This is a genomic window from Allobosea sp. OK403 (assembly GCF_900113835.1).
Lineage (GTDB): Bacteria > Pseudomonadota > Alphaproteobacteria > Rhizobiales > Beijerinckiaceae > Allobosea.
This window is the reverse complement of the sequence record NZ_FOQV01000015.1, coordinates 1-55820: the sequence shown is the minus strand read 5'-3', so window position 1 is coordinate 55820 and position 55820 is coordinate 1. Positions and strand designations below refer to the sequence as shown.

General features: G+C 66.2%; 53 protein-coding genes (1 of these 53 running past the window's edge). 38 read left to right on the top strand and 15 right to left on the bottom strand.

What is annotated here, in order from left to right:
* Positions 1-106 carry the final stretch of a carboxyl transferase domain-containing protein gene (locus tag BMZ97_RS28125; RefSeq protein ID WP_092177716.1) on the top strand. The gene continues 1502 nt to the left of window position 1, outside the view, so the window shows 106 of its 1608 coding nt (coding positions 1503-1608); the start codon falls outside the window, past its left edge; the stop codon is at positions 104-106.
* A 639-nt stretch (positions 107-745) separates the two neighbouring features.
* Here BMZ97_RS28125 and BMZ97_RS28120 read toward each other — a convergent pair.
* Both BMZ97_RS28120 and BMZ97_RS28115 read right to left on the bottom strand, forming a co-directional pair.
* Positions 746-3481: an EAL domain-containing protein gene (locus BMZ97_RS28120; RefSeq protein ID WP_092177714.1), complete on the bottom strand. Its 2736-nt coding sequence runs from the start codon at positions 3479-3481 to the stop codon at positions 746-748.
* A 33-nt stretch (positions 3482-3514) separates the two neighbouring features.
* Positions 3515-5119 carry a FecR domain-containing protein gene (locus tag BMZ97_RS28115; protein ID WP_244546644.1) on the bottom strand — a complete coding sequence of 535 codons (1605 nt, stop codon included), beginning with the start codon at positions 5117-5119 and terminating at the stop codon, positions 3515-3517.
* Between BMZ97_RS28115 and BMZ97_RS28110 the strand changes: the two genes are divergently transcribed.
* The 5 genes from BMZ97_RS28110 to BMZ97_RS28090 all read left to right on the top strand — a co-directional run bounded on the left by BMZ97_RS28110 (position 5036) and on the right by BMZ97_RS28090 (position 12087).
* Positions 5036-6805 (top strand): ShlB/FhaC/HecB family hemolysin secretion/activation protein, encoded by a 1770-nt coding sequence (locus tag BMZ97_RS28110; protein ID WP_092177710.1) that lies wholly within the window; start codon positions 5036-5038, stop codon positions 6803-6805. The two genes, BMZ97_RS28115 and BMZ97_RS28110, sit on opposite strands and share 84 nt — an antisense overlap.
* Positions 6806-7269: 464 nt before the next feature.
* Positions 7270-8031, top strand: coding sequence for an SDR family oxidoreductase (locus BMZ97_RS28105; protein ID WP_092177708.1), 762 nt, complete (start codon positions 7270-7272; stop codon positions 8029-8031).
* Between the two features lie 161 nt (positions 8032-8192).
* On the top strand, positions 8193-8846 hold the full coding sequence (locus BMZ97_RS28100) for a cation efflux transmembrane domain-containing protein (protein WP_175525781.1): 654 nt from the start codon (positions 8193-8195) through the stop codon (positions 8844-8846).
* A 28-nt stretch (positions 8847-8874) separates the two neighbouring features.
* Positions 8875-10860, top strand: a complete 1986-nt coding sequence (locus BMZ97_RS28095; RefSeq protein ID WP_092177704.1) for an acetyl/propionyl/methylcrotonyl-CoA carboxylase subunit alpha — start codon at positions 8875-8877, stop codon at positions 10858-10860.
* A 27-nt stretch (positions 10861-10887) separates the two neighbouring features.
* Positions 10888-12087 carry a threonine ammonia-lyase gene (locus BMZ97_RS28090; protein ID WP_244546643.1) on the top strand — a complete coding sequence of 400 codons (1200 nt, stop codon included), beginning with the start codon at positions 10888-10890 and terminating at the stop codon, positions 12085-12087.
* A 23-nt stretch (positions 12088-12110) separates the two neighbouring features.
* Here the strand turns inward: BMZ97_RS28090 and BMZ97_RS28085 are convergent, their stop codons facing one another.
* Both BMZ97_RS28085 and BMZ97_RS28080 read right to left on the bottom strand, forming a co-directional pair.
* The gene (locus tag BMZ97_RS28085) at positions 12111-12755 is read right to left on the bottom strand and encodes a LysE family translocator (RefSeq protein ID WP_092177700.1); all 645 of its coding nucleotides are present in this window, start codon (positions 12753-12755) and stop codon (positions 12111-12113) included.
* A gap of 62 nt (positions 12756-12817) precedes the next feature.
* Positions 12818-13441, bottom strand: coding sequence for an FMN-binding negative transcriptional regulator (locus BMZ97_RS28080; protein WP_092177698.1), 624 nt, complete (start codon positions 13439-13441; stop codon positions 12818-12820).
* A gap of 76 nt (positions 13442-13517) precedes the next feature.
* Here BMZ97_RS28080 and BMZ97_RS28075 point away from each other — a divergent pair, with 76 nt between their 5' ends.
* On the top strand, positions 13518-14939 hold the full coding sequence (locus BMZ97_RS28075; RefSeq protein ID WP_244546642.1) for a MocR-like pyridoxine biosynthesis transcription factor PdxR: 1422 nt from the start codon (positions 13518-13520) through the stop codon (positions 14937-14939).
* 131 nt (positions 14940-15070) lie between these two features.
* Here BMZ97_RS28075 and BMZ97_RS28070 read toward each other — a convergent pair whose 3' ends face one another.
* From BMZ97_RS28070 to BMZ97_RS28055, 4 genes are all read right to left on the bottom strand, one after another.
* Complete coding sequence (locus tag BMZ97_RS28070) at positions 15071-15631, bottom strand: GNAT family N-acetyltransferase (protein WP_092177696.1); 561 nt, start codon at positions 15629-15631, stop codon at positions 15071-15073.
* Positions 15632-15852: 221 nt separating this feature from the next.
* The gene (locus BMZ97_RS28065; protein WP_139221368.1) at positions 15853-16302 is read right to left on the bottom strand and encodes a hypothetical protein; all 450 of its coding nucleotides are present in this window, start codon (positions 16300-16302) and stop codon (positions 15853-15855) included.
* Between the two features lie 178 nt (positions 16303-16480).
* Complete coding sequence (locus BMZ97_RS28060; protein ID WP_092177833.1) at positions 16481-17260, bottom strand: aminoglycoside phosphotransferase family protein; 780 nt, start codon at positions 17258-17260, stop codon at positions 16481-16483.
* 93 nt (positions 17261-17353) lie between these two features.
* Entirely contained in the window at positions 17354-18121 is a 768-nt protein-coding gene (locus tag BMZ97_RS28055; protein WP_092177692.1) for an SDR family NAD(P)-dependent oxidoreductase, read from the bottom strand.
* A 216-nt stretch (positions 18122-18337) separates the two neighbouring features.
* On the opposite strand from BMZ97_RS28055, the gene BMZ97_RS28050 reads away from it, so the two are divergent.
* The gene (locus BMZ97_RS28050) at positions 18338-18775 is read left to right on the top strand and encodes a DUF1489 family protein (RefSeq protein WP_092177690.1); all 438 of its coding nucleotides are present in this window, start codon (positions 18338-18340) and stop codon (positions 18773-18775) included.
* A gap of 79 nt (positions 18776-18854) precedes the next feature.
* Here the strand turns inward: BMZ97_RS28050 and panC are convergent, their stop codons facing one another.
* Positions 18855-19694 carry a pantoate--beta-alanine ligase gene (gene panC / locus BMZ97_RS28045; protein WP_280141794.1) on the bottom strand — a complete coding sequence of 280 codons (840 nt, stop codon included), beginning with the start codon at positions 19692-19694 and terminating at the stop codon, positions 18855-18857.
* A gap of 108 nt (positions 19695-19802) precedes the next feature.
* Between panC and BMZ97_RS28040 the strand changes: the two genes are divergently transcribed.
* Positions 19803-20549, top strand: coding sequence for a hypothetical protein (locus tag BMZ97_RS28040; protein ID WP_092177686.1), 747 nt, complete (start codon positions 19803-19805; stop codon positions 20547-20549).
* Positions 20546-21265, top strand: a complete 720-nt coding sequence (locus BMZ97_RS28035) for a DnaJ domain-containing protein (RefSeq protein WP_092177684.1) — start codon at positions 20546-20548, stop codon at positions 21263-21265. The genes BMZ97_RS28040 and BMZ97_RS28035 overlap by 4 nt, the downstream gene beginning before the upstream one ends.
* A gap of 60 nt (positions 21266-21325) precedes the next feature.
* On the opposite strand, the gene BMZ97_RS31675 is transcribed toward BMZ97_RS28035, so the two are convergent.
* Complete coding sequence (locus BMZ97_RS31675) at positions 21326-22978, bottom strand: serine hydrolase (protein ID WP_244546641.1); 1653 nt, start codon at positions 22976-22978, stop codon at positions 21326-21328.
* 382 nt (positions 22979-23360) lie between these two features.
* Between BMZ97_RS31675 and BMZ97_RS28025 the strand changes: the two genes are divergently transcribed.
* A complete protein-coding gene (locus BMZ97_RS28025) occupies positions 23361-23702 on the top strand; it encodes a phasin family protein (protein ID WP_069692005.1) in 342 nt (113 codons plus the stop codon).
* A gap of 95 nt (positions 23703-23797) precedes the next feature.
* On the opposite strand, the gene BMZ97_RS28020 is transcribed toward BMZ97_RS28025, so the two are convergent.
* Positions 23798-24670: an aldo/keto reductase family oxidoreductase gene (locus BMZ97_RS28020; protein ID WP_092177682.1), complete on the bottom strand. Its 873-nt coding sequence runs from the start codon at positions 24668-24670 to the stop codon at positions 23798-23800.
* Positions 24671-24764: 94 nt separating this feature from the next.
* Here BMZ97_RS28020 and BMZ97_RS28015 point away from each other — a divergent pair, with 94 nt between their 5' ends.
* From BMZ97_RS28015 to BMZ97_RS28005, 3 genes are all read left to right on the top strand, one after another.
* Positions 24765-25670 carry a LysR family transcriptional regulator gene (locus tag BMZ97_RS28015; RefSeq protein ID WP_092177680.1) on the top strand — a complete coding sequence of 302 codons (906 nt, stop codon included), beginning with the start codon at positions 24765-24767 and terminating at the stop codon, positions 25668-25670.
* A gap of 152 nt (positions 25671-25822) precedes the next feature.
* Positions 25823-27367, top strand: a complete 1545-nt coding sequence (locus BMZ97_RS28010; protein WP_092177829.1) for a UxaA family hydrolase — start codon at positions 25823-25825, stop codon at positions 27365-27367.
* Positions 27368-27477: 110 nt separating this feature from the next.
* Positions 27478-27870 (top strand): hypothetical protein, encoded by a 393-nt coding sequence (locus BMZ97_RS28005; protein WP_139221367.1) that lies wholly within the window; start codon positions 27478-27480, stop codon positions 27868-27870.
* A 100-nt stretch (positions 27871-27970) separates the two neighbouring features.
* Here the strand turns inward: BMZ97_RS28005 and BMZ97_RS28000 are convergent, their stop codons facing one another.
* Positions 27971-29155: an aminotransferase gene (locus BMZ97_RS28000; RefSeq protein ID WP_092177676.1), complete on the bottom strand. Its 1185-nt coding sequence runs from the start codon at positions 29153-29155 to the stop codon at positions 27971-27973.
* 123 nt (positions 29156-29278) lie between these two features.
* Between BMZ97_RS28000 and BMZ97_RS27995 the strand changes: the two genes are divergently transcribed.
* From BMZ97_RS27995 to BMZ97_RS27970, 6 genes are all read left to right on the top strand, one after another.
* Positions 29279-30034 (top strand): SIR2 family NAD-dependent protein deacylase, encoded by a 756-nt coding sequence (locus tag BMZ97_RS27995; RefSeq protein WP_244546640.1) that lies wholly within the window; start codon positions 29279-29281, stop codon positions 30032-30034.
* A gap of 146 nt (positions 30035-30180) precedes the next feature.
* Positions 30181-30630: a GbsR/MarR family transcriptional regulator gene (locus tag BMZ97_RS27990; protein WP_244546639.1), complete on the top strand. Its 450-nt coding sequence runs from the start codon at positions 30181-30183 to the stop codon at positions 30628-30630.
* Positions 30631-30752: 122 nt separating this feature from the next.
* Entirely contained in the window at positions 30753-31463 is a 711-nt protein-coding gene (locus tag BMZ97_RS27985; RefSeq protein WP_210188354.1) for a methyltransferase family protein, read from the top strand.
* A gap of 176 nt (positions 31464-31639) precedes the next feature.
* The gene (locus tag BMZ97_RS27980; protein ID WP_175525780.1) at positions 31640-32905 is read left to right on the top strand and encodes an alkyl sulfatase dimerization domain-containing protein; all 1266 of its coding nucleotides are present in this window, start codon (positions 31640-31642) and stop codon (positions 32903-32905) included.
* A gap of 95 nt (positions 32906-33000) precedes the next feature.
* Complete coding sequence (locus BMZ97_RS27975) at positions 33001-33393, top strand: GFA family protein (protein ID WP_092177670.1); 393 nt, start codon at positions 33001-33003, stop codon at positions 33391-33393.
* A 320-nt stretch (positions 33394-33713) separates the two neighbouring features.
* A complete protein-coding gene (locus tag BMZ97_RS27970) occupies positions 33714-34061 on the top strand; it encodes a hypothetical protein (RefSeq protein ID WP_139221365.1) in 348 nt (115 codons plus the stop codon).
* A 151-nt stretch (positions 34062-34212) separates the two neighbouring features.
* Here BMZ97_RS27970 and BMZ97_RS27965 read toward each other — a convergent pair whose 3' ends face one another.
* Complete coding sequence (locus BMZ97_RS27965) at positions 34213-35094, bottom strand: SDR family oxidoreductase (protein ID WP_092177667.1); 882 nt, start codon at positions 35092-35094, stop codon at positions 34213-34215.
* A gap of 102 nt (positions 35095-35196) precedes the next feature.
* Here BMZ97_RS27965 and BMZ97_RS27960 point away from each other — a divergent pair, with 102 nt between their 5' ends.
* The gene (locus BMZ97_RS27960; RefSeq protein WP_092177665.1) at positions 35197-36027 is read left to right on the top strand and encodes a helix-turn-helix transcriptional regulator; all 831 of its coding nucleotides are present in this window, start codon (positions 35197-35199) and stop codon (positions 36025-36027) included.
* Between the two features lie 14 nt (positions 36028-36041).
* On the opposite strand, the gene BMZ97_RS27955 is transcribed toward BMZ97_RS27960, so the two are convergent.
* Positions 36042-36674 (bottom strand): LysE family translocator, encoded by a 633-nt coding sequence (locus tag BMZ97_RS27955; RefSeq protein ID WP_092177663.1) that lies wholly within the window; start codon positions 36672-36674, stop codon positions 36042-36044.
* A gap of 253 nt (positions 36675-36927) precedes the next feature.
* On the opposite strand from BMZ97_RS27955, the gene BMZ97_RS27950 reads away from it, so the two are divergent.
* Entirely contained in the window at positions 36928-37476 is a 549-nt protein-coding gene (locus BMZ97_RS27950; RefSeq protein ID WP_244546647.1) for a cold-shock protein, read from the top strand.
* A 164-nt stretch (positions 37477-37640) separates the two neighbouring features.
* Here the strand turns inward: BMZ97_RS27950 and BMZ97_RS27945 are convergent, their stop codons facing one another.
* The gene (locus tag BMZ97_RS27945; RefSeq protein WP_092177659.1) at positions 37641-37991 is read right to left on the bottom strand and encodes a HesB/IscA family protein; all 351 of its coding nucleotides are present in this window, start codon (positions 37989-37991) and stop codon (positions 37641-37643) included.
* Between the two features lie 98 nt (positions 37992-38089).
* Here BMZ97_RS27945 and BMZ97_RS27940 point away from each other — a divergent pair, with 98 nt between their 5' ends.
* The 16 genes from BMZ97_RS27940 (at position 38090) to BMZ97_RS27865 (ending at position 55534) form a co-directional block, all read left to right on the top strand.
* On the top strand, positions 38090-39319 hold the full coding sequence (locus BMZ97_RS27940) for a deoxyguanosinetriphosphate triphosphohydrolase (protein WP_092177657.1): 1230 nt from the start codon (positions 38090-38092) through the stop codon (positions 39317-39319).
* Positions 39320-39367: 48 nt separating this feature from the next.
* Positions 39368-41134, top strand: a complete 1767-nt coding sequence (gene argS, locus BMZ97_RS27935) for an arginine--tRNA ligase (RefSeq protein ID WP_092177822.1) — start codon at positions 39368-39370, stop codon at positions 41132-41134.
* Between the two features lie 96 nt (positions 41135-41230).
* A complete protein-coding gene (locus BMZ97_RS27930; protein ID WP_139221364.1) occupies positions 41231-42898 on the top strand; it encodes an SPOR domain-containing protein in 1668 nt (555 codons plus the stop codon).
* 263 nt (positions 42899-43161) lie between these two features.
* The gene (locus tag BMZ97_RS27925) at positions 43162-44259 is read left to right on the top strand and encodes a TRAP transporter substrate-binding protein (protein WP_092177653.1); all 1098 of its coding nucleotides are present in this window, start codon (positions 43162-43164) and stop codon (positions 44257-44259) included.
* Positions 44260-44403: 144 nt separating this feature from the next.
* Positions 44404-45414 carry a beta-N-acetylhexosaminidase gene (gene nagZ / locus BMZ97_RS27920; protein ID WP_092177651.1) on the top strand — a complete coding sequence of 337 codons (1011 nt, stop codon included), beginning with the start codon at positions 44404-44406 and terminating at the stop codon, positions 45412-45414.
* Between the two features lie 50 nt (positions 45415-45464).
* Positions 45465-46292 (top strand): segregation and condensation protein A, encoded by an 828-nt coding sequence (locus BMZ97_RS27915; RefSeq protein WP_092177649.1) that lies wholly within the window; start codon positions 45465-45467, stop codon positions 46290-46292.
* Between the two features lie 7 nt (positions 46293-46299).
* Positions 46300-47007 carry an SMC-Scp complex subunit ScpB gene (gene scpB, locus BMZ97_RS27910; RefSeq protein ID WP_092177647.1) on the top strand — a complete coding sequence of 236 codons (708 nt, stop codon included), beginning with the start codon at positions 46300-46302 and terminating at the stop codon, positions 47005-47007.
* A gap of 212 nt (positions 47008-47219) precedes the next feature.
* Positions 47220-48332 carry an ABC transporter ATP-binding protein gene (locus tag BMZ97_RS27905; RefSeq protein WP_244546638.1) on the top strand — a complete coding sequence of 371 codons (1113 nt, stop codon included), beginning with the start codon at positions 47220-47222 and terminating at the stop codon, positions 48330-48332.
* A gap of 65 nt (positions 48333-48397) precedes the next feature.
* Positions 48398-48640 (top strand): twin-arginine translocase TatA/TatE family subunit, encoded by a 243-nt coding sequence (locus BMZ97_RS27900; RefSeq protein WP_092177643.1) that lies wholly within the window; start codon positions 48398-48400, stop codon positions 48638-48640.
* A 48-nt stretch (positions 48641-48688) separates the two neighbouring features.
* Entirely contained in the window at positions 48689-49210 is a 522-nt protein-coding gene (gene tatB, locus BMZ97_RS27895; RefSeq protein WP_092177641.1) for a Sec-independent protein translocase protein TatB, read from the top strand.
* Positions 49207-50022, top strand: a complete 816-nt coding sequence (gene tatC / locus BMZ97_RS27890; RefSeq protein ID WP_092177639.1) for a twin-arginine translocase subunit TatC — start codon at positions 49207-49209, stop codon at positions 50020-50022. The genes tatB and tatC overlap by 4 nt, the downstream gene beginning before the upstream one ends.
* Before the next feature lie 162 nt (positions 50023-50184).
* Entirely contained in the window at positions 50185-50469 is a 285-nt protein-coding gene (locus tag BMZ97_RS27885; RefSeq protein WP_092177637.1) for a GIY-YIG nuclease family protein, read from the top strand.
* A 242-nt stretch (positions 50470-50711) separates the two neighbouring features.
* The gene (gene serS, locus BMZ97_RS27880) at positions 50712-52013 is read left to right on the top strand and encodes a serine--tRNA ligase (RefSeq protein ID WP_092177635.1); all 1302 of its coding nucleotides are present in this window, start codon (positions 50712-50714) and stop codon (positions 52011-52013) included.
* 292 nt (positions 52014-52305) lie between these two features.
* The gene (surE, locus tag BMZ97_RS27875) at positions 52306-53067 is read left to right on the top strand and encodes a 5'/3'-nucleotidase SurE (protein WP_092177633.1); all 762 of its coding nucleotides are present in this window, start codon (positions 52306-52308) and stop codon (positions 53065-53067) included.
* Positions 53068-53291: 224 nt separating this feature from the next.
* Positions 53292-53954: a protein-L-isoaspartate O-methyltransferase family protein gene (locus BMZ97_RS27870; protein ID WP_092177820.1), complete on the top strand. Its 663-nt coding sequence runs from the start codon at positions 53292-53294 to the stop codon at positions 53952-53954.
* A 167-nt stretch (positions 53955-54121) separates the two neighbouring features.
* Positions 54122-55534, top strand: coding sequence for a peptidoglycan DD-metalloendopeptidase family protein (locus BMZ97_RS27865; protein ID WP_244546637.1), 1413 nt, complete (start codon positions 54122-54124; stop codon positions 55532-55534).
* Positions 55535-55820: the final 286 nt, after the last annotated feature.

Sequence of the window (55820 nt, the reverse complement as noted above, 5' to 3'; positions counted from 1 at the left end):
CGGCATCATCCTGCCTTCCGAGACGCGGCGCGTGCTGGCACTGGCCTTCTCCGCCTGCCTCAACGCCGACGTGCCGGAGACGAAATTCGGCGTTTTCAGGATGTAAGGGCGCTGTTCGGGGTGTCCTTGAGCCCTCATCCCGAGAGCTTGGCTTGAGATGAAGCCAGTGATTTCAAAAGCCCGCCACGAAATTCGTGGCGGGCTCGTATTTTGGTCAGGGTAACGCTCCCTGTCCCGGCTCAGTGGCGGCGTTTGTTCCAGCCCCGATGTAGCCCACGATTCCAACCGCGATGGAGACCGCGATTTCTGCCCCGCCCGTAGCCGTGGCCTCGACCTCGCGCAGGCTCGATCAACGAATCCTCGGCCTTTGCCGATAGCTCGGCTGCAGCGGCAACGGGCAACGCTTCAGCTGCACTGTGAAGCGTCACGGGCAATAAACCCGCTCCGAACATCATCATCAGAAAAGCTCGTCTTTGCATTGTTTCTCTCCCGATGCCCCTTTCGTGCTGGCCACGTATGAGGAGCATCTGGATGAACCCGAAGCTTGATCAATTTGTTCCTGATGGGCCCGCCTTCTTGATCGCCCAGCCAATGCGCAACCTCGGGACACGCGGCAGCATGCAAAACCGTTGAAGACGATCCGCAGGCTGGAGAGTTTGTTTGGGATGGTGGCAATATCTCATCCGGTCGCTTTCACGGCGACATTGCCCTGAGGCTCAAGGTTCACACCGTCCAGAGGCGCCAGCTACGCCACGAGCCGCGTTTCCTTGCTCAGGAACTTCGCCTCGAACTCCTTGGCCGGGATCGGCTTGCTGATCAGATAGCCCTGTCCCTCGCCGCAGCCCATCTCGCGCAGCAGGCCGGCGGTCGCTGGCGTCTCGATGCCCTCCGCGATGACCGAAAGACCAAGCGCCTGACCGAGATCGATCGTCGCGGCAACGATGGCCGCATCCTGTGAGCCGGGCTCCAGCCGTTTCACGAAGGACTGGTCGATCTTGATCTTGTCGAGCGGAAAGGTCTTCAGATAGGTCAAGCTGCCATAGCCGGTGCCGAAATCGTCGAACGCGATCTTGACGCCGAGTGCCCGCAGCGCCGCGAGCACGCGCAACGTCTTGGCACCATCGTCGAGGATGATGTCCTCGGTCACCTCGAGTTCGAGCAGCTCAGGGCGCAAGCCATTCTCAGTGAGCCGTCTTTCGACCTCTGCGGCCAGATCACCGGTCGCGAACTGGGACTGTGCCAGGTTCACGCCGATGCGTATGGCGTAGCCACGGCGCTGCCAATCGGCTGCCCGCCGGCAGGCGGTCTCGAGAACCCAGGCAGCGACATCCTCCGACAGCGAGGTGGTGTTCACCACCGGCATGAATTCGGCGGGCGAGACATAGCCACGTTCGCGGTGGCGCCAGCGGATCAGTGCCTCGGCGCCGACGATAGCCCCAGTGCGCAGCTCGATCTGCGGCTGATAGAACAACTCGAACTCGTTATCGGCCAGCGCCGTGCGCAACTCGGCCTCCAGTGCCTCGCGCTGTTCGATAGCGCCGCGCATGAGTGGATCGAACGGAACCGGAGCCGCGCTCGGTTGCGCCTTGGCGCTGGCCAGCGCGAAATGAGCGTTGCCGATCAGCATCTCGGCATGCTGCGCAGTACTGGTCGAAGCCAGTCCGATCGCAACCGTGATGCGATGCGGGCGGTCTCCGACCGTTACGGGCCGATACTGGAAATCGGCGACGATACGCTCGCCCAGCGCGGTGGCTTCACCGGCCTCGCCTGCGAACAGGATCGCGAATTCATCGCTGCCCAGACGAGCGATCAGGCTCGCCTGCGCGGCGACCACCCGCAGGCGCTCGACAAGGGCAACGACCAATGCGTCGCCGAAGGAATGGCCGTAGAGATTATTGATCTGCTGGAAGCGGTTCACACCGACGAGCAGCAGCGTGGCGGTGTCCGGCTCGCTTCGCGAGATCGCATCTTCGAGATGCGCCATCAGGCTGTTGCGGTTGGGCAGGCCGGTCACGGTGTCGCATTCGGCGAGATAGCGGATATGCTCCTGCTGGCGCTTGCGCAGCGAGATATCGCGCAGCACCACGCCATATTGCACGCCGGTCGCGGTATCCCAGCAGGACAGGCTGCATTCCAGATCGAAGTGCTCGCCCGAGCGGCGCAAGCCCACGAGTTCGACGACGGTCCCGCCGCGCTGCAGCAGCCGGGCCAGCGGCACCGCAGTCAGCCTGAACGGCGCCTCGCTCACGCCGCCATCGCCCTGAGCCAGCAGGAACTCGAAGGGCTGGCCGATGGCTGCCTGTTCGGGATGGCCGAAGATTGCGCTCGCGCCGGGGTTCCAGAGCGTGATCCGGCCGGCTTGATCGACGCAGACCAGCCCGTCGCTCAAGGACATGGCGATGCGCTCGAAGCGCCGCTCGGCGGTGAGCCTGAGGAGGCCGCGCAGATCGATCTCATCGATGGCAGTGGTGAGTGCGTAGGCAGCTATGGCAGCTAGCAGGAGCGAGCTGTCGAAGGCGATCGGGTGAAAGGCCTGGACACAGATCGCCGTGCCTTCGATCGCCAGTGCGAGCAGAGCCAGCACGAGGATCCGTCGCCCCGCTCCGGTCCAGCCCCAGATGGCGGCCATCGCGATGATCAGCGCGGCGAGGCCGCTCAGCGAGACCGCAGGCGAGGTCGTAGTGAGTGTCCGCCCCTGGATGATCGACTCAGCGGCGAGCGCCTGCACCAGCGAGCCTGGGATGATGCGACCATTGGGCACCGTGAAGCGGTCGCCCAGTTCGGCGGCGGTACCTGCGATGATGGCTTTCTTGCCGCGCAGCGCGGCAAGCGCCGCTGGCGTCTCGCGCAGGATGTCGATGGCGGAGAGGCTCGGCACTGAGGTCGGCTGGATGCCGAAATCGATGCGGAAGGGTGGGGCGTTCTGGTCGTGCCGGCCGGCGAGCAGGGCGCCGACAGAGGGAATGAACTCGCCTTCGATCACGGCGCCGTGGCTGTAGCGGCGAATGATGCCGTCCGGCTCGGGCAGGACGTTGACGAGGGCGAGCCAGGCCTGCTGCGCGAAGAGCGGGATCGGGCGGTTGATGTGAAGCGTGTGACCGTCGCCGCGATCGGCGACGCGCTGGCGGAACGCCGGCAGGATCACCGAGCCGCCGACTGCCTGCAGGGCAGCGGCAAAGGCTGCGTCCTGATCGGGGGTGGATGGCGTGCTGAAATCGACGTCGAACACGATATCGGTCGCGCCAGCACGTTCGAGCCGCTGCACCAGCTCCGCGTGGACGCTTCGCGGCCAGGGCCAGCGCCCCAGCGCCTCGATCGAGCGCGGATCGATCTCGACCAGGACGATGTCGCCTGTGGCCTGCCGCGTCAGCAGCCCGAAGCGCGCATCGAGCAGGGCTTCGCGCAACCACGGATGCAGCCCCGACAGGACCAGGAGCGAGAGCAGCAATCCGACGAGCAGGTGGGGGCGCAGGTGCTTCACGGGCGGGGCACCGCTCCGTCTGCAATCTGGCGGTCAGTCCTTCTTGCTGTTGCCATTGCCATTGCCATTCTTGGCGAGCCCGAAGGCATTGCCGTTGCCGTTTCCACCGGCGTTGCTGCCGTTGGATTTGCCATCGCCGTTCCCGCCGGCGTTGCTGCTGGTGGATTTTCCCTTGCCGTTTCCGCCGGCGTTGCTGCCGGAGGAATTGCCATTGCCATTGCCGTTTCCGCCGGCATTGCTGCTGGAGGAACTGCCGCTGCTCGCGCTGCCCGCTACGTTGCTATTGCTCCGGTTCGCCGCCGATTGCGCGACGCCCTGGCCATTTGCGGCGTTTGCACTCGCGGAACCCGTGCCCGCCGATCCGGAAGCCGTGCTCGCTACGCCGGCGCCGGCGGCTTCTGTCGCTCCGACCGCGCTGCCGTTATTGCCCGTATTGTTCTTGTTGCCGCCATTGCCCGGGTTGAGCTCGCCGGTGTTCCACACCGTTGCGCGGCGAGGGGCCTGGCCGTTCGCCTGCGCCTCGCTGCGCGCCATGCCGTGCGTGACCTTGTGGATATCGAGCTTGACGTCGCCCAGTGGTGCCGAAATGCGCAGCGCACCGTTTTGCCCGCGCGCGATACCTGACGGAGCGGGCCGGCGGCGGTCGGAAGCCTCGTTGAGCACGGGCGCGGTGCCGCGCAGCAGTGGCGTGGCGCCGGGTGCGGGCCTGAGGCCTCCACCTGGCACCGCAAGGGGAGCGACACGCGCCGCCTGCGGGGCGCCCTGTTCGACACGACCGAGGGTGCCCTGGCCCGAGAGCCGCAGTCCGGGAACCTGGCCGGAGGAAGCCCGCGCGCTCTGGCCCGGCAGGACGAGCGCGAACTGCCCGGAACGGAAATCCGAGACCTGGACCTGGCCGCGCACGACATCGACTTTAGCCTGCCCGCGCTCGAGCGAGACGCTGAAGCGCGTGCCCTTCACCACCGCTGCGAGATAGGGGGTCTCGACCTCGAAATGCTGGACATTGCGCTTTTCAACCTCGAGCAGGATCGATCCCGCCTGCTGGATCACCGTCGACATGCCGGGGCGACCGGCTTCCGGAAGGCTGATCGCCGAATTGGCCGAGATCAGGATGCTTTCAGCGCCGCGAACGAGCAGCACGCGTCCATTGTGTCCGGTCCGGATCGAATCGCCCGGCCGCAATTCCGCCTGCTGCGCTGCAGAAGCCTGCTGGACGCCGCTGCCGGATACCCAGGCCTCGCCCGAGACTTTGGCGATCCGCCAGAGATTGCCCTCAGCCTGTGCCGCCGGGACGGCTCCGATCGCGACGATGACAGCCAAGGCGAGGCCGGTGGCAAATCGTGCCGCTTTCCGAAGCATGGTTCTCAATCCTTGAGTCGCAAGCGGACTTTGCGTAGGCGCAAACCGCTGACCCAAGAGCATAAAAGCGAGGCATGAAAAGAGACTTAGCGCCCTGGACTGTAAATCCTCAAATCTAGAGCGTTTCATTAACCATGTTTTTTTACGGTCGGAAGAGGCCGGGGGGCTGGCTCGAACTCTGACAGGCGACAGGACATGCGGCGTCGAGCCGAACGACAAGAAGCGAAAATCCGCTCCTCCAGAAACGTCTTTGCCGCTGTGGTCATCTATCTGCTTCATGCGGCCGCGCCCGGATCGGCCGGGGCACAGTCGCCTGCAAGGCCGATTCAGCCGGTCGAGGCGGCGGCACAGACGCAAACGCAGCAGCGTGAGACCGAGCAGCGCCTAAAACCGCTGCCGCCGCTGCCCTCAGTCGCTGCCGTGAGCCAGCAAGCGAGTGCCGACACCAGGCGGCTGTTTCGGCTGCAGGCCGTCGACCTCGACGGAATGTCCGCGCTGTCCGCTGGAGAGCTGGCCACAGCCTATGCCGGTTATCTCGGGCGCGAGATATCCCAGTCCGATATCGTCGCCATCACTACAGCGGTCAGCGAGATCTATCGCAAGGCGGGCTTCCATCTCAGCCGCGCGATCGCGCCGCCGCAGGATCTCAAGCGCGGACGATTGCGCATCCAGGTCATCGAGGGGGCGGTCGAGGAGATCGTCGTCAACGGCGAGCAGGCCGAGGCTTTCGGGGTGAAGCCGCTGCTTTCGCCGATCGCAGCCGAGCGCCCGGCGCGGCTGGCCACGCTCGAACGGCAGCTGCTGCTGGCCAATGACCGGCCCGGGCTGCGTGTTACCGATACGGCGCTCGACGAGATCACGCCGGCAAGCGGCCGCTTCCGCCTGACCGTCTCCGTCCAGTCCTGGCGCGTCTATACCGCGATCGGCGTCGACAATATGGGCTCTGCCGCCGTGGGGCCCTGGCAGTCCTCTGCCAGCGCCGCTCTGAATTCGCTCGTCGTGCCCGGCGACAGCCTCGCCGTATCCGGCTCCTTTGCGCCAGGGGCTTCGCGCGAGCTGCGCTATGGCCGGGCGAGCTATGATCTGCCGCTGGGCGTCGAGAGCCTGCGTGCCGGGATCTCGGCCTCCCGCAGCGAGGTTTGGCCGGGTGACGAGCGGCGCTGGCTGCGCACGGTCTCCCAGGCCGAGACCTATGAGGCCCGCATCGCCTTCGCGCCCGTGCTGAGCCAGATCCACACGCTCTGGCTGACCGGTTCGCTTGGCCTGAGCGATGTCAGCGAGCAGAATAGCTATGGCCGCCTCTACAGCGACCGTATCCGCCTCGCCAGCCTCTCGGCCGACTACAAGCTGCATGCGGCTGAGGGGAGCTGGAGCTATCTCTCCGCCACCTACCGGCATGGCCTCGGTCTCGTCGACGCGAAGGCGGACAGCGCGGACTGGCTCTCGCGCTCCGGTGCGTCGAGCCGCTTCTCGCTGCTCAACGCCTCGTTCACGCATTACCAGAACCTTTTCGAGAACTGGTCGGTGAAGCTCTCTGCCGCGGCGCAGGTCGCGTCCGGGCCGCTTCTGTCCTCCCAGCAATATTATCTCGGCGGCCTGTCCTTCGGGCGCGGCTTCGAGGGTGGTTGGCTGGCGGGCGACAATGCCGTCGCGGGCTCGGCCGAACTGCGCTTCGACCAAACGCTGAACCTCAGCTTCGCCAAGGGTTACCAGCTCTATGGCTTCACCGAGGGCGGCGTCACGCGAAGCTACAGCCAGCCGAAGGATCTGGTGCAGGGCCTGGCCTCGATCGGCGTCGGCGTCAGGCTGTTCGTCAGCGACGATCTGCAGCTCGGGGTCGCCGTTGCCAGGCCGCTGACCTATAGCTCCCCGCTGCGCTGGGACCGCGGCGCGACCGTGCTGTTCTCGCTCTCGAACGCACTTCGCTTCTGCCCGGGAACGCAGGACCTACGCTGCCGATCGTGAGGGTATCCAGCCCCGCGAACTGACCGTGCAGGAGGCCGCGCGACACAGACCGGCCGGCACCGGCCGCTCCCGCCTTAGCCGGGTGAGGGCGGAGCTCAAGCCGTGGATGCTCGGGACGAGCCCGAGCATGACGGTGGGAGCGCGAGGGCGATGACGGTCGTCACCCCGCCAATCACGTCAGGCTCCACGCTCCAGGCCCTGCCGTCCATGAGCGGACCGCCGCCGGCCCATAGCCGAATGCGCGGTTGCCCTGCAGCGCTCCCTCTTCCGTATGCTGCATGCGCTTAGAGCCGGATGATTTCAGATGGGATCACTTTGTGATTCCATCTGAAATCTGAATCCGTCTCTCATCAAAGAGTTAGAGCAGGATCAATGCGAAAAACCGGTTCCCACTTTTTCGCATCCTGCTCTATGGTCGCGGCCGCCTTCAAACGGTTGAACTGAGAAAAAACGCGAGGATACGCATGTCTGGGCATAACAAGGTCGCCATCATCACCGGAGCGGGTTCGGGCGTCGGTCGCGCGGTCGCGCTTGCTTTCCTGAAGGACGGCTACCGCGCGGTCCTGGCCGGGCGCAGGGCGGACGCGCTGGCGGAGACGATCAAGCTCTCGGGCGTGCCCGCTTCGCAGGCGCTTGCCGTGCCCACCGACGTCACCGACCAAGCCTCGGTGCAGAACCTTTTCGCCAAGACCAAGGCGGCCTTCGGGCGGCTCGACGTGCTGTTCAACAATGCCGGCGTCAATGCGCCCGGCGGCATCCTGCTGGAAGATCTCTCGCTCGAGGACTGGCAGAAGGTCGTCGACACCAATCTGACCGGGCCGTTCCTGTGCACCCAGGAGGCCTTCAAGCTGATGAAGGCGCAGGAGCCCAAGGGCGGGCGCATCATCAATAACGGCTCGATCTCGGCCTATGCGCCGCGGCCGAACTCGATCGCCTATACCGCGACCAAGCACGCCATCACCGGCCTGACCAAGACCTCGTCGCTCGACGGGCGCAAATACGACATCGCCGTCGGCCAGGTCGATATCGGCAATGCGCTGACCGAGATGGCGCAGCGCATGACGCAGGGCGTGCCGCAGGCGGATGGCTCGATCAAGATCGAGCAGGTCATGGACGTGAACCATGTCGCGACCTCGGTGCTGCACATGGCGAGCCTGCCGATCGAGGCGAATGTGCAGTTCATGACGGTGATGGCGTCGAAGATGCCGTTCGTCGGGCGCGGGTGAGGGCGTATCTGCATTTTGCGGGTTGGCTTTGAGCCACGCGCATCGTCATCCTGGCCGAAGCGAAGCGGAGCGCCGGGATCCATCGGAGGGCTCGGCGCTCTAGGATGGATCCCGGATCTGCGCGGCTTCGCCGCTTGTCCAGGATGACGGCGGAGGATGGGGTGGCTGTCACGGATTCAAATCAAGCCGCTGCCATCGCCCGCGCCTATACCCGCACCATCTGGGGCATCGCGCTCGCCATCCTGCTGTTCGCGTCAGGCGTCGTCGCCTGGGCGCTGGCCGCCGGCAATGCGCAGTTGTTCAAGGACGGCGTCGACTGGGTTTATGACGTCGCGCTCTACGGCATCGCCGCGCTGGTCTTCGGCCGCGATGGGCGCGCCGAGAAGCTCGCCGCACTCGCTATCGGCGCGGTGATGGCGGTAGCGGGGTTTCACACGCTCTACGACCTCTGGGACAAGATCGTCAGCCCGCGCCCGATCGATCTCTGGGCGCTGGAATTCTCCGCCGCGAGCGCGGTCATCGTCGCCGTCGCGATCGTCGGCCTGCTCTGGCGCTTCCGACGGGAGGACAACCCGGTGATCAAGGCGACCTGGCTGTCCTCCCGCAACGACGTGATCTCGACCACGGGCTTTGCCTTGATGGGGCTGCTTGCGCGATTGGCGCCCGTGCGCTGGCCGGAATATCTGTTCGATCTCTTCGTCGCCGGTCTGTGCTTCCAGGCGACATGGGCGATCTGGCGTTCGGTGCGCCGGCTCGAAGCCGCGAAGCCGGATTTGCAGAACAAGGCGGCGACAGGGGCGATCTCCCGGCTATAAAGGCGGCACCTGTTCGAGGATGTCGCTCATGTCGATCGCCGCCAGACTGCCTTCCATCCTGATCGCCAATCGCGGCGAAATCGCCTGCCGCGTCATCCGCACCGCCCGGCGGCTGGGCCTGCGCACCATCGCGGTCTATTCCGATGCGGATGCCGAGGCGCTGTTCGTCGAGATGGCCGACGAGGCCTGGCATATCGGGCCCTCGCCGGCGCGCGAAAGCTATCTCGACGCCGAGACAATCCTGGCTGTGGCGAAACAGGCAAATGCGGCCTGCATCCACCCGGGCTATGGCTTCCTCTCCGAGAACGCCGATTTCGCCGAGGCCTGCGCCAAGGCCGGCATCGTCTTCGTCGGCCCGCCGGCCTCGGCGATCCGGGCGATGGGGCTGAAGGACGCCGCCAAGGCGCTGGTTGAGAAGGCCAATGTGCCGGTGGTGCCGGGCTATCACGGCGCCGAGCAGGGCGCCGATTTCCTGCGCGCGGAAGCGCGGCGCATCGGCTACCCCGTCTTGATCAAGGCGGTCGCGGGCGGCGGCGGCAAGGGCATGAAGAAGGTCGACCGGCCCGAGGATTTTGACGAAGCGCTCGCCAGCGCCCAGCGCGAGGGCAAGAACGCTTTTGGCGATGCGCGGGTGCTGGTCGAGAAATATGTGCTCTCGCCGCGCCATGTCGAAATCCAGGTCTTCGGCGACAGCCACGGCAATGTCGTCCATCTCTATGAGCGCGACTGTTCGCTGCAGCGCCGCCATCAGAAGGTGATCGAGGAAGCGCCGGCGCCCGGCATGAGCGCGGAGGTGCGCGCCGCCATGGGCAAGGCCGCGACGGAGGCCGCAAAAGCCGTCGGCTATGTCGGGGCCGGCACGGTCGAGTTCATCGCCGATGGTCGCGAGGGGCTGCGCGCCGACCGCTTCTACTTCATGGAGATGAATACGCGTCTCCAGGTCGAGCATCCCGTGACCGAGGCGATCACCGGGCTTGATCTGGTCGAGCTCCAGCTCAAGGTCGCGGCCGGCGAGCCGCTCGGTTTTTCGCAAGCCGACGTCACCGCCACCGGCCATGCCGTCGAGGCCAGGCTTTATGCCGAGGACCCTGAAAAGGGCTTTTTGCCCTCGACCGGCAAGCTCTGGGCGCTGCGGTTTCCGGAAGGCGAGGGCATTCGCATCGATACCGGCGTCGAGGCCGGCGATACGGTGACACCGTTCTACGATCCGATGATCGCCAAGGTGATCGCCCATGGCGCGACCCGCGATGAGGCGCTGGACAGGCTTGGCGCGGCTTTGGGCGAGACCATCGTCGCGGGACCGCGCACCAATCTCGCCTTCCTGAAGGCGCTGACCGAGGCGCAAGGGTTTCGCGAAGGCCCGTTCGACACCGGCTTCATCGAGCGCAACATCTCAGGCCTGGGAGCCGAGCCGCAGCCGCTCGACGCGGCCGCCGTTGCCGCCGCCGCGCTGCAATTGGAGGAGGAGCGGCAGGCGGAAGGGCTGCTGGCCGCCGCGGGGCGTTCCGATAGCGAGGCGCGCTCGCCCTGGCTTGTCGCGGATGGGTTCTCATTGATGCCGCAGCCGGCGCTGGGCCTGGCCCTGCTGGTCGATGGCGAGCGCATCGAGGCGCGGATCGAATGGCATGAGGAGGGCGCGCGCGTCAGCCTGCCCGGCCATGAGATCGGGGAGGGCGAGCACGAGATCTCGCTGGCCCAGGCTGAGCGCGGCACTTATCTGGCGCTGCATCTCGGCCGCCAGACGGCGGTTGCGCTGTTCGACCCCTTCAGCGTCGATCTCGATGCGGCTGCAGGCGCCGGCGGCATCATCAAGGCGCCGATGCATGGCAAATTGATCGCGCTTTTCGTCACGGCCGGCGAGGCGGTGGTGAAGGGCCAGAGGCTCGCCATCGTCGAGGCGATGAAGATGGAACATGTGCTGGTGGCCCCACGCGCCGGCACCGTCACCGAGGTCGCAGGCGAGGCGGGGGCGCAGGTGGCCGAGGGCGCGAAGGTCGTGGTGCTGGGGGAGTAAACCGGCTTCAGCGCGCACAGACGGATCGTGCGTTATAGCGCACTCGTTCGCGCATCTGCGGTTCGTAGCATTAGAGCGTTTTCGAGCGAAGTGGATACCGGTTCCCTCGCGACAAACGCGAAGCGTTTGCGCGGAGAAATCGCGTTAAAACAAAGAGCTAGAGCAATTGAACGATCCAACTCGATCGGACATTGCTCTGGGTCGGAGGATTGTCCCATGCAGCCCGTCAGCGGAAGTCCCGCGCAGGATTTCGGCGTCACGCAGCCGAACACCAGGCTCGATCTTCAACGCATCCGGCACGCACGGCAGGCGATTTCGCGGGTTTTCCGCGACACGCCGCAATTCCTCTCTGCCACGCTCGGCGATTTGCTGGGCTGCGAGCTCGTCATCAAGCTGGAGACCGCGAACCCGATCGGGTGCTTCAAGGGGCGTGGGACCGAGGTCGCGATGTCACGTCTTGCGAGCAGCTCGGGTCCCATGGCCGCGATCTGCGCCAGCGCCGGCAACCTTGGACAAGCGCTCGCCTATAGCGGCCGGGCACGCGGTATCGCCGTCAGCGTGATTGCGGGCAAAGGCGCCAATGCCGCGAAGGTCGAGCGAATCCGCCGGCTCGGCGGTACAGTCGAATTGGTCGATGGCGATATCGAGAACGCACGCGAGCGTGCCCGGGAGATTGCAGCTCGAGGCGATGCCTTTCTCGTGGAGGACAGCGAGAATCTCGACACTTGCGAAGGCGCGGGCACGATCGGCCTTGAACTCGTCGAGGGGTTCGATCGCATCGATACGGTTCTGCTCGCGCTCGGCGGGGGCGCTCTGGCCACCGGCGTGGGGCATGTCTTCAAGACCTTGTCGCCGGCGACGGATGTCGTCTGCATCCAGCCAAGAGGCGCGCCGGCCCTGGCGAAGTCCTGGCGGGCGCGATCGATTGTCACCACTGACCGCACCGATACGATCGCCGACGGCGTCGCGGGCCGGTTTCCGATCGCCGCGGTTCTCGATGACCTGCTCGCCACCGCAGACCACGTCCCGCTGGTCGAGGAAGCGAGCATCGTCGAGGGCATGCGGATGCTCTATCGGCACGCTGCCCTCGTCACCGAACCCTCGGCCGCGCTTGGTATTGCCGCAGTCCTGGAAGACCCTGCACGCTATCGCGGCAAGCGCGTGGCCGCAGTGATATGCGGTTCGAACGTCCTGCCCGATTCATTCGGGGCATGGATGCAGGCGTAGGTGCCAGCGGTCGGTCTCCGGGATCAAGCAGGCCGCTTGGCCAGGGCAAGGCCGATGCCCAGCGCAATCATCGCACCACCCGAGGCCTCCCGCAGGCGCTTGACGAGATCGGGCCGTGCTGCCGCGCCGTCCCGGATACCGCTGGCCGCAAAGGCCACCACGACGTCGGCCAGGGTGTTGAGCACGACGGAGATGAAGCCCAGCACCACGAACTGCAACGCCACGCTGCCCGCCATGTCCACGAACTGCGGAATGAAAGCCAGGAAGAACGCCGCCGTCTTCGGATTCAGCGCCTCGACGACGACGCCCTCGCGAAAAGCCCGGCGGGGACCTATCGGGGGCTCGACAGCGCCGCCGGCCAGGACATTTGCCGCATCGCGCCGTGCGGCTTGGAAGGTGCGAACTCCGAGCCAGACGAGATAAGCCGCTCCCACGAGCTTGAGCGCGGTGAAGAGTTCGGCGCTCGCCAGCACCAGCGCTGAGACGCCCAGGCTGCCGGCGAGGACATGAACCATTCCACCCAGGCCGGTGCCGAGGCTGGACGCGACGCCTTCGGCGCGACCGCCTGCGAGCGTGCGAGCCGCGACGTAGAAGATGCCGGGGCCGGGCGTGATCGCCAGCAGGAAGGCCGCGGCGAGATAGAGGGCAAGCTGGGAGACGTCAGGCATGGATCGGTCCCGTCGAGAGAGGGGGCACTGGATGGGGGTTGAGGGAAACCTCGAACGCTCTCTCAGGACGGGATCAGAGCGGCGACCATGCGCTCCTGCGGGCGATCGCTCGCGGCAAGGCCGGCAGCGACATTGGCTCTGTCGGCCTCCGGTCGGTTCTGGCTCATCTTGCGCTTGCCCTCCAGCCGCGTGATCGGCATGCGGATGCCGACGATCCCGCGCAGCTGCGCCTGGATGAAATCGGGAGGGGCATCGGAAACGGCCCAGGGCGCCGCACGCTCGCCCTCATGGATATTGGTCAATCGGGTCACGACCGCCAGCAGCCTGGTGGGGTCATCGAAGAACTCGACCGGGCCATAGGCGTGAACCGCGACGTAGTTCCAGGTCGGGACGACCTTCCCGGTCTCCTGCTTGGTCGCGTACCAGGACGGTGTGATGTAAGCGTCCGGCCCCATGAAGATCGCCAGCCCGTCGCCGGCGACGGGAGTCCGCCATTGCGGATTGGCCTTGGCGAGATGCCCGTAGAGCACGCCGTGCTCACCCTCGTTCTCGTCGAGATAGAGCGGCAGCGGCGTGGCCAACATACCATCGGGCGTAGCGGTGACGAAATTGGCCAGCCGCGCGGCCCGGATCGTCGCGTGGATGCTGTCCCTGTCGTCGTCGCGGAAAGCTGGAGGCGTGTACATCTGCGAACTCCTTGCGTTGCCGGGACAGATGCCGCCAATCTGGCTTGCTGGGAATAGCCAGTTGCGAGGGATTGAAGTGGGCCAGTTAGAAGGCGTCGGCCGCAGGATCATTGCGGCGATCAAGGAGCAGATCCATAGCGGCGCCTATCGGCCTGGTGATCGTCTGCCCTCGTCGCGCGCCTTCGCGGCAGAGTGGGGAGCCTCCCGCACGACGGTGACGGCGGCGTATGGTCAATTGATCGCGGAAGGCTATCTGGTCACGCGGGCCGGGGTACGTCCGATCGTGGCGCAGGGCCTCGCGGCCAAGACGACACCGACGCCGGCGTCGCCGGCGGCGGCGCGACATCTCTCGGGCTTCGCGCAACGCCTGCTCAGCTTGCCACCGCCGACACCGCCTCAAGCGGTCAAAGTCACGGATTTCCGTTATGGCGACCTGGCCGGTGACGATTTTCCCGTGCTGGCCTGGCGGCGCGCGCTGACCAAGGTCAGCCTGCGGCGAAAGGCGCGGCTGCGCTATGCCGACCCTCAGGGCGCTGCCGATCTGCGCTCGGCGCTGCAGGGCTATCTCTGGCGGGCGCGGGGCATCAATTGCTCGCCGGACGACATCGTCATCGTCAACGGTTCGCAGCAGGGGCTGGATCTCTGCGCACGGCTGCTGCTCGATCCCGGCGATACCTTTCTCATCGAGAATCCCGGATACATGCTCGCCCGTCACGCCTTCATTGCCGCTGGCGGAATTGCGGTTCCGATCCCCGTCGATGGCGAGGGCCTATGCGTTGACGGGCTGCCGCCGGGGCGTCTCGTCTACGTCACGCCCTCGCACCAGTTTCCCCTTGGCGGGGTTCTCTCCGCGACACGCCGACGCGCACTCCTGGCCTGGGCTGCGGCCTCGGGCGCCTATGTCATCGAGGATGACTATGATGGCGAGTATCGGCACGACATCTCCCCGATCCCACCATTGCAGACGCTCGATCCGCAGTCGGTGATCTATGTCGGCACCTTCTCCAAGACGCTCTCGCCGACCCTGCGACTGGGCTATCTCGTTCTCCCCGCCGGGCTGGCGCGGGCGTTCAGCGAGGCCAAGCGCCTCACCGATCGACACAGCCCGCTCCTGGAGCAGGAGGCGCTGGCCGAGCTGCTGGCGAGCGGTGCCTATGAACGCCATGTCCGCAGCATTCGCCGGAAGAATGCGGAGCGACGCGCCATGTTGCTCCAAGCCCTGTCAGCCGAATGCGGGCCGGCCATATCCATCGAGGGCGCTGATACGGGCCTGCATGTCGTCATCTGGATCAACGGCGTTGCTGCGGATCGCGAGGCCGGGATTGTCGAGACCGCGCGGTCAATCGGGCTCGGCCTTTATCCTGTCTCGCCATTATACGATCCGAAGCTATCCAAGCCCCAAACGGCAGGGTTCATACTCGGCTATGCCGCGCTCGACACCGAGATGGTGCGGCGTGGTATCTCGATGCTGGCGACCGTGCTGACGAGGCGCCAGTGAGGTATTGCCGGCGCTTCGACCGAGGTCGGCAAACGACCTGCAAGCGCCATTCCGTCGACGAACCCTCGACCTGGGCGCGACGGTTTCCCGCTGAACCCTGACCCGCCCGCGCCGGGTCGCGCAAGGCGACCTCAGCCCTGGCGTCGCCAGTCATTCGCCAGCAGCGCGTAGAGCAGATCGTCGCGCCAGACCTCGCCGACGCGCAGATTGTCGCGCAGCAGGCCTTCTCGGCTGAAGCCGAGTTTCTCGATCAGCGCGATCGAGGCGGTGTTATCGGGATGGATGAAGGCCTGGAGGCGATGCAGGCCGAGTTCGCCAAAGCAGAAGTCGAGCATCGCTGATACGGCCTCTGTCGCAAGACCCTGCCGGTGGCGCGCCGGGCTGATGATATAGCCGACGCTCGCACGCCTGCTGCGGATATGGCCGTCATGGTAGTTGACCAGCCCGAGGCAGCGCTCGTCACCTGCCTCGGTCACTGCCCAGAAGCGATAATAGGACGGCGTGCAGTCGATGAAATTGCGCACGGCCCGCTCGGTTTCGATGGGTTTCGTATAGGTAGGGTGGTTCCAGAAGCGCATCGCCTCGGGGTCGGCGAAGCATTCATGCATCGCATCCGCATCATCGGCGCGGAACTGGCGCAGGCGCAGGCGCGGGGTGGTGAGGACCGGGTGCGGTATGGATTGTCTTGCCATCGGGGCCTGCCAGGAGGCGCAAACCCTGCCACCGAACGGTCGAGCCGGCCAGTCCCCGGCGATCATGGGATCCGCTTGCGGCTCAACTCGGTCCGTCGGGGGCGGGGGGAGTAAACACGGCCCCACCGCCCTCGTAGACGAGATCGGACCTGACTACAGCGAATCCTGGAGCCAAGCTGAGATTCGGCTCCAGGCAGCTGTTTTCAGCCCGCGATCACGTCTTACTGCTTGAAGCCGATCAGCACGCCATCGGCGCCAAGAGAGAGCTGAAGCCCTTGCCGGCGCGCAGCCAGTCGCAGGGTCACTCCCTTGTCGTTCTTCAGCCAGACGCTGCCGCCTCCCCGATTGCCGACAGCCCAGCCTTCCTTCAGCTGGACATAGGCACCGGCGAGATCGGACCTGTTCTTGAGTCCGTAGACAGTTCCGGAGGCGACGGTGCGCGATGCGCCGATCGAACCCAGGCCGAGGCCGCCGACCGTGATCGGATAAGAGCGGCCGTGATAACGCAGCGTACCGCCACCAACCTCGCCGGAGGCGACAAAGCCCGCCTGGACCTGCTCGATGCTGACGGTGCCGGTCGCCGGACCGAGTGAGCGCGACTGCGCCATGGCCGGCGAAGCCAGCATGAGAAAAGCTGCTACGGAAACGGCCGTTTGCCTGATCGTTGTCATGTTCTGCTCCTCGCGCCTGATTGGCGGTGTGACTGATCAACTCGCGAAACGCGATTTCGATCCCAACGGGAGCGCGTGGGACGAATCTCCGGTTCCGGGCAATGTCCCAATGGCTGCGGTTGGCGCGAACTGGAGCGTGCAGGGCTGTTCCGGGGATGTCCCCGGCCATTGGGATGCCCTAACCGTCGAGCGCGGCGCTCGCCTTTGCCATGATCGCCAGGTTGATCTCGGCCAGCGGGTCGTCGTCGCCAAGGAACCAGGCGGCCGAGAGGCCGCACCAGGCGATGAGCCATCGCAGCAAACGCGGGCGCTCCAGCCCCGATCGCGCGACGACGATGTCGAGCCGGCGCTCGAAGCGGCCCAGCGCGACCGGGGGCTCGGGATCGGATAGGTCGGGGTCGCAGAACAGGATGGTGTATTCGAAGGCGCGGTCGCCGATGACGCATTTCGGGTCGATGGCGCGCCAGCCACGTCCCTCGAAATCCAGCACATTCTCGTGGTGGAGATCGGCATGGAGCGGCATGATCTCTCGCTGCGCCGCCAGCAGTTCGCGCGCCGTCGCGGCCGAGCGGGCGAGGAGGCCGCCGCGCTGCTGCGCCATCGGGAAGAGATCCTTGAACCAGGTTTCGAGCGGGATCAGCCCGGTTGGGGCCGGGCCGCGCGGATGCTGCAGGCGGGCGATCGCCTCGCAGAGGATGAGCGTCGCTTCATCGTCCTCGCCGTTGCGGGCCATGGCCGAAAGCGAGCGCTTGCCGATGGCGCGTTCGATCAGCATGGCGCTGCCGGTTTCGTCGCGGGCAAGCAGGCGCGCCGCCCCGTCGCCGCCCCAGTATTCGAGCAGGCGGTAACCGAGGCGCTCATCCTGCGCCTCGGGCAGCTTCAGCATGGCGGGCTCGCCGTGACGGCGCACCGGCAGCAGGCGGCTGCCATGGGTGACGATGGCGTCGCCATCGGGCATGAGCGCCCAGCGCGACAGCCAAGGCTCAAAATGCAGCCAAGGCTCAAAATACAGCGAAGACTCGAAATCGGCAGGCGTAGCGGAATCCACGGATCAGACGCGTCCGATCAGCGGATATTGCTCGGCCTCGTAGAGCTGGCCCGAGACCGGGGCGCTCTCGTCGGAGAGCCAGAAGGCGGTGTGGGCCGCGATCTCCTCGGGCTGCATGATCCGACCGGTCGGGGCGAGCTTGAGCGGGACATGGTCCTGCCAGCCGGGCTTTTGGCCCTCGCGCTGCTGCGTCGCATCCTCATTGGCGGTGAAGGTCCAGCCGACGTTGAGCTGGTTCACCCGGATATGCTCAGGTCCCAGCGCGTTGGCGAGGTTGCGCGTCATCGTCATCAGCGCGCCCTTCGACATCGAATAGACGGTCAGGTTGGAGAGCCCGCAATAGGCGTTGATCGAGCCGACGGTGACGATGGCGCCGCCGGATTTCTGCAGGCGGAAGGCGCGGATCGCGGCCTCGGCGCACAGCAGCGGCGCGCGGGTGTTGATCGCGAAGATATGGTCGAAGAAGGTCGCCGTGGTCTCACCGAGCACGCCGCGCGGATAGATGCCGGCATTGTTGACCAGCCCGTCGATGCGCCCGAAGGCCTTCACCGTGGCGTCGATCAGCGCTTGTGCGGTGGCGGGGTCGGCGAGGTCGCCGGTGGCTCCTTGCGCTGAAGCGCCGAGATGTCGGCAGGCGGCCTCGACCTCGGCCTCGTCGCGGCCATGGACGAGCACTTTTGCGCCGTCCGCCACCAGCCGCTGCGCCATGGCGTAGCCGATTCCGGTCGAGGAGCCGGTGACGAGGATGGCCTTGCCTGCAAGTCCGCGCATGGTTGCGTCTCTCCCTTTGACTTTCGCTCAGACCTAGCTCGTCTCCTTGCCGCCGTCATCCCGATGCGAGCGACCGTCATTGCGAGCGCAGCGAAGCAATCCAGGGGGCGTAGAGCGAGACCTCCTGGATTGCTTCGCTGCGCTCGCAATGACGGGGGCTGTGGAGAAACGCCGCAAGCGCTGGTCGGGTTGCCTTGCAGGGCTTAAGTTCCGCCCATGTCGCTTCACCTGCTCAAACTCTGCGTCGGCGCCGAATCGATCAGCGATCTCGAGGAATGGATCGAGGAGCAGTCGCTGCTGCGCCGGCGGATGGGCCGACCCGACGAGCAGACGCATACCACCCGCATGGTGCCCAAGCGCGTCAGCGAGATCGTCGATGGCGGTTCGCTCTATTGGGTGATCAAGGGCCAGATCTCGGCCCGCCAGCGCCTGACGGAGATCCGGCCGTTCACCGATGCGGATGGCATCGGCCGCTGCCATCTGGTGATGGAGCCGGCGGTGGTGCCGGTCGAGCCGCGCCCCTGCCGCCCTTTTCAGGGCTGGCGCTATCTCGCCGACAAGGACAAGCCGCGCGACATCGACGGCCGCAGCGGCGATCTCGGCGTGATGCCCGAAGCGATGCGGCGGGAGCTGGCAGAGTTGGGGTTGCTGTAGGTTTTCCGCGACCGTCATTCCGGGGCATCGCGCAGCGATGAGCCCGGAATGACGGCGCGGTTGGCAGAAAGGCCGTCCCTCACACCCCGATATTGTCGATCAGCCGCGTTCCGCCGATCCTGGCTGCCACCAGCAGACGGATCGGGCCATCGGCCAGCGAGGTTACGGCAGCGAGCGTGTCCGCGTGGCGGGCTTCAAGATAATCCAGCTCGAAGCCGGCCGAGATGATCTCGCCTTGCGCTTCGGTCACTGCCTTGAACAGGTCGTCACGATTGCGCAGGCGTACGGCGAGCGCTTGCATGACCTTGTGCAGCAGCGGCGCGAGCGCGCGATGCTCGGCCGAGAGGTAGCGGTTGCGCGAGGACATGGCGAGGCCGTCGGGCTCGCGGAAGGTCGGGAGCGGGACGATCTCGATGCCGAGGTCGAGATCGGCGGCCATCCGCGTCACCACCTTGAGCTGTTGATAATCCTTCTCGCCGAAGACGGCGCAATCGGCCTGACTCTGGGTAAAGAGTTTGCAGCAAACCGTTGCAACGCCTTCGAAATGTGTCGGCCGGAAGCGGTCATCGAGGCCGACCGCGGCGGGGCCGAGCAGCAGGATGCGGGTGGCAAAGCCCGGCGGATACATCTCCTCGACCTGGGGAAAGAAGACCGCATCGGCCTGCGCCTCGGCCAGCATCGCGCAGTCCTGGTCGAAGGTGCGCGGGTATTTCTTGAAGTCCTCATGCGGGGCGAACTGCGTCGGGTTGACGAAGATCGAGGTGATGACGCGCCGCGCGTGGCGCTGGGCTTCCTTCACCAGGGCGATATGGCCTTGATGCAGTGCGCCCATGGTCGGCACCAGCGCGACCTTCTCGCCCGCTGCATGCCAGGCCGCGACCTTGGCCCGCATGGCGGCGACCGTTTCGAAAACCGCTATCTGCGTCACTGCGCCTGTCCTCCCATTTTGCGGACGGGTAGCAAATGCGCGGGCGATGGCCAATATCAGGTCAACTATGATTTGCAGCGCCGTGCGACCGGGAGCCCCATGAGCGACAAGACCGACCGCGCCCTGGGCAAGGCCGAAACCACCACGCCGAAGGCTGCGGGTGCCTCGACGCCGGGTGCGATCGACCGTTTCCTTGGGGCCGCCAAGCAGCTCGCACCGCTGGCGACGGGGCAGGCGGGCCGGCTCGTCTTCGCGCTCGACGCCACGATGAGCCGCCAGCCGACCTGGGACCTCGCCTGCTCCTTGCAGGCGCGGATGTTCGAGGTCGCGGCGAAGAGCGGTGGGCTTGCGGTCCAGCTCGTCTATTTCCGTGGGCTGATGGAGTGCCGCTCATCGGGCTGGGTCGGCGAGCCGCAGCGCCTCAACGGGCTGATGAGCCAGATCGCCTGCGAGGGCGGCCAGACGCAGATCCATCGCGTGCTCAAGCATATCCGCAATGAGGCGAAGACTGTGCCGATCCGTGCCTTCGTCTTCGTTGGCGATGCGATGGAGGAGGATGTCGATGCGCTCGCCGCGCTCGCGGGCGAGCTCGGCCTGCGCGGAATTCGCGGCTTCCTATTCCAGGAGGGGTACGACCCCGCCGCCAGCGCCGCCTTTGCGACGATAGCGCGCCTGACCGGCGGTGCGCATGCGCGCTTCGACGTGAACGCGCCCGGCTCGCTGCTCGACCTGCTGCGCGGCGCCGCCGCCTATGCCAGCGGCGGGCGCGAGGCGCTATTGCGGCTCGCCGGCGGCAACGCTGCGGTCAAGGGGCTATTGAGCGCCATGGATGGAGGCCGAGCTTGAGCCTGTTTTACGGCGTCGCCGTGCTGATCCTGCTTTGGTGGGCGTCGAAACTGTTTGCCGGCGCCAATCCCAAGCTCCTGGCCAAGGCCGTGAAGACCGGGGGCGGCGTGCTTTCGCTTGGCGTCGCGGCCCTGCTGATGCTGCGCGGGCGGCTCGACATGGCGATCTTCGTCGGCGGGCTCGGCGCCTGGCTGCTCGGCTGGAGCGCCTATGGGCCGGGCGGAATGCGCTTTCCCTGGGGCGGAGGGGCTGGGACGAGCACGACGCCGGGCGCGCGCTCCAAGGTCGAATCCAGGCTGCTGCAGATGGAACTCGATCATGACAGTGGCGGCATGACCGGAAAGGTCCGAGCCGGGGCCTTTGCGGGGCGCGATCTCGATGGCTTGAGCCTGCCGGAGATCAGCGCCTTGATGCGCGAATGCCTCGCGAGCGATCCTGACGGCGCCCGCCTGCTAGAGGCATATCTCGACCGCCGGACGCCCGGCTGGCGTGAAGACGCTGATCGTCACCGCGACACGGGGCAGGGTGGCGCGGCGAGCCCGGGCGCGATGTCGCAGCAGGAGGCCTACGAGATCCTGGGGCTTCAGCCGGGGGCGAGCGAGCAGGCGATCCGCGAGGCCCATCGGAGCCTGATGAAGCGGATTCATCCGGATGCCGGCGGCAGCAGCGGCCTTGCCGCTCGCGTCAACCAGGCCAAGGACGTCCTTCTGAAGTGAGCCGAATGGCGGCAGGGTGTGGGGCTGGAACGACATCGGTCTCAGATCCTTTCCTGTCCGTCAGCCGCGGGTCGCGAAGCAGGCGAAACCGTCGCGCTTGAGCTTCGTGCAAGCGTTCTGGGCGTCCTTGGGGTCCTCGAAGCCGGCGAAGCGGGCGCGGAACAAGGTGGCGCCGCCCTTCTCGACCTTCTCGGTGAAGCCGGAGGCATCGGCCAGGGGGCCTGCTGCCTTGGAGCGAGCGCGGGCGAGGATGTCCTTGGCCTTGGCCTCGTCATCGGTGGCGCCGAGCTGGATGATCCATTTTCCGCTGGCGAGGCTCGCCACCGGGCGGGCGTCGTTCGCCTTGGTGTCGGCAGCGGCCTTGGCGACGACGGTGGTGGTGGCAGGCTCGGGCTTCTTATCCGCGACGGCTACGGCGACAGGCTGGCGCAGTTCGATCTTGCGCTCGGCCTGTTTCGTCTCTTGCTGCTTGACCTCCTGCGGCTTGCCCTGGGCGAGCTTGGCGAGGGCCTCTTCGTCGGGCTCGGAGACCTTGGCGATCGAGGAGGTGACGTCGACATTCGCCGGCGGGCGCAGGATCTTGGCGTCGGCCGGCTGGGAGCCGATCGACCAGCGCATCGCCGAAGGCGTCGTCGTGGCGGTCACGGTGCGCATGCCCGAAAGCTGCAATGGCTGGGCCCCAACATTGAGCGGGCGCGGCGGCGCGATCGGCGTCGTGGTGGTGGCGGTGTAGGCGCGGGCGGCGGCGGGAAGCGGCGCTTCCTGCTGGGTGCGCGGGCGCGGCACCGGCATGGGCGCGGGCTCGAAGGCGGCGGCGACAGCGACAGGCTGTGGCGGCGCGGCGGCGATCGGCGCGGCGCGGCGCGGCGCCTCCTCCGGCTCGGGCGCTTCGGCGACCATGGTCGAGGCACGACCGCTGGTGGCGGCGCGAGGCAGGTTGGCGACCACGAGATCGGCCATGATCTTGTCGCGGGAGGCGCCGGAGCGGCCGCCGAGCACGACCGAAACGATCTGGTGGCCTTCCGATTTCGCCGAGGTCATCAGGTTGAAGCCCGAGGCGCGGGTGTAGCCGGTCTTGATGCCGTCGACGCCCTCGATGCGGCCGAGCAGGCGATTATGACCCCGGATCGTGCGCTCGCCATATTGGAAGGAGCGCGTCTGGAAGAGCGGGAAATAACGCGGGAACCGCTCCTGGATCGCACGGGCCAGGATGGTGAGGTCGCGCGCCGTCGTCAGGTTCGGCGGGGAATGCGGCAGCCCGTGCGGGTTGTGGAAGCGTGTGGAGCTCATGCCGAGCGAGCGCGCCTTGCGCGTCATCATCTCGGCGAAGGCGTCCTCCGAGCCGGCGATGCTCTCGGCGACCACGACCGAGGCGTCGTTGGCCGAGAGCGTGATCATGCCCTTGATGGCGTCCTCGACCGCGATGGTGGCGCCCGGGCGCAGGCCGAGCTTGGTCGGCGGCTGGGCTGCGGCATAAGCCGAAACCTTGAGCTCGGAATCCATGCTGAAGCGGCCGCGCTCCATCTGCTCGAACAGCATATAGAGCGTCATGACCTTGGTCAGGGAGGCGGGGATGCGCGGCGCATCCTCATTGACGGCGTGCAGGGTGCGGCCGCTCTTCACGTCCACGACCATGGCCGCGTAAGGCGGCGTATAGCCGCCGCCGGCGCCATGATGGCGACGCTTGCGGGCTTCGGCCGGAGACGCGGCCATGCTGACCGCAATCGTGACGACACCGATCAGTCCGACGACCGCGCGAAGACGCGCGCGTCGGGTACCAACGCAACAAAAAGCCATGCAACCCGCCTCAACTCAGAACTCACGTCCCGATCCCGCACCACGTCAACAAACGTGGCGATAAGGACACAGTGGGAGAGGTTAGGCGGATGCGGTTACGGAGCCGTTAAAAAGCGACGCATCTGTTTCGGGCGGTCTGCGTCTGGTGCAATGCGGTGCGTCCTTGACATTCATGTTGCACTGCACAATATGTGGGCTGTCCCCGGTGGTGAACCTTTCATCTGACCTTGGGGCGAAGAACCTGGGCCCGCATGGGCTCGTCAGCAGAGGCGGCACTCCGGTGCCGGAGGGAAGAAACATGATCCAGCAGTTCGAGACGATCCAGAAGGCTTCGAAAGAGAACGTCGATGCGGCCCTGAAGGCTTTCGGCGCCACCTCCAAGGGCGTGCAGACCATCGCCGTCGAAGCTTCCGACTACGCCAAGAAGTCCTTCGAGGCCGGCACCGCGACGATCGAGAAGCTCGCCGCCGTGAAGACCTTGGACAAGGCGATCGAGATCCAGACCGACTACGTCAAGACCGCTTTCGAGGGCGCCGTCGCCCAGCTGACCAAGATGGGCGAGCTCTACACCGCCCTTGCCAAGGACGCCTACAAGCCGTTCGAAGGCATCGTCGCCAAGGCCGTTCCGGCCGCCAAGTGAGCTGACGCCACGCCGCCGCTGGCGGCGCAGGCTCGCTGACGCGATATGAAGCCCGGCCGTGAGGCCGGGCTTTTTCGTTGGCTTGGATCGGCGCTTCAGCCGTGGGCTGCCGGTGCCGCGATCCCGTCCAGGGCTGTGAGCGCATCGTCGGACAAGACGATATCCGCCGCAGCCAGATTGTCCCGCAGATGCGCGACGGACGAGGTTCCAGGGATCAGGAGAATGTTGGGCGCCCGCTGAAGCAGCCAGGCGAGCGCGACCTGCATCGGCTTGGCACCGAGCTGCGCGGCGACGTCCGACAGGATCGAGGATTGCAGCGGGTTGAAACCGCCGAGCGGGAAGAACGGCACATAGGCGAGGCCGTCGCGGGCGAGATCGTCGATCAACGCATCGTCGGCCCGATGCGCCAGATTGTACTGGTTCTGGACGCAGACGACCTCGACCATCTTGCGCGCGTCCGCGACCTGCCTCGGCGTGACATTGCTCAGCCCGATATGACGGATGAGGCCCTTGCGCTGGAGTTCGGCCAGCGTGGCGAGCGGCGCCTCCAGCGATCCTTCCGCCGGGCCGTGGACGTCGAACATGGCGCGGAGATTGACGACGTCCAAGACGTCGAGGCCGAGATTGCCGAGGTTGTCGTGGACCGCCTGCGTCAGTTCGTTTGCCGAGAAGGCCGGAATCCAGGATGCGTCCGCGCCGCGCCGGGCGCCGACCTTCGTGACGATGACGAGGTTGTCGGAATAGGGATGCAGGGCCTCGCGGATGATCCGGTTGGTGACGTGGGGCCCATAGAAATCCGAGGTGTCAATGTGGTTCACGCCCGCTGCCACCGCCTCGCGCAGGACGGCGAGCGCGGCGTCACGATCCTTGGGCGGGCCGAAGACGCCGGGCCCTGCGAGTTGCATGGCGCCATAGCCGAGGCGCTTCACGGGACGGTCGCCGAGGACGAATGGTTCGATCGTGGACATGGATGATCTCCTCTGGGAACGACCCCGAGCTAGTCATTGCCGGCTTGCACGATAACTGGTCATAATCGGCACAGGCTGTGCGGGATTCAAAACAATGAAAGCCGATCTGAGCGACCTCAACGCCTTTGTGGCGGTCGCGCGCGCCAAGGGCTTTCGCGACGGCGCACGGGCCAGCGGCGGTAGCGCATCGGGCTTGAGCGAAGCCGTGCGCCGGCTCGAGGCGCAGCTCGGTGTCAGGCTGCTCAACCGCACCACACGCAGCGTGGCCGTGACCGAGGCCGGCCAACGCCTGCTCGATCGTCTCGGGCCGGCCCTCCTGGAAGTGGAAACGGCGCTCGACGTCGTGAACAGCTTTCGCGACAGGCCAGCGGGAACGCTGCGTCTCAATGTGCCGGCCAGCGCGTCGCGGCTCATCCTGCCCGCCATCGTGCCGCCGTTCCTGGCCGCCTATCCGGAGATTCGGCTGGAGGTGGTCGCCGAGGAAAGCTTCGTCGATGTCCTCGCGGCCGGCTGCGACGCCGGCATCCGCTATGACGAGCGTCTGGAGCAGGACATGATCGCGGTGCCGATCGGCCCCCGCGTCCAGCGCTTTGCGGCTGCGGCGGCCACGAGCTATCTTGATCGCGCCGGCCGTCCGGCGCATCCCCGCGACCTGCTCGGCCATGCCTGCCTTCGTGGCCGCTTTGCGAGCGGCGGCATGGCCCCCTGGGAGTTCGAGCGCGACGGAGAGGTGGTGCGGGTCGATCCCACAGGACCGCTTCTGGTGACGATCGGTGCGGTCGACCTCAAGGTCGATGCTGCAATCGCGGGCTCCGGCATCGTCTATCTCTTCGAGGGCTGGCTGCGTCCGCATCTCGACAGCGGCGCGCTCGAACCGGTCCTCGAATCCTGGTGGCAGAGCTTTCCGGGACCGTTCCTGTATTATCCTGGCAGGCGCCTGGTTCCCGCTCCGCTGCGGGCCTTCCTCGATTTCGTCAAGGCAGCCGGCGGCCGGGCCTGACATGCGCCGCCGGGCGGCTATCTTCTTCGAACGCGGCCGTCTTCTTCAAACGCAGCCATCTTCTTCAAACGATTGAAAACTGAGCCGCGCAGGTGCATGTGTTGCGTATGTCGCCGCGCGGGTCGCGGCGCGCCCCAGCCAGCGGTTCGCACATGCTCGACAAAGCGCTTCCCCCTCGCACGCTCACGCTCAACGCCGCCGACAATGTCGCGGTCGCGGTCGATCCGGTCGATGTCGGCGTCACTGCCGCGGGCGTCACTGCGCTGAAACGGATTCCGCGCGGGCACAAGCTGGCGCTGAGCAAGATCGCGACCGGCGAGCCGATTCGTAAATTCGGCCAGATCATCGGCTTCGCCACGGTCGATATTCCGCCTGGTGAATGGGTGCATGAGCACAATACCGGCTTCCATGCCTTCGAGCGCGACTATGCCTTCTGCGCCGAAGCCAAGCCCGAATTCGTGCTGCCAGTCGAGCAGCAGGCGACTTTCGAGGGCTTCCGCCGCGAGGGTTCTGGCGGAAGACCGGGCAAGGCCGGCACGCGCAACTATGTCGGCATCCTGACCTCGGTGAACTGCTCGGCCTCGGCGGCGCGCTTCATGGCCGAGGAGGTCAAGCGTTCGGGCCTGCTGGCCGATTATCCCAATGTCGACGGTGTCATCGCGCTGACCCACGGCACCGGCTGCGGCATCGACTATAATGGCGAGAGCTTCGAAGTGCTGAAGCGCACCACCTGGGGCTATGCCTGCAACCCGAACATGGCCGCCGTCCTCGTCGTCGGCCTCGGCTGCGAAGGCTTCCAGATCAAGCGGATGAAGGATGCCTATGGCGTTGAGGAGAGCGACGTCTTCCGCACGCTGACGATCCAGGAAACCGGCGGGACCAAGAAGGCGGTCGCCGCGGGCATCGAGGCACTGAAGGTGATGCTGCCGATCGCCAACCGCGCCGTGCGCGAGACCGTGCCGGCCTCGGAATTGATGCTGGCTCTGCAATGCGGTGGCTCGGACGGCTATTCCGGCATCACCGCCAACCCGGCATTGGGCAAGGCCGTCGACCTCCTGGTCGAGCATGGCGGCACCGCGATCCTGTCGGAGACGCCGGAGATCTACGGCGCCGAGCATCTGCTGACCCGCCGGGCCGCCACCCGCGAGGTCGGAGAGAAGCTCGTCGGCATCATCAAATGGTGGGAGGACTATACCGCCCGCGCCCGGATGGACATGAACAACAACCCGTCGCCCGGCAACAAAGCCGGCGGGCTCACCACCATCCTGGAGAAGTCGCTTGGTGCGGCGGCCAAGGGCGGCACCAAGACGCTGGCCGCCGTTTATCATTATGCCGAGCAGGTGAAGTCCAAGGGCTTCGTCTATATGGACACGCCCGGCTACGACCCGGTCTCCGCCACGGGGCAGGTCGCTGGCGGCGCCAACATCCTCGCCTTCACCACGGGCCGCGGCTCGGCCTATGGCTGCAAGCCGACGCCCTCGGTGAAGCTCGCCACCAACACGCCGATGTATCTGAAGCAGACCGACGACATGGACATCAATTGCGGCGATGTGCTCGATGGCGTGACTCTGGAAGAGAAGGGCAAGGAGATCTTCGACTACCTGCTGCGCATCGCTTCGGGCGAGCACTCCAAGTCCGAAGAGATGGGCTATGGCGACGCCGAATTCGTGCCCTGGCAGATCGGCGCGACGATGTGAGCTTGTCCTTCTCCCGCAAAGCGGGTGGGCACGCTGTTTGATCGACGATCCGACGGGTGTGGCGCTAATAGTCGCCTAATCCGATGGGGGCAGTGCTGGGGGGCGCGGTCATGCGACAGATTCTTCTCGTTACGGTTCCGCGCGTCCTGCTCGGGCTGGTTTTCCTCGTCAGCGCGGTCGACGGCTTCTGGTGGCTTGCCACCGGCGTACACCTGATCCATCCGCCGACCAGCGAGCGCGGCATGGCCTTCGAGGCTGGACTGCAAAGCGCTGGCTTCTTCTGGCCGCTGTTGAAGGTGGTCAATCTGGCGGGTGCGCTCAGCCTGCTCCTGAACATCGTGCCGGCCTTCGGATTGGCCCTGCTCGCGCCGGTGATGACGGTGATCGTGCTGTTCCATCTGGCGATCAACCCGCAGGGCATCCCTGTGGCGATCATCCTGGTGGTGCTCGGGAGCCTCTTGGTCTGGGCCTATCGCGAGCGCTACGCGGCACTGTTCCGGTAGTTCGCTCCGTCATTGCGAGCGCAGCGAAGCAATCCAGAGCGGCGGGGCAAGACCCCCTGGATTGCTTCGCTGCGCTCGCAATGACGCAAAGCGGCAGTCTCTAAACAGAGAACCCTTTCAGCCTTTCGCCGAGTCCGCCAATCCGGTCGGCTGCGACATTGGCGATGGCGATGCGCAGATGCTGCTCCTGTTCCGGGCCGAAATAGGGGCCGGGCAGGGCGAGCACGCCGCGTTCCTGCACAAGTGCACGCGCGACTTCAGCGGCCGGCACGCCCGCGAAGGGATGCGCGACATAGGCGAAATAGGCGCCCGCCGCGAGCACGCGCCAGCCGTTCAGCGGGGCCATCGCGGCGCGGAACAAGGCGGCGCGGGCATTGATCTCGACGCGGTTGGCCTCGCGCCAGTCGCGGATGCCCTCGATGCCCCAGGTGATCGCCGCCTGGCCGGCGCGCACGGGGCTGATCTGGACGCAGTCGAGCACCTTGCCGATCTGCGCGACGACCTTCTCTCCCGCCGTGATCGCGCCCAGGCGCCAGCCCGGCACCGCATAGGCCTTGGAGAAGCTGTAGAGCCCGATGACAGAGTCTTGCCAAGCGCTTGCGGCAAAGACCTCATGTGGCCTAGCAAGGCCTTCAGGCAGGAAATCGCGATAGGTCTCGTCGAGCACGAGCCAGAGCCCGCGCCGTGCACAGAGCTCGGCGAAGGCGGCGATGGTGGCGGCCGAATAGACCGCGCCGGTCGGGTTGTTGGGCGTCACCAGCACGATGGCGCGGGTGCGCGCGTCGATCAGCTTCTCCGCGTCCGTGACATCCGGCACGAAGCCGGCGGCGGGATCGCAGGGCAGAGGCCTGGGCTCGACGCCGAGCATGGTCAGCGTCATCTCGTGATTGAAATACCAAGGCGTCGGCAAGAGCACATTGTCGCCGGCCCGGGCCAGCGCCATCATCGTGATGACATAAGCTTGGTTGCAGCCCGAGGTGATCGCGATCTCGCTGGGCGAGAAACGCGCGCCGTAGATACTCCCGATCTCCTTCGCATAGGCCTCGCGCAGGGCGAGATCGCCGGTGATCGCGCCATAGCGGGCGCTGTCGGTCGCGCCGGCCGCCTCACCGAGGCGCTGCAGCAGTTCCTGCGGTGGCGGCGAGCCAGGGACGGCCTGAGACAGGTCGATCAGCGGCCCGTTATGGCCGTCATAGGCGCGCGCCCAGCCTTGGGCCTCCGGGATCGGGGGCGTGCCGGTGTCGAGCAGGTCGGGGTTCAAGGTGGCTTGCGGCGTCTTCAACATGGCAGGCAGCTTTGGGATGCCGCGCCGCCCTCGTCAATCAGCCATCCTTGTCAATCAACTTGGACGCAAGCGGGTTATCACCCCATATCATTGCGGCAGGCAGGATCGAGCCCGGGCAAAGACATGCAGGACGAGACCAACGGCGCCATCGACGAACTCCACGCCATGCTCGACCGGGCAGCAGTGATCGTCGGCTTTACCGGAGCCGGCATCTCGACTGAATCCGGCGTGCCGGATTTCCGCACGCCGGGTTCACCCTGGATGGTCCACAAGCCGATCCCGTTTGCTGCCTTCACCGCCAGCCGCGAGGCGCGCATCGAGGCCTGGCGGCGCAAATTCGCAATGGACGATCATTTCGCTGGTGCCGGCCCCAATCGTGGCCACCGCGCTTTGGCGCGGTTGGTGAGCGAGGGCCGCTCGCCCGGCATCGTCACCCAGAACATCGACGGCCTGCATCAGGCCTCGGGCATACCCGATGAGCGCATCGTCGAACTGCATGGCAACGGCACCTACGCTACCTGCCTGACCTGCGGCTGGCGCCATGAGCTTGCTGCGATCAGGCCGGTCTTCGAGGCGACGGGCGAGCCGCCGAGCTGCATCATGTGCGGCGGCAACGTCAAATCGGCGACGATCTCGTTTGGCCAGGCGATGCCGCAGATCCAGATGCAGCGAGCCCATGCGCTGACGCTGCAGGCCGATCTCTTCCTCGTTGTCGGCTCTTCGCTCGTCGTCTTTCCCGCTGCAGCGATTCCCGTCATCGCTAAGCGCAATGGCGCGAAACTCGTCATCGTCAACCGCGAGGCAACGGAGCTCGACGCCATCGCCGATCTCGTGGTGCGGGCTGAGATCGGCCCGGCGCTGGGGCGATTGGCGGGGTAGGGGGCCGCGTTGCGGGGAGGCGCCGTATTCCGGTAGCCGCGCGCCTTATGCGGCGGGCATGGGATTCCCTTCGACCCGTTTCGCACATTGGACATGTGCGTTATATGCGCTATATTCGGGGTATGCCGAATATAGCAAACAAGCACATGGCGGCCAACGAGCAATGCTTCATCGAGGATGCGGCCCGGTTGCTGATCCCCTGGGGTGTGCCCCAGACCGCGGCGCGCCTTTACGGCTATCTGCTGCTCCACGCCGAGCCGGTCAGCCTCGACCGCATCACGGCCGAGCTCGAGATCAGCAAGAGCAGCGCCAGCGTCGCCGCGCGATTGCTGGAAGCCTACAGGCTTGCCCAGCGTCACGGCGAGCGCGGAAGCAAGCGCGCCTTGTACGCGGTGTCCGATAATTACGAGGGCATGCTGACCGAACAGAACCGCTTGCTCGATGCGCTCGCCGCTCTCCTCAGGAACGGCGCAGGCACCGTCGCCTCGGCAGGAGCGCGGGACCGCCTCGAGGACATGGCCGAGTTCTACCTGGCGATACGCCAGGCGATGGAGGCAGCACTTGAGCAGTGGCGCGCGAAGAGGCCGCGATCCTGACGCGGCGATCGATCGGCATTGCGTCGCATAGTCAAGTCAGTCTTGGGCCAAGTCAGTGTTGGGCCAAGTCAGTCTTGGGCCAAAGCCAGTCTGGAGACAATTTCGCCGAAGGAGCGAGCGACATGGAACGGACCGAAACGCCCCTGGAGCCGAGCGCGATGTCGCGCAGCACGGCCATTGCCTATGCGATCGGGCTGCCGCTCTCGCTGCTAGGATTGATCTTCTGGCCTGCCGGCACAATCGCCTGGCGGCCCGGATGGGTCTTCCTTGCGGTATTGATTTTGGGCTTTGGCGCTTCGGCTCTCGTGCTCGCCTGGGTCAATCCGATTATCTATCGCGCGCGCAGCCGCTTCCAGGCGGGCACGAAAAGCTGGGACAAGGCGCTGCTCGCGGTCATCCTGCCGGCGATGGTGGCGATCCTGCCGGTCGCCGCGCTCGATGCCGGGCGATTCCACTGGTCGATTGTGCCGGCCTGGGCGGTGCTGTCGGGTTATGTTGCCGTACTGGGCGGGATCGTGGTGACGGCCTGGGCGCAGGCGATGAATCCGTATTTCGAACCGGGCGTCCGGATCCAGTCCGAGCGGCATCAGCGCGTGATCGATAGTGGCCCCTATCGTTTCGTGCGCCACCCCGGCTATATCGCCGCGCTGTCCCTGTTCTTCGGCATGGCGCTTGCGCTGGGCTCGCTCTGGGCGCTCGTTCCCGCTGCTCTGGCGGCTGCGGTCCTCGTCCTGCGCACATCATGGGAAGACCGGCTGCTGCGGGCCGAGCTTCCTGGATATGACGATTATGCCCATCGAGTGCGGTGGAGATTGGTCCCAGGCCTCTGGTGAAGGCCGGGCTTTCCATCGGTTGTCGAGCATCCGGCGGGCCGCCTGACCACTCGCGGCTCGCCATCGCCATGCGCACCATAGCTGACGCGGCCTGTCAGCATCTCTCCTGTCCTGGCTTCACTCCTCCCTTGGCGGTGCTAAGCAAGAGGTGCAGCTCCGTTGAGAGGGATTTCGGGATGGCTCACGACGCGTTGTTCGAGCGGCTCTGGAGCGGCGCCGCCCCCATGGAGGAGTGGACGGCGGCGGTATCGGAGGGCGCGATCACGCAGGTCGCCGACACCATTATCACCGTCCATACGACGTATTTCTGCGGCAGCGTCACGGCCATCCGCACCGATGCCGGGCTCGTCCTGATCGACACGGCCAAGCCCGATACCGCGGCCCGGACCCTGGCCGTCGTGCGAGGCTGGGACGACAGCCCGATCCACACCGTGATCTACACCCACGGCCATATCGACCACACCAGCGGCATCACGCTCATCGACGAGGAAGCGGATGCGAGGGGCCGCCCCAGGCCGCGCATCGTGGCTCACCGGAATGTGCGGCGCCGCATGGAGCGATACGAAGCGTCGCACGGCTTCAACAGCCTGGTTCAGGGCCAGCAGTTCAACAAGCCGGGCTATGTCTACCCGATCGGCCAGCGGCGGCCTGACGAGGTCTATGACGAGAGCTTGTCGCTCACGATCGGCGGTGAGGAGATCGCGCTCTTCCACGGGCGTGGCGAAACCGACGACGCCAGCTTCGTCTGGCTGCCGAAGCGGCGCGTCCTGGCGAGCGGGGACTTCGTGATCTGGGTGTTCCCGAATGCGGGCAACCCGCGCAAGGTCCAGCGTTATGCCGCGGATTGGGCGGTCGCATTGCGGCGCATGCAAAAACTCGAGCCGGAGATCCTGATCCCGGGCCATGGGCCGGTGATTTTCGGCAAGGAGCGGGCCGCGCAGGTGCTGCGGGACGGTGCCGAGGCACTCGAATATCTGACGAGTGAGACGCTCCGGTTGATCAACGAGGGCGCTACGCTCGATGAGGTGCTGCACGCGGTCAAAGTCCCGCCCCGCTATCTCGCGAAGCCTTATCTGCTGCCGAAATATGACGATCCCGAATTCCTCGTTCGGGCCATCTACCATTTCTATGCCGGCTGGTTCGATGGCGATCCGGCGCATCTGAAGCCGGCGCGGACTGCCGATCTGGCATTGGAACTGGCGCGGCTCGCGGGCGGCGCGGACAAGCTTGCCGAGCGGGCTGCTATCCTGTCCGGGGAAGGCCAGACGCGGCTAGCGGCGCAGCTTGCCGAATTCGCCGGCGCGGCCGCTCCGGCGGACGCGCGGATTCAAGCCATCCGCGCCGCCGTTCTCCAGAGATGCATCGACGGTGAGACCACGCTGATGGGGAAGGCCTTTTTCGCGGTCTACCAGCGCGATGCGGAAGCGAAATCGAAAGCCTGATTGAGCGGCGGCCGAAAAGGCTGGTGCCCCTTCATGGACGCTCGACGGGCGGCGCTTTAAGCATTTCAACCGCTGGATGTCGGAGGAGACGCAGCATGGACCGGTTCACGGGTGGTTGCCTATGCGGCGACGTCCGGATTGTGGCGTCGGGGCGCCCATACCGGGTCGGCCTTTGTCACTGTCTCGACTGCCGCAAGCATCATGGGGCGCTTTTTCACGCGTCCGCGGTGTTCCCTCAGGATGCGGTGACGATCGATGGCGAAACACGCGACTATGCCGGGCGGTTTTTCTGTCCCCGTTGCGGCTCGCCCGTTTTCGCGCGCAGCGCCGACGAAATCGAAGTGAACCTGGGATCGCTGGATGCTCCCGACCAGCTGATGCCGACCTATGAGCTCTGGACGATCCGCCGAGAGGCCTGGTTGCCGCCATTTCCGCTCAAGAGACGATACGAGCGTGATCGTGACGCCACGAGCCGCTTTGAGGATTAGGTCGCACGAGCGGGGCGAGGGCGCCGTGCCGACATTCCATTCCGCCGGGCGAGGACGATAGCCAGGGATCCGGCTGCCGCCCATGGGCGCATCGTTTCGCCCAGGGAAAGCACCGGGCTGTGCTGCGGGCGATTGTCTTGGCCCGCTCCCCGGCGCAGCCGGCAATCATGGGGAGCAGGCAAGCCACGGCCCTTCCGTCTTTCGCCAGGACCAGAGGGTAGCTCGGAATGATGGCGTGGTTTCGGAGGCCCAACATCCAGCGAACTTACCCGGCGTCATGATTGCAGCTTTGGGGGCAGTGCAATTTTGGATGTCCCCCGATGACACAGAACGCCCCGAAAGCGAACGCAGATGCCGCTCAGGCATCCTCCCGTCCGGTCTTGAGACGGCTCGCGAATGCCTTGACCGGCGGGGCTTGTGCCTTCGCGCTGTCGGTCCCGCTGCTCAGCGAAGAGGTCATGGCTCAGAGCTGGCAGCTCAGCTCGCAGTATTATTCAGGGGGCTCGACCTGGACGTTCCGCAAGCTTCGTCCGGGCAATGGCTCCATCACCGAGCTCAAGGAGCCGGCGCCTGCGAACAACTGCCCGGTCTCCGCCTTCGAGGTGGTGAACCCGAAGCGCGGAGAGCTGCGCTGCGTCGGCTATGTCGCCCCGTCCTGGCTGCGCTAGAGCAGGTGCGAAACGTGGGAGCCGGTTTTTCGCATCGATCCTGCTCTCACTCTTAAGATGAGAGATGGATTCAGGTTTTAGATGGATCACCTTGTGATTCCATCTGAAATCATCCGGCCCTAGGGGTCGGCGGTAGGGCGCGCCGCATGCCTCATCGAACGGCATAGTAGCCGGGCTGATCGATATCGCTGAGCAGGTCCGGGCCGGTCGGCTGCCAACCGAGCAGCAACCGCGTGCGTTCGCTCGACGCCGCCATGTCAGCGCCTGCGAAGTCGGCGAACCAGCCGAAATGCTCGCGGCCACGCGATTCGACGGGCAAGCCGAGCCGGCGGCCGATCACCTCGGCGATATCCTTGAAGGGCGTGCCTTCGTCGGCGACCGCGTGATAGGCGGGCTCGGTTGCGCCCTGTTCGAGTGCGAGCCGGTAGAGGCGCCCAGTGTCCAGCCGGTGCACGCCGGCCCAGCGGTTCTGGCCCTCGCCGATATAGGCCGACACGCCCTTCTCGCGCGCCATCGCAATCAGGATCGGGATGAAGCCGTGGTCGCCAAGGCCGTGGACCGACGGCGCGAGCCGGATCGTTGCAGCGCGCACGCCGCGCTCCGCCAGCGCTCGCGCTGCCGCCTCGGATCGACGTGGGAAGGATGGATCGGAGGAGGGCACGTCCAGCTCGGTCGCGACCCGGCCCGGTGCGAGGCGCGCGAAGCCCGAGGTGACGAGTAGCGGACGGTCCGATCCCTCCAGCGCGCCTCCCAGCGTCTCAATGGCGCGCTGGTCCTGCTGGGCATTCTCGGCGAATCTGGAGAAATCGTGATTGAACGCGGTGTGGATCACAGCGTCCGCTGCCGAGGCTGCGCTGCGCAACGCATCGAGATCATCAAGCGCGCCGCGCAGCACATCGGCGCCGGTGGCTGCGAGCTCGGCAGCTTTCTCGTCAGAGCGGGCCAGTCCCGTCACTTTATGGCCGGCTCCGACCAGCTCCTCGACCACCGCCGAGCCGACCCAGCCGGTGGCTCCCGTCACGAATATGCGCATGCGTTCAGCCTCCAGAATTCTGCTGTGGCCATTGTGAGCAGGCTAGATATTCAGGTAAAGTAGTGAGCTTATCCCGGTATAATAGCTAACAGGCGAGCCGCGATGTCCGACAGCAATTCGCTCGGCGTCTATCTCAGGAGCCGACGCACGAAGCTCGATCCCGCTTCCTTCGGCTTTGCCGGCGGCCGGCGGCGAACCGCGGGGCTGCGCCGCGAGGAGGTGGCGCAGCGCGCCAATATCAGCGCGACCTGGTACACTTGGCTGGAGCAGGGGCGCGGCGGCAGCCCCTCGGCGGATGTGCTCGACCGGATCGCACGGGCGCTGACGCTGACGGATGTCGAGCGCGAGCATCTGTTCCTTGTCGGCCTCGGTCGTCCGCCTGAGGTCCGTTATCGCGGCAGCGACGCGATCACGCCACGATTGCAGCGCCTGCTCGACGTGCTGACCTACAGCCCTGCGATCGTCAGGACGGCGACCTGGGACGTCGTCGCCTGGAACCGCGCAGCCGCGGCCGTGCTGACCGACTATGGCGCGCTCCCGCCCGATCAACGCAACGTCCTGCGCCTGATCTTCTGTGACCCCCGCGTCCGCGCCGCACAGTCGGAATGGGAAGCCGTGGCCCGCTTCGTCGTGGCTACTTTCCGGATCGATGCCGCACGCGCGGGCGCCGACGCGGAGGTTGCGAAGCTGGTCGACGAGTTGAGCCAGGCGAGCCCTGAATTCGCATCGATGTGGCGCGACAACAATGTCCAGACGCATGGCGACGGCGTGAAGCGCCTGCGTCATCCCCGGCTGGGACCGATCACCCTGGAGTACTCTGCCTTCGCGGTGGATGCGCGGCCGGATCTGAGCCTGATCGTCTACAATCCGGCCACGCCGGCCGATCGGAAGCTCATCGAGTCCCTGGTCGAAGGACTACCAGCAACGCGTTAGGCGACGCACGAGCTTCACTCGCGCGCCGAGACCGCCAGCCTGATCGCCAGCGCGCCGAAGACCGCACCCATCAGCTTCTGCGGCAGGCGCGCGAGATGCGGGCGGCTGGCGATGGCGTGGCCGAGCCGGCTCGCGGTCAGGATCACGATGCCATTCGTGATCAGCCCCATCAGGTTGAGGATCGTTGCCAGAACCATGACCTGAAGCGCGACCGAGCCGGCTTCCGGCTTCAGGAACTGCGGCAGCAAGGCCAGCATGAACAGTGCCATTTTGGGGTTGAGCAGGTTGGTCAGCAGGCCCTGCATGAAGATGCGACGCATCGAGACGGTGTTTGCCGTGGCATCGGGCGCGAAGAGCGGGGTTCTCGAACGCAGGGTCGTCCAGGCGAGCCAGGCGAGATAGGCCGCGCCGACCCAGCGCAGGATGTCGTAGGCGGTCGGAACCAGGATGAAGAGCTGCGACAGCCCGAATGCGGCGGCGAAGGCCTGCAGATAGCTGCCCGCGGCGATGCCGGCATAGGTCAGGAAACCGGCGACGCGGCCCTGGCTCAGGCTGCGCGACGCGATCAGCAGCATGTCGGGCCCAGGCGTCGCGGTCAGCACCGCGCAAGCTGCCGTAAAGAGAACCAGGGTCTGCAGGTCTTGCATCGGTCTCTCCGGAATCAAATGGCGGTGCGCGTGATCATGACGACTGAGCTTTGGGCGGCCAAGCTGCATACAATTGAATATTTCCCTCTCGTTGATGTGGATGAAGCTCTGCGGGCTGTATCGCGCCTTGGCAGCAATGGTATCGTGACACCACGAATCAAGCCATTCGCGCGGGGGTGAGCGGCACATGTCCGACGAGTACGGTGAGAGCGGGCGTCCACCAGTAGGACCGATCCAGTCGCTCAATCGCGTGATGCGGCTCGACGGGTCCGATGGGCTGTCTCATGAGGCCGGTGTCGAGCTCGCCGGCTATGTCAAATGGTTCGACGTCAGCAAGGGCTATGGCTTCGTCGTCCCAGAGGATGGCGGCGCCGACGTGCTCGTCCACGTCACCATCCTGAAGCGCGACGGCTTCAACGCCATTGCCGAGGGTGCGCGCATCGTGCTCGAGGCGATCGAGAAGACGCGCGGCCGGCAGGCGGTGCGGGTTCTGTCGATCGACACCAGCGCCGGGCGCCATCCCGCCGAATTGCCGATGGCGCGCACCAATGTCTCGGTCACGCCGACCAGCGGCCTCGAGCGCATGGTGGTGAAGTGGTTCAACCGTCTGCGCGGCTTCGGCTTCGTCTCGGCGGGCGAGGGCGCACCGGACATCTTCGTCCATATGGAAACGCTGCGGCGTTACGGTCTGGTGGAATTGATCCCGGGCCAGGCCGTGCTGGTGCGCTACGGCCCCGGGCCGAAGGGTCTGATGGCCGCCGAGATCCGGCTGGAGCAGGGCGGCGCGATCAGTTCGCATTGACGCCGAACAGCCGCTTGTCCGGTCAAGCAATCCACGCCGTCATGCTCGCCCTTGTGGCGAGCATCCACGTCTTGAACACTGTCCTCGACAAATGAAGACGTGGATGGTCGGGACAAGCCCGACCATGATGAGGAAGGTCGTTCCCGACGTTTAGAGCGTTGGTTTCACACCGCGAACGAGGTCCCGCACCCACACGAACTCGTCGCGTTCGGGTTGGTGATGCGGAACGACTGCCCCACCAGATCATCGACGAAATCGATCGTGCAGCCTTCGAGCAGATCGAGCGAGGTCTCGTCGATCAGCACGGTTGCGCCATCGCGCTCGATCACGAGGTCGCCCGGCGCTTTTTCCCGGTCGACGTCGAAGATGTACTGGAAGCCGGAACAGCCGCCGCCGGCGACGCTGACGCGCAGCATCGAGCCGGGCGGCTCCTTTTCCATCACGGAGAGAATGCGGCTCGCGGCCTTGCCGGTGACGGCGACACCGCGCGGATTGACCTCGATATCGGTCGACATGGCGAGCTCCTTGGGCAGATGCTCCTTGCACCCGGGTTGCCCACAAAGGTAATTGCCGGCACGCGCCTCTACAAGCAGGGGGCGATGACAGGTCCGCCATGCCGCATCAACAGAGCCTCGAACCCGAGCCCGGCGACCGCTGGCGGGCGATCTATGCCTGCCGCTCGAGCCTCAGTCGGGGTCGTCTGGTCGATGAGCCTAGCTCGCCGACGCGTAGCCAGTTCCAACGCGACCGCGACCGCATCATCCATTCCACGGCCTTCCGGCGCTTGAAGCACAAGACGCAAGTCTTTGTTTCGCATGAGGGAGACCATTATCGCACGCGACTGACGCATACGATCGAGGTGGCGCAGATCGCGCGTGCGCTCGCCCGGGCGCTGGGACTCGATGAGGATCTCGCCGAGGCGCTGGCGCTGGCGCATGATCTCGGCCACACGCCCTTCGGTCATACCGGTGAGGATGCGCTCGACGAATGCATGCGGGAGTTCGGCGGCTTCGACCACAATGCGCAGACGCTGCGAATCGTGACACGATTGGAGCATCGCTATGCCGGCTTCGACGGGCTGAACCTGAGCTGGGAGACGCTGGAGGGGCTGGTCAAGCATAATGGCCCGCTGCTCGATGCCGAGGGCCAGCCGACCGCACGCTATGCGGATACCGGCATTCCTGCCGCGATCCTCGAATACCAGTCAGTGCAGGATCTCTGGCTCGACAGCCACGCCTCGGCGGAGGCGCAGGCCGCCGCGCTCGCCGACGACATCGCCTACAACGCCCATGATCTCGACGACGGCCTGCGCGCCGGGCTGTTCGAGCTTACGGATCTGCGCAAGCTGCCCTTCCTGGCGGAGTTGCTCGACGAGATTGACCGGCTGCATCCCGGCCTCGCCAAGCCGCGCGCCACCAACGAGCTGGTCCGGCGCGTCATCACCCGCTTTGTCGAGGATGTGATCGGGGAATCGCAGATCCGGATCGCGGCGCTGCAGCCGCGGGACGCCGATGCGGTCCGCCGGGCGGGCGCGCCCGTCATCGCATTCTCCGACGCGATCACAACGGCCGACAGCGAGATCAAGGCCTTCCTCTATCCCAATATGTATCGCCATCCGCGCATCGCTGAGATCCGGCGCAGGGCGGCTGATGTGGTGCGCGACCTGTTTTCGCGCTTCCTGGCCGAGCCCAGCGCGATGCCGGCGGAGTGGGGCGAGGGCTGCGAGCGGCTCGATCCGCAGCGCCGGGCACGGCGGATTTCGGACTATATCGCCGGCATGACCGACTGGTATGCGCTCGACGAACACCGCCGCCTGTTTGACGCCACCCCCTCGCTGCGATAGGGCCGGGCGCTTCCCTGCCAGCACGAACCACCGCCAAGAATGACCGCGATGAACCTGTTCGAGACCTATTCCGCCCGCGTCAACGCCGCGCTGGCGCGCTTGTCCGAGCGTGGTGTGCTTCCCGCCGGGCTCAATCTCGGCCGGGTCGTGGTCGAGCCGACCAGGGATGCAGCCCATGGCGACCTTGCGACCAATGCCGCGATGGTGCTGGCCAAGGAGGCGGGCACCAATCCGCGCGCGCTGGCGCAATTGATCTGCGAGGAACTCGCCAGCGACGAAACGATCGTCAAGACCGAGATCGCCGGGCCGGGCTTCATCAACCTGACGCTGCAGCCGGCGATCTTCACCGCGATCCTCAAGAGCGCGGTCGAGGCCGGGCTTGATTACGGCCGGGGCGCGTTCAAGCCCGAGCCGAGGATCAATGTCGAATATGTCTCGGCCAATCCGACCGGGCCGATGCATGTCGGCCATGGCCGCGGTGCGGTCTTCGGTGATTCGCTCGCCAATGTGCTGGCTTTCGCCGGTCACAACGTGGCGCGGGAATATTACATCAACGATGCCGGCGCGCAGGTCGATGTGCTCGCCCGCTCCGCCTTCCTGCGCTACCGCGAGGCGCTGGGCGAGACGATCGGCGAGATCCCCGAGGGCTTGTATCCCGGCGACTATCTCGTCTCCGTCGGGCAGACGCTGGCCAAGGCGCATGGCGACGCCTTGCTGACGAAGCCCGAATCCGAGTGGCTGCCGCTCGTCCGTGCGGTCGCGATCGACGGCATGATGGCGATGATCCGCGACGATCTCGCGGCGCTCGGCGTCGTCCACGACGTCTTCTTCTCCGAGCGCTCGCTGCAGAAGGTCGACGGCAATCTCGACGCGGTGGCCGAGACGATCGCGGATCTGCGCGCCCGCGACCTGATCTATGAGGGCCGCCTACCGCCGCCCAAGGGCCAGAAGGACGAGGATTGGGAGGATCGCGAGCAGACCCTGTTCCGCGCCACCCAGTTCGGCGACGATGTCGACCGGCCGATTTTGAAGTCGGACGGCAGCTACACCTATTTTGCCAACGACATCGCCTATCACCGCTCCAAGTTCACGCGTGGCTTCACCGAGATGATCGACGTCTGGGGCGCCGACCATGGCGGCTACGTCAAGCGCATGCAGGCGGCTGTGAAGGCGGTGACCGGCGGGGCCGGGGCCCTTGACGTCAAGCTCTGCCAGCTCGTCCGGCTGCTGCGCAATGGCGAGCAGGTGCGCATGTCGAAGCGCTCCGGCGATTTCGTCACGCTGCGTGAGGTGATCGACGAGGTCGGCCGCGATGCGGTGCGCTTCATGATGATCTTCCGCAAGAACGACGCGACGCTCGACTTCGATCTCGCCAAGGTCGTCGAGCAGTCGAAGGACAATCCGGTCTTCTATGTCCAGTACGCGCATGCGCGCTGCGCCTCGATCTTCCGGCAGGCGCGCGAGGCCTTTCCCGATCTCGATCTGTTGCCCGCCAAGATGGCTCAAGCGGATCTCGCTATGCTCACCGACGAAGCCGAGATCGGCATCGTCAAGATGATCGCGGCCTATCCCAGGATGATCGAGGGTGCAGCCCTGGCGCATGAGCCGCATCGGGTGGCCTTTTTCGTGCACGAGCTGGCGAGCGCCTTCCACTCGCTTTGGAACAAGGGCAAAGACTCGCCGCAATTACGGTTCGTTAATCAAACTGATCGAAAGTCGACGGAAGCGAGATTGGCGTTCGTGCATGCGGTGCGCAGCGTTCTTGCTTCCGGTCTGGCAGTCGCGGGTGTAGCGGCGCCGGAAGAGATGCGCTGACGGAACCTTCCGGCAGCGCGCACAAGGTCAATTTGACCGCGCGTGAGGTTCGGCGTTCCATTCGTCGCCTCGGCCCGCGCTGGAATGGATCATGCCATGAGTGAGCCCGCTAGAAACCGTTTCGCCCTCGACCTCGAAGATCTCGAGCGTCAGCTTCGCGGCGCGGCCCAGGCGCCCAAGCCCGGCCAAGCCACGGATCCGCTCGCGGAATTGACGCGCATCGTCGGGCAGGACGATCCGCTGAAGGATATCTTCGCCCATCGCGGCCAGCCGGCAGCCGTGCCGCAGCCGGTACAGTCCTGGCAACAGCCGGCGCAGTCCTGGCAGCCGCCGCGGCAGGAGCCCTCCTTCGCGCCCGCTCCGGTTCCGCCGAAGCCCGAGAGCTCTGCTCCTCCGGCGGAGCTGCGCGGTGCGCTTGACGAATTCGAGGCGCTGCTGCGGCGCACCGACGTTGCTCGGCCGGCGACGGCCCCGGCACCCGCGCCTGTTGCTGACGAGCATTACGACGAGCCCGAAGAGCATGACTTCCACCTGCCGGAACCGCAGAGCTATCAGCGGCCTGCTTCGGTGCAGGGCGTGGCTGATGTGCCGCGCGACCTCGATCAGGAGGCCGGCGGCTATTCTTATGCCTATGAGCAGTCCGGCGGCTACAGCCAGCCAGCCATGTCCGAGCCGGCCGAGCGGCCGATGATGGCGGAGGACGATGCGCCCGATCTCGAGCCGCGCCGTTCGCGCAAGGGCCTATGGCTGCTGGCCTCGGTCGCCGTCATCGGCATCGTCGGCGTCGCCGGCGCGTCGTTCTTCCGTTCGTCCAGCCCGGCCAACAAGGACGGATCGCCGCTGGTGATCAACGCCGATCGCGGCCCGACCAAGGTCGAGCCGACCAATCCCGGCGGCACCGAGATTCCCAACCAGAACAAGCAGATCTACGAAAAGGTCGGACAGGCTCCCTCGACCCAGACCCAGGTGGTCAGCCGCGAGGAACAGCCGGTCGACGTCCAGCAGGCAGCGCGGAGCATGCCGGCGCGTGTCGTCCTGCCCGGCCCCGGTTCCTCCGTGGTCACCGGCGGCACTGACACCTCCGGCACGACCAACCCGCTGGCGAACGCTCCTGCCGTGCCCGAGCGCAGCGCGACGCCGGCCGAGCCGGCGTTGATGCCGGGACCTGCCGTTCCGGGTCTGGGCGAGCCGCGCCGCGTGCGCACCGTCGCGATCCGGCCCGACGGCACGCCCGCGCCACCTCCCGGCGCGAACGGCAACGGCAATATCAACGCCGTATCGCCGTCGGTCACGGGTTCGGCCCCCACCAAGCTCACCGCGCCTGCCGCGAGCAATCCGAACGCGACGGCGGCCAACAACCAGCCGCGCCCGCGCCCTGCCACGACGCCCGAAGCCGCGAAAGTGCAGGAACGCGTCGCGACGCCGGCACCCGCGACCACGCCGCCGCTGCGCGTCGCCAGCGCCGCTCCGGCTACGACGAATGCTGCTCCGGCCACGGCCGCGATCCGCGCCGGCACCGGCGATTTCGCGGTGCAGCTCGGCGCGCCCGGCAGCGAGGCGGAAGCGCGCGCTACCTTCTCGGCGCTGCAGCGCAAATATCCCGATCAGCTGGGCGGCCAGGCGCCGATCGTGCGCAAGACCGAACTCGCCGGCGGCAAGACCGTCTACCGCCTGCGCGTCGGCCCCTATTCGCGCGATGACGCCACGGCCATGTGCACGCAACTGCAGACGGCTGGCGGCCAGTGCTTCATCGCCAAGAACTGAGCGAGCAGGAACTGAGCGGGCCAGAGCTGAGCGGGATTCAGCCGTCGCATAACGCCTGACCTAATAAAGAGCCGCCGGCAGCGCCCTATCGCTGCCGGCGGCTTTTCCGTTCGGCCTGCGGCGCATGACACTACCGCATGGTTGGGGTTCAAGCGCGGGCCCAGTGCGGGTAGCGTCGCGGCCCAGCTTGCGCATGTCTTGGCCGGGGTGAGGGCAGGGCGCGAGACAAGAATTCCAAGCGACACAAGAGACCGAGGAAACCCATGGATCGTCGTACATTCGTCAAGGCTGCAGGCACGGGCGCTGCAGTCGGTGGCACAGCCATCGCCGCTCCCGCTATCGCCCAGTCGCAGCCCAAGGTCAGCTGGCGCCTGACCTCGAGCTATCCCAAGAGCCTGGACACGCTCTATGGCCTCAGCACGCAGGTCGCCAAGCGCGTCGGCGAGCTCACCGACAATCAGTTCCAGATCCAGGTCTTCGCACCCGGCGAGATCGTGCCCGGCCTGCAGGCGCTCGACGCCGTCCAGAACGGCACGGTCGAGTGCAGCCATACGCTGTCGAGCTTTTATATCGGCAAGGACCCGGCCTTCGGCTTCGAGACCTCGCTGCCCTTCGGCTTCAATACGCGCCAGCAGAACGCCTGGCTCTACCAGGGCGGCGGGCTCGAACTGTGCCGCGCCTTCATGAAGGGCTATAATTGCTACACGATCCCTTCGGGCAACACCGGCGCCCAGATGGGCGGCTGGTTCCGCAAGGAGATCAAGACGCTCGAAGACCTGAAGGGGCTGAAGTTCCGCATTGCGGGCCTCGGTGGGCGCATCATGGCGCGGCTCGGCGTCGTGCCGCAGCAGATCGCCGGCGGCGACATCTATCCGGCTCTTGAACGCGGTACGCTCGACGCCGTCGAGTTTTCCGGCCCGCTCGACGATGAAAAGCTCGGTTTCCAGCGCGTGGCGAAATACTACTACTATCCGGGGTTCTGGGAGGGCTGCGCCAATGTCAGCTTCATCGCCAACCTCGACAAGTGGAACGATCTGCCGCCAGCCTACAAGGCCGCGCTTGAAGCCGCCTGCTCGGAGGCCAACGCCTTGTGCGTGGCCAAATACGACCATGGCAATCCCGACGCCCTGTTGCGGCTGGCAGCGGCTGGCGCCGAATTGCGCCCCTTCCCGCAGGAGGTGATGCTGGCGGCGTTCAAGGAGGCCTTCGCGCTTTATGGCGAGCTTGCCGCGAGCAACCCGGCCTTCAAGACCTTCTATGATTCGTTCCTGCCCTACTGGAAGAAGGAGCAGCTCTGGTTCCGCATCGCCGAGCTGCCTTTCGACGCCTTCAACGCCCAGATGTCGGCACAGATGCGCTGAGAAGGCCTGCAGGCCGTCATTGCGAGCGTAGCGAAGCAATCCAGGTGTGTTTGCGCCACGTCCCCCGGGGTTGCTTCGTCGCTTGTGCTCCTCGCAATAACGGGCGCGCTTGACCGCGCCCGCGCCGCTTCCTACCCCAGTCACATGACCTCACGCGCCTTCATCGCCGGCTGCCTCGGCACGAGCCTGACCCAGGACGAGCGCGCCTTCTTCCGGGAGGCGCGGCCCTGGGGCTTCATCCTGTTCAAGCGCAACACGCAATCGCCCGAGCAGGTCGCGGCCCTGACGGCGCAGATGCGTGAGACCGTCGGCTGGCACGCGCCGATCCTGATCGACCAGGAGGGCGGCCGGGTCCAGCGCATGGGGCCGCCGCATTGGCCGGCCTACCCGCCGGCGCGAGCGTTCCTGGGTATCAATGATCCCGTGCAGCAGCGTGAAATCGTGCGGCTTTCGGCGCGGTTGATGGCGCATGACCTGAAATCCGTCGGCATCGATGTCGATTGCCTGCCGGTGCTCGACGTTCCCGTCGCCGGCAGCCACGACGTCATCGGCAACCGCGCCTATGCGCATGAGCCCGACATGATCGCGCGGCTCGGCCGGGCGGCGGCCGAGGGGCTGATCGCGGGCGGCGTGCTGCCGGTGATCAAGCACATGCCCGGCCATGGCCGCGCCAAGGCCGACAGCCATCATGACCTGCCGGTGGTCGAGGCCTCGCTGGCGGAATTGCGGGCGAGCGATTTCCGCCCCTTCCGGCATCTCGCCGACATGCCGATGGCGATGACGGCCCATGTCGTCTTCACCGCACTGGACCCGAAACATCCGGCGACAGTGTCGAAGACGATCGTCCGCGAGATCATGCGCGGCGAACTCGGCTTCGACGGTCTGATCATGACCGATGATATTTCGATGAAGGCGCTCGCGGGCGGATTCGCTGAGAAGGCCAAGGCGGCGATCCGCGCCGGCGTCGATGTCGTGCTGCATTGTCACGGCATCATGGAGGAGATGATGGCAATCGCCGGCGCCGTGCCGGAGATGACAGGCGCGCGCGGCCGCCGCGCCGCGATGGCGCTCGCCCGCATCCGGCACGAGCCCGAGCCTCTGGATGTGGATGAAGCGAGGGCGCAGCTTGCAAGCGCGCTTGCCTTGAGCGCCTGAACAGCCGAACCTACCGGTCGGGGTCGACGATCGGGGCAGGCCTAGACCAGATGGCCGCTGAACTGCCATTCGAGGATGAAAAGCCGCGGCGCAACCAGGCTGGCGGCGAGAGCGAACCCGCGCTCCTCGTCGATGTCGACGGCTATGAAGGTCCGCTCGACCTGCTGCTCGATCTGGCGCGGCGCCAAAAGGTCGATCTGCACCGCATCTCGATCCTGGCCCTGGCCGAGCAATATCTCGTCTTCGTCGAGCAGGCGCGGGCACTCAGGCTCGAACTCGCGGCCGATTATCTCGTGATGGCGGCCTGGCTGGCCTATCTCAAATCACGCCTGCTCTTGCCCGAGCCGCCCAAGGGCGAGGAGCCGAGCGCGGCCGACCTCGCCACCGCGCTCGCTTTGCGCCTGCGCCGGCTGGAGGCGATCCGCGAGGCGTCACGCCGGCTCGCCTCGCGCGAATTGCTGGGGCAGGATGTTTTCGCGCGCGGCGCGCCCGAGCCGATCGTGGCGGGCGCGCGCCCGATCTGGGAAGCCGAACTCTACGATCTGCTCTCCGCCTATGCGCAGCAGCGCCAGAGGCGCGTCCAGGGCCATATCTCCGTCGGCCACCGCATCGTCTGGTCGCTGGTCGAGGCGCGCGAGGCCTTGCAGCGTCTCGTCGGCGAGGCGGGCGACTGGACCGCGATCGATCCTTATCTCGCGCGCTACATGACCTCGCATGGCCTGCCGGCGCGCGAGATGACGGCGACCGTCAGGGCCTCGGCGCTGTCGGCAATGCTGGAGATGGTGAAGGAGGGGGCGCTCGATCTGCGCCAGGACGAAGCCTTCGCGCCGCTCTATCTGCGCCGCCGCTCGGCGCGGCCGCCGACTTTGCCGTTGTGAGCGGGCGATGACGGTGGCGATGACCGAGCATTTCGACGAGGAGGATGATGGCGGCGAGGCCGAGGTGCTGGCTCTGGCGACACGCATCGTCGAGGCGCTGCTCTTCGCCTCGGCCATGCCGTTGAGCGCCGAGGAACTGGCGCGCTCGGTGCCGGCCGGCGTCGATGTCGCGCAGGTGCTGGAGCATCTGATCGAGCTCTACGCGCCGCGCGGAGTGAATCTGCGCCTGGTCGCAGGCGGCTTCGCCTTCCGCACTGCGCCCGATCTCGGCTATCTGCTGGCGGCCGAGGCCGAGCCGCCGCGCAAATTGTCGCGGGCTGCACTCGAGGTGCTCTCGATCATCGCCTATCACCAGCCGGTGACGCGGGCCGAGATCGAGGAGATTCGCGGCGTCGCCACCGCCAAGGGCACGCTCGACATCCTGCTGGAGGCAGGCTGGGTGCGACTGCGTGGCCGCCGGCGCTCGCCCGGGCGGCCGGTGACCTATGGCACGACGCCGGGTTTCCTCGACCATTTCGGCCTCGACCGCATCGACGACCTGCCCGGCCTCGACGAGCTCAAGGGCTCGGGCTTCATCGAGGGGCGCCTGACCAAGGACCTCACCGTGCCGATTCCCGACGATGATCCGGATCTGCGCGCCGACGAGGATCCGCTCGGCGACCTCTTCACGCCGCTTGACGACGGCGAAGGGCCGCCGCACACGGCGGATGAGTAGGGCGAGGTTTCTTTCCCACCCGTGCCGTCATTCCGGACAAGCCGCGTCAGCGGCGCAGATCCGGAATCCATCGGAGGGCCAATCCTTTGACGGATCTGGCTCTACGATGGATTCCGGGTCTTCGCGGAGTTTACCCTTGGGCCGATCGAAGATCGGACCCGGGGGCTACGCCCGGAATGACGCAGCGGTTGGTGGACAGGGTGGAGCATCTTTTGGCGTCGAATGAGACCAAGGCGCGCTGGCTGAGCTGGGGCAGGCGAGGGACGGCCGGCGCCGCGATCCCGATGGCTTTGGGATTCGACCGGGTGACGCAGCGCTTCGGCGATGTGACGGCTTTGAGCGAGGTCAGCCTGTCGATCGAGCCTGGCGAGGTCGTGGCCCTGCTTGGCCAGTCGGGCTGCGGCAAGACGACGCTGCTCAGGCTTGCGGCCGGAGTCGAGCGGCCGAGTTCCGGGCGCGTGCTGCTGGAGGGCAGCGATGTGTCCTCGCCGCAAGGCTTCGTCGAGCCGGAGCAGCGCGGCGTCGGGCTGGTCTTCCAGGACTATGCGCTGTTCCCGCATCTGAGCGTGCGCGAGAATGTTCGCTTCGGCCTGCGCGGTTATGACGAGAGATCCGCCGAGGCGACCGCGCTGCGCGCCATCGCCCGCGTCGGTCTTGCCGATCTCAGCGAGGCTTATCCACATATGTTGTCGGGTGGCGAGCAGCAGCGCGTCGCGCTGGCCCGGGCCATAGCGCCGCGCCCCGGCGTGCTCTTGATGGACGAACCCTTCTCCAATCTCGACCGGCGCCTGCGCGATGTGGTGCGCGACGAGACGGCGGCGCTGCTCAAGGAAACCGGGGCGACCTCGATCATCGTGACGCATGATCCCGAGGATGCGATGCGCATCGCCGACCGCATCGTGCTGATGCGCGCAGGCCGGATCGTCCAGATCGGCACGGGCGAACAGCTCTACCGTCAGCCCAACAGCCTCTTTGCTGCCCGATTCTTCTGCGATTTTACCGAGATAGAAGGCCGTGTCCTGCGCGGCGCGGTGGATACGCCGGTGGGGCGCTTTCCGGCGGGCGATCTCGGCGAAGGCGCGCAAGCCGTGGTCTGCATCCGGCCGCAAGCGATCCGATTGACGCCGAAGGGGTTCTGCCTGCCTGGCCGTGTCGTGACGCGGCGCTTCCTTGGCGAGGTCGATCACGTCCTGCTCGCGGTCTCGGGCTTCGACCGGCCGCTGCTCGCGCGGGTCTCGCTCACCGGGAAGGTTCGCGAGGGCGACGATGTTGGCATCGATATTCCGACGGATGAAGTTCTTGTGTTCCCTGCGGGGGACACATAGGTTCCGCCACAAGAAGTTGGCCGAGGCTCAACGCCCGGCCGCACTGTAATTCGGAGGAGTTCGCCATGGGTGGCGTCAGTATCTGGCACTGGATCGTCGTCGGCGTCATCGTGATGCTACTGTTCGGGCGCGGCAAGGTTTCCGAGCTGATGGGCGACGTTGCCAAGGGCATCAAGTCCTTCAAGAAGGGCATGGCCGATGATGACGAGCCGGCCACGCCGCCGAGCGCTGCTCCGGCCGATCCCCGGGTCATCGACCAGGCGACCACGAGCAATCCCGCTGCGGCCAAGGCCGAGCACAAGGCCTGATGGCGCGCCGCTTGCCTCGCGGCGAGCGGTTGAGAGGACGAGCCATCGATGTTCGACATCGCCTGGAGCGAATTGATGCTGATCGGGGCGGTTGCGCTCGTCGTGATCGGCCCGAAAGATCTGCCCAAAGCCATGCGCACTGTCGGCCAGGTGGTCGGCAAGGTGCGCCGCATGGCCAGCGAGTTCCAGGGCCAGTTCAATGACGCGATGCGCGAGGCCGAGCTGCACGACCTGAAGAAGCAGGTCGAGGATGTCGGCGGCTCCGTGTCTTCAGCCATGAACTCCGACTACAAACCCATCGAGATGCCCAGCGAGCCCGCCTCGACGGGCCTCGCCGACGCGCAGATCAAAGAGGCCGAGGCCAAGCTCGCGGCGCTGCCGGCGCCTGAGCCCTTGCCGCCCGTCGAGATCGCGCCCGCGCCGATCGCGGAGGCTGCAACCGAAGAGAAGCCAAAGCGCAAGCGTGCGCCCAAGGTGGAGCCCGAGGTCGTGGCGGCGGAGCCTGCCAAGGCCGCCCCGCGCAAGCGCAAGGCCAAAGTCAGCGAACCCGAAGACGGGAGCGCAGCATGAGCGTCGTCAATGCGAAGGACGGCGAGGACGAGATCGAGGCCTCGCGCGCGCCGCTGATCGACCATTTGATCGAGCTCAGGGCTCGGCTGATCAAGTCGCTGATCGCTTTCCTGCTGATGTTCTTCATCTGCTTTGCGGTTTCGACGCAGATCTACAATATCCTGGTGCAGCCCTATGTCTGGGCGGCCGGGAGCACCGCGAACGCGCAGTTGATCTATACCGGCCCGCTCGAACTGCTCTTCACCCATATCAAGGTGGCAGCATTCGGGGCCGGCTTCTTCGCCTTTCCGGTGATCGCGACGCAGGTCTATAAATTCGTCGCGCCGGGCCTCTATAAGAATGAGAAGGCGGCGTTCGCGCCCTATCTCGTGGCGACGCCGGTGTTCTTCACGCTTGGCGCCGCGCTGGTCTTCTTCTTCGCCATGCCGGTGCTGATGAAGTTCTCGCTGGGCATGCAGCAGGCCGCGACCGAGACCCAGGCCGGCATCGCGCTCCTGCCCAAGGTCAGCGAATATCTCTCGCTGATCATGACGCTGATCTTCGCCTTCGGCGTCGCCTTCCAATTGCCGGTGGTGCTGACGCTGCTCGGGCAGGCGGGGATCATCGATTCGCAGTTCCTCAAGGACAAGCGCCGCTACGCCATCGTCTTCGTCTTCGTCATTGCCGCCGTGCTGACGCCGCCGGACGTGATCTCCCAGCTGATGCTCGCCGTACCGATGCTGCTGCTCTACGAGCTTTCGGTGTTCTCGGTGCGCTATGTCGAGAAGAAGCGGGCAGCTAAGAAGGCTGAGGAAGAGAAGGCAGCGGAGTGATCCTCTGCTGTCTCGCTTGCTTGCTGTGACCTGTCATTTTTCCGCGCCGTCATCCCGGACAAGCCGCGTAGCGGTGCAGTTCCGGGATCCATCATAGGGCAAGACGGCGCTCTATGATGGATCCCGGCGCTCCGGCCGGGATGACGGGGGGTGTGGCAGGCGATGTGGGTCTACATCATGGCCAGCGGCTGGAACGGCACGCTCTATGTCGGTGTGACCAACAGCCTGAGCCGGCGGATCGCTGAGCATCGCGAAGGCCGAGGCTCAGAATTCGCCCGCAAGTATGGCGCGACCCATCTTGTCTACGCTGAACGCTTCGCGCGCGCCGATGAGGCCATCGCGCAGGAAAAGCTCATGAAACGCTGGCGGCGGGCGCGAAAGGTCGCGCTGATCGAGGCCGCCAATCCCGACTGGCGCGACCTCTACGGCACGATCCATCTCGATTGACCTTGCGAAGGCCGTCTGTTCCACCCGCGACGTCATCCTGGGCGACCGTAGGTCGTCCCGGGATCCATCGTAGAGTGCAGTGCCCTCCGATGGATCCCGGATCTGCGCCGCTTCGCGGCTTGTCCAGGATGACGGTGAGGTTCCACGGCAAGTTCTGTGTGATCGAAGTGGTTCCATCGCTCGCCATCCCGGTCTAGAGCATTTCTCGCTGCATTCCGCAGCGGCGGCATGGCCTGAGACCGATGTACGATATCAAATGGATTCGCGAGAACGCCGAGGCGTTCGATACCGGCTTGAAGCGGCGGGGGCTCGAGCCGCTGTCGTCGTCGCTGCTCGCACTTGACGATACCCGCCGCTCGGCCATCGCCAAGGCGCAAAGTTCGCAGGAACGCCGCAACGCCCTCTCCAAGGAGATCGGCAAAGCGATGGGTGCCAAGGATGTCGCACTCGCCGACAGCCTGAAGGCTGAGGTCGCGGCCTTGAAGGAATTGCAGCCGGCGCTGGAAGCGCAGGAGAAGGCGGCGGTCGAGGCGCTGAACGAGCAACTGGCCGCGATCCCGAACCTGCCCCATGAGGAGGTGCCCGAAGGCGCCGACGAGCATGGCAATGTCGTGAAATCGGTGCATGGCGAGGCGCCCGAGAGAACCGGCGGCCGCCTCTTCGGCTTCAACCAGCTCAAGGAGCATTACGAGCTCGGCGAAGCACTGGGCCAGATGGATTTCGAGACGGCGGCGAAGCTCTCGGGCTCGCGTTTCGTCGTGCTGAATCAGCGGCTTGCGAGGCTCAACCGGGCGATCGGGCAGTTCATGCTCGACACGCATACGGAGCTGCACGGCTATACCGAGGTCAATCCGCCATTGATGGTGCGGGACGATGCGATGTTCGGTACGGCGCAACTGCCAAAGTTTCGTGACGATCAGTTCAGGGCGGGCGAGGATCACTGGCTCATCCCCACAGCCGAAGTTCCGCTCACCAACCTCGTGCGCGAATCGATCCTCTCCGAGGAAGAGCTGCCGCGCCGCTACACCGCGCTGACGCCCTGCTTCCGGTCGGAGGCCGGCTCGGCCGGGCGCGATACGCGCGGCATGCTGCGCCAGCACCAGTTCGAGAAGGTCGAACTGGTCTCGATCACCACGCCCGAAAAATCGCGCGAGGAGCATGAGCGCATGCTGGCCTGCGCCGAGGCCGTGCTGAAGAAGCTCGACCTGCATTATCGCGTGATGACGCTCTGCACCGGCGATATGGGCTTTGCCTCGCAGAAGACTTACGACATCGAGGTCTGGCTGCCGGGACAGAAGACCTATCGCGAGATCTCCTCCTGCTCGGTCTGCGGCGATTTCCAGGCGCGGCGGATGAATGCGCGCTACCGTTCGGGCGAGGGCGGTGCGCCGCGCTTCGTCCACACGCTCAACGGCTCGGGCACGGCGGTCGGCCGGGCGCTGATCGCGGTGATGGAGAACTACCAGAACGCCGACGGTTCGATCACGGTGCCGGAGGTTCTGGTGCCCTATATGCGCGGCGTGACGCGGATCGAGAAGGCGTGATGCTCGCGCTGGCAGGATTGGACGCGGGGAACCCTCTCCCGGAGGGAGAGGGCAGGGTGAGGGGTCGGCCGGTTGACGCTTTGGCCGTGACCTCACCGCAGCCCGCCGTGAGCTTGGCGTTCGACTGGTCCAGGGGCCTACACCTCACCCCTGCCCCTCTCACTGAACCCGGGTATACCCGGGTTCAGCACTCAGAGTGTCGAAGTCGGGTATACCCGACTTCGATGCAGGAGAGGGGTTCCCCGCGCGCTTCGCCCAACAGCCTCGCGCTTCCATGAAAGACTCCTGACCCATGCGCATTCTCGTCACCAATGATGACGGCATCCATGCCGAGGGGCTGGCCGTGCTGGAGGCGATTGCCGCTCAGCTCTCCGACGATGTCTGGGTTGTCGCACCCGAGACCGACCAGTCGGGCGTGGCGCATTCGCTGTCGCTCAGCAATCCGCTGCGCCTGCGCCAGATCGACAAGCGCCGCTACGCGGTCGCCGGCACGCCGACCGACTGCGTCATCATGGCGGCGCGCTCGATCATGATCGAGCAGCGGCCCGATCTCGTGCTGTCGGGCGTCAATCGCGGCCAGAACGTCGCCGAGGACGTCACCTATTCCGGCACGATCGCGGCCGCGATGGAGGGCACGCTGCTCGGCATTCCCTCGATCGCCGTCAGTCAGGCCTATGGGCCGGCCGGCCGCGACCAGATCCATTGGGACTGCGCCAAGCACCATGCGCCCGGCATCATCCGGCGCCTGCTGGACGAGGGCATCCCGAAGGACGTGCTGTTCAACCTCAACTTCCCCAATGTCCCCCCGAGCGAGGTCGCCGGTGTCGCGGTCACGGTGCAGGGCCGGCGCGACCAGGAATTGATGAAGCTGGAGCCGCGCCAGGACGGGCGCGGCAACCCGTATTTCTGGATCGCCTTCCAGCGCAGCAAATCCGAACCCGCCAACGGCACCGATCTGCGCGCGCTGTTCGAGAAGAAGATCTCGCTGACGCCGCTGGAGCTCGACCTGACGCATGAGCCGACGCTGACCCGCTTCGCGCAGGTGTTCGCTTGAGCAAAATGCTGTGGCGACCTCTCCCGTCATGGTCGGGCAGGTTTCGACGGAGACCGACTTATGTCGGTCATCCGTCATGGTCGGGCTTGTCCCGACCATCCACGCCTTCATTGATCGAAGGGCGTGGTCAAGACGTGGATGCTCGCCACAAGGGCGAGCATGACGGCCTGAGCATTCCTCCGTTACTCATCTCCTGAGCCATGACGGACGGCGAGGGCGCAGAGATGACCGAGGGGGCGGCCGCCAGCGAGGGCGAGCGCACTGTCGCCTTCCTTTTGTCGCTGCGGGCGCAGGGCGTGCGCGATCTCACCGTGCTGCGCGCCATGGAGAGAGTGCCGCGCGAGCGTTTCGCGCCGTCGCGCTTTGCCGATCTGGCGCGCCAGGACGTCTCGGTGCCGCTGCCCTGCGGACAGACCATGACGGCGCCGCACACGGTCGCCGCGCTCCTGACCGCGCTCGAGATGCAGCCTTCGGCCCGCGTGCTCGAGGTCGGCACCGGCTCCGGCTATGTCTCGGCGCTGCTGGCTGCGATGGGTGGCGAGGTCGTCTCGCTGGAGCGCTACCGTACGCTGGCGCTGGCCGCGCATGAGCGCCTCAGCGGCAATGGCTATGGCCAGTCGGTCGATCTGCGCCATGCCGACGGCTTCCAGCCGGACCGGACGCTCGGCCGCTTCGACCGGATCCTGGTCAATGGCGTCGCCCATGCCATGCCCGAGGCGCTCTTGATGCGGCTTTCGCCGGGTGGACGGCTTGTTGGGGCCCTGCGCGTCGATGGCATCGCGCGCCGGGTCGTGGTGACGAAGGCTGCCGATGGCAGCTTCGACCACGCCATGGGGCCGGTGGTGCGCCTGCCGCCGCTCGCGCCGGGCCTGGCGCGAGCTCTCTAAGTCTTACTCCAGCGCGATCTCTTTTTGCGAACCGGTACCCGCTTCGCTCGAAGACGCCTGAGAGCCGCACAGAAAATGAAGCGGGCGGGAGAGGGCGAAACGCTTTCGTAACCTGAACGGGGCTTTAATGCTCCCCATCGAGTTGCGTTGTTCACGAGTGCCAGTCCATGCGTATTCAAGTCGGATCGGTCCAGCCCAGCGTCGTCCTTCGCGTGTCGACGGTCTGCCTGCTTGCCCTGGGCGTCAGCGCCTGTTCCTCGGAGACGATGCGCTTCAGTGATGCGCCCTTCTCCAGCCCCTTCAAGAGCGCTCAGGCGGCCCCGCCGATGCGCGATCCTGCGACCACGGGCTCGATCGGCCGCGTCGCCAGCACGCCGCTGAACCCGCCATCCGCGCCGGCCATGGCCTCGGTCCGCTCGCAGCCGCTGCCGCCCCCGCAATCGGCCGTGGCGCTGCGCAATTCGGCTCCGTCTCCCACAGGCGGCAGCGCCTCAGGCTGGTCCGCGCAGGGTGGCACGCCGATCGTCGTCGCCCAGGGCGAGACGCTCGACATGATCTCCTCGCGTTATGGCGTGCCGCGTGCCGCGCTGATCTCCGCGAACGGGCTTTCGGGCCCCACGATCGCGCCGGGCTCGCGCCTGACCATTCCCGTCTATAACGCCAATGCAGGCTCAGTCCCGGCCGTGCGGCAGCAATTCGCCCAGAGCGCGCAGGTTCAAAGCGACGCCCGGCCCGAGCCTGCCCGCAACCTCGCGCCGCCGACCGCGCCGCCGACAGCTCCTGCGGCCCGCATCGCGGCTCCCGCCATGCCGGCCAGCGCGCCCGCCCGGGCCAAGGCTGTCGCCGAAGCCAAGGCGAGCGCTGCGGCCGAATCCAAAGCCACCGAGGCCGCCCAGGCCAAGAGCAAAGCCGCAACTGACGCGCAGGCGATGCGCGAATCGCGTGCCAAATTCGCAGCCGAAGCCAAGGCGAAGGCCGAGGCGCGCAAGACGCCCGTCGCGGCGGTTCCTGTCGCGCCCGTCGCCAACGTGCCTGCTGCCAAGCCGGTCGTCGCCGAGGTGAAGAAGCCTGCGCCCGAGAAGGCGAAGCCGGTGGTGGTCGCTAGCGCGCCTGCCGTCGAGCCCAAGGTCACGGCCGTGCCGAAGGCCGCGCCGGAGCCCGTCGTCACAGCGAGCCTGCCCAAGCAGGCCGCCGAGGAGGATGCATCCGACAAGGCCGATTTCCGCTGGCCGGCACGCGGCCGTGTCATCAGCGGCTATAGCGGCAAGGGCGGCAATGAGGGCATCAACATCGCCGTGCCGGAAGGCACGCCGGTGAAGGCGGCCGAGGGCGGCACCGTCGCCTATGCCGGTAGCGAGCTCAAGGGCTACGGCAATCTGGTGCTGATCCGCCACCCCAACGGCTATGTCTCGGCCTATGCCCATAACGGCGATCTGAAGGTCAAGCGTGGCGACACGGTCAAGCGCGGCCAGGTCGTCGCCAATTCCGGCCAGTCCGGCAACGTTTCCTCGCCGCAGCTGCATTTCGAGCTGCGCAAGGGCTCCTCGCCGGTCGACCCGACGCCTTACCTGACCAACTGAGCGACTTCGGAATTCGAGATCCTGGAAATTCGATCGGTACCCGCGAGACCCCACCGATCGGAACAAGGCGGGGCGGTCCCAGGAAAGGCCGCCCCGCTATTGCTTTGTCTATTCCATCCCAATCGAATTCAACCGCGCGTCATTCCGGGCGCAGCGAAGCGGAGACCCGGAATCCATCGTAGGGCGCGGTCGAACTCTATGATGGATTCCTGTGTGTTTGATTGGTGTTATGATTGGTGCGGGCGGGAAGCCGTTGGATTCCCGGTGGCAAACACCGCGTTCCGGC

What these genes read in the sequence shown, in the direction of transcription:
- BMZ97_RS28005 (WP_139221367.1), top strand. Translation starts at nt 27,478, where the DNA reads ATGCGACAGATTCTTCTCGTTACGGTTCCGCGCGTCCTGCTCGGGCTG.
- serS (WP_092177635.1), top strand. Translation starts at nt 50,712, where the DNA reads ATGTACGATATCAAATGGATTCGCGAGAACGCCGAGGCGTTCGATACC.
- BMZ97_RS28040 (WP_092177686.1), top strand. Translation starts at nt 19,803, where the DNA reads ATGAGCGACAAGACCGACCGCGCCCTGGGCAAGGCCGAAACCACCACG.
- BMZ97_RS28000 (WP_092177676.1), bottom strand. Translation starts at nt 29,155, where the DNA reads ATGTTGAAGACGCCGCAAGCCACCTTGAACCCCGACCTGCTCGACACC.
- BMZ97_RS28055 (WP_092177692.1), bottom strand. Translation starts at nt 18,121, where the DNA reads ATGCGCGGACTTGCAGGCAAGGCCATCCTCGTCACCGGCTCCTCGACC.
- BMZ97_RS28095 (WP_092177704.1), top strand. Translation starts at nt 8,875, where the DNA reads ATGTCGATCGCCGCCAGACTGCCTTCCATCCTGATCGCCAATCGCGGC.
- BMZ97_RS27965 (WP_092177667.1), bottom strand. Translation starts at nt 35,094, where the DNA reads ATGCGCATATTCGTGACGGGAGCCACCGGCTGGGTCGGCTCGGCGGTG.
- BMZ97_RS27925 (WP_092177653.1), top strand. Translation starts at nt 43,162, where the DNA reads ATGGATCGTCGTACATTCGTCAAGGCTGCAGGCACGGGCGCTGCAGTC.
- BMZ97_RS28085 (WP_092177700.1), bottom strand. Translation starts at nt 12,755, where the DNA reads ATGCCTGACGTCTCCCAGCTTGCCCTCTATCTCGCCGCGGCCTTCCTG.
- BMZ97_RS28105 (WP_092177708.1), top strand. Translation starts at nt 7,270, where the DNA reads ATGTCTGGGCATAACAAGGTCGCCATCATCACCGGAGCGGGTTCGGGC.
- BMZ97_RS27870 (WP_092177820.1), top strand. Translation starts at nt 53,292, where the DNA reads ATGACCGAGGGGGCGGCCGCCAGCGAGGGCGAGCGCACTGTCGCCTTC.
- BMZ97_RS27980 (WP_175525780.1), top strand. Translation starts at nt 31,640, where the DNA reads ATGGCTCACGACGCGTTGTTCGAGCGGCTCTGGAGCGGCGCCGCCCCC.
- tatB (WP_092177641.1), top strand. Translation starts at nt 48,689, where the DNA reads ATGTTCGACATCGCCTGGAGCGAATTGATGCTGATCGGGGCGGTTGCG.
- BMZ97_RS27985 (WP_210188354.1), top strand. Translation starts at nt 30,753, where the DNA reads ATGGAACGGACCGAAACGCCCCTGGAGCCGAGCGCGATGTCGCGCAGC.
- BMZ97_RS27950 (WP_244546647.1), top strand. Translation starts at nt 36,928, where the DNA reads ATGCGGCTCGACGGGTCCGATGGGCTGTCTCATGAGGCCGGTGTCGAG.
- BMZ97_RS28020 (WP_092177682.1), bottom strand. Translation starts at nt 24,670, where the DNA reads ATGTCCACGATCGAACCATTCGTCCTCGGCGACCGTCCCGTGAAGCGC.
- BMZ97_RS28050 (WP_092177690.1), top strand. Translation starts at nt 18,338, where the DNA reads ATGTCGCTTCACCTGCTCAAACTCTGCGTCGGCGCCGAATCGATCAGC.
- BMZ97_RS27995 (WP_244546640.1), top strand. Translation starts at nt 29,279, where the DNA reads ATGCAGGACGAGACCAACGGCGCCATCGACGAACTCCACGCCATGCTC.
- BMZ97_RS27865 (WP_244546637.1), top strand. Translation starts at nt 54,122, where the DNA reads ATGCGTATTCAAGTCGGATCGGTCCAGCCCAGCGTCGTCCTTCGCGTG.
- BMZ97_RS28110 (WP_092177710.1), top strand. Translation starts at nt 5,036, where the DNA reads ATGCGGCGTCGAGCCGAACGACAAGAAGCGAAAATCCGCTCCTCCAGA.
- tatC (WP_092177639.1), top strand. Translation starts at nt 49,207, where the DNA reads ATGAGCGTCGTCAATGCGAAGGACGGCGAGGACGAGATCGAGGCCTCG.
- scpB (WP_092177647.1), top strand. Translation starts at nt 46,300, where the DNA reads ATGACGGTGGCGATGACCGAGCATTTCGACGAGGAGGATGATGGCGGC.
- BMZ97_RS27915 (WP_092177649.1), top strand. Translation starts at nt 45,465, where the DNA reads ATGGCCGCTGAACTGCCATTCGAGGATGAAAAGCCGCGGCGCAACCAG.
- BMZ97_RS28070 (WP_092177696.1), bottom strand. Translation starts at nt 15,631, where the DNA reads ATGGCAAGACAATCCATACCGCACCCGGTCCTCACCACCCCGCGCCTG.
- BMZ97_RS28065 (WP_139221368.1), bottom strand. Translation starts at nt 16,302, where the DNA reads ATGACAACGATCAGGCAAACGGCCGTTTCCGTAGCAGCTTTTCTCATG.
- BMZ97_RS28025 (WP_069692005.1), top strand. Translation starts at nt 23,361, where the DNA reads ATGATCCAGCAGTTCGAGACGATCCAGAAGGCTTCGAAAGAGAACGTC.
- BMZ97_RS27955 (WP_092177663.1), bottom strand. Translation starts at nt 36,674, where the DNA reads ATGCAAGACCTGCAGACCCTGGTTCTCTTTACGGCAGCTTGCGCGGTG.
- argS (WP_092177822.1), top strand. Translation starts at nt 39,368, where the DNA reads ATGAACCTGTTCGAGACCTATTCCGCCCGCGTCAACGCCGCGCTGGCG.
- BMZ97_RS28015 (WP_092177680.1), top strand. Translation starts at nt 24,765, where the DNA reads ATGAAAGCCGATCTGAGCGACCTCAACGCCTTTGTGGCGGTCGCGCGC.
- BMZ97_RS27940 (WP_092177657.1), top strand. Translation starts at nt 38,090, where the DNA reads ATGCCGCATCAACAGAGCCTCGAACCCGAGCCCGGCGACCGCTGGCGG.
- BMZ97_RS27970 (WP_139221365.1), top strand. Translation starts at nt 33,714, where the DNA reads ATGACACAGAACGCCCCGAAAGCGAACGCAGATGCCGCTCAGGCATCC.
- BMZ97_RS27960 (WP_092177665.1), top strand. Translation starts at nt 35,197, where the DNA reads ATGTCCGACAGCAATTCGCTCGGCGTCTATCTCAGGAGCCGACGCACG.
- BMZ97_RS28060 (WP_092177833.1), bottom strand. Translation starts at nt 17,260, where the DNA reads ATGCCCGATGGCGACGCCATCGTCACCCATGGCAGCCGCCTGCTGCCG.
- BMZ97_RS27990 (WP_244546639.1), top strand. Translation starts at nt 30,181, where the DNA reads ATGGCGGCCAACGAGCAATGCTTCATCGAGGATGCGGCCCGGTTGCTG.
- BMZ97_RS28115 (WP_244546644.1), bottom strand. Translation starts at nt 5,119, where the DNA reads ATGAAGCAGATAGATGACCACAGCGGCAAAGACGTTTCTGGAGGAGCG.
- BMZ97_RS27975 (WP_092177670.1), top strand. Translation starts at nt 33,001, where the DNA reads ATGGACCGGTTCACGGGTGGTTGCCTATGCGGCGACGTCCGGATTGTG.
- BMZ97_RS28080 (WP_092177698.1), bottom strand. Translation starts at nt 13,441, where the DNA reads ATGTACACGCCTCCAGCTTTCCGCGACGACGACAGGGACAGCATCCAC.
- nagZ (WP_092177651.1), top strand. Translation starts at nt 44,404, where the DNA reads ATGACCTCACGCGCCTTCATCGCCGGCTGCCTCGGCACGAGCCTGACC.
- BMZ97_RS31675 (WP_244546641.1), bottom strand. Translation starts at nt 22,978, where the DNA reads ATGGCCGCGTCTCCGGCCGAAGCCCGCAAGCGTCGCCATCATGGCGCC.
- BMZ97_RS27885 (WP_092177637.1), top strand. Translation starts at nt 50,185, where the DNA reads ATGTGGGTCTACATCATGGCCAGCGGCTGGAACGGCACGCTCTATGTC.
- BMZ97_RS27930 (WP_139221364.1), top strand. Translation starts at nt 41,231, where the DNA reads ATGAGTGAGCCCGCTAGAAACCGTTTCGCCCTCGACCTCGAAGATCTC.
- surE (WP_092177633.1), top strand. Translation starts at nt 52,306, where the DNA reads ATGCGCATTCTCGTCACCAATGATGACGGCATCCATGCCGAGGGGCTG.
- BMZ97_RS28010 (WP_092177829.1), top strand. Translation starts at nt 25,823, where the DNA reads ATGCTCGACAAAGCGCTTCCCCCTCGCACGCTCACGCTCAACGCCGCC.
- BMZ97_RS27900 (WP_092177643.1), top strand. Translation starts at nt 48,398, where the DNA reads ATGGGTGGCGTCAGTATCTGGCACTGGATCGTCGTCGGCGTCATCGTG.
- BMZ97_RS27945 (WP_092177659.1), bottom strand. Translation starts at nt 37,991, where the DNA reads ATGTCGACCGATATCGAGGTCAATCCGCGCGGTGTCGCCGTCACCGGC.